The sequence below is a fragment of the Acetobacter fabarum genome, from assembly GCF_040702925.2.
In the GTDB taxonomy this organism is placed as follows: domain Bacteria; phylum Pseudomonadota; class Alphaproteobacteria; order Acetobacterales; family Acetobacteraceae; genus Acetobacter; species Acetobacter fabarum_B.
Window position 1 is genome coordinate 115,344 of the sequence record NZ_JBFCXX020000002.1, and the last position, 56,270, is coordinate 171,613.

A 56,270-nucleotide genomic window follows, 5' to 3' on the forward strand; every position below is an offset into this window, starting at 1 on the left:
TGACAGCCGCGAGGCTGCCGAGGCTTACGCCCAGCATGAGCAGATTGCTTATGAGGTGGAACAGCCAGTGCAGCGGCACCGTCGTCCCAAGGTTTATGCCGATAACTTCGGCTACAACCGGATCCAGAACTGGACGCACTGAATTTCAGCCTCCATCCCCTGTATGCGGGATGGGAGGCTTTTCGCGCCCTTAGCTCAGTTGGATAGAGCAACAGCCTTCTAAGCTGTGGGTCATTGGTTCGAATCCAATAGGGCGCACCAGTTTTATCTGTAAAAATCCTGTCAGGGTGAGGGATCAGGCTCCGCCCTTTTTGTGTCCGCTCTGCGCCGGACTGTCTGGGGCCGTACTGTGCCACGGGGCTGGGTAAAGCATCGTGCCAATAGTGGGCTGGGCAAGGTATATGGGGCAGGGCGCCGTAGCACGTGCCCCCATGGCCTGAGTGTCAGATAATGTAATCAATAGGGGGGAGTGTCTGGTCCATGTCCAGAGCAGGCATGCCCTTGTGGCGCACACCCACCTTGCGGGCGGGGTTACCTACCACGGTGGTAAAGGGGGGTACGGGCTCAAGCACAATGGAGCCTGCGCCAATCTTGGCGCCTTCGCCAATTTCAATATTGCCAAGGACTTTGGCGCCGGCGCCAATCAGCACGCCCCGGCGCACCTTGGGGTGGCGGTCCCCGGAATGTTTGCCCGTGCCACCAAGGGTCACATTTTGCAGAATGGAAACATCGTCTTCAATAATGGATGTCTCCCCCACCACAATGCCGGTGCCGTGGTCAAACAGAATGCGGCGGCCGAGCTGTGCTGCTGGGTGAATATCCACCCCGAACAGTTCCGATGCACGGCTTTGCAGATGCAGGGCCAGATGCCGCCGTTCCGACAGCCAGAGCCAGCGCGCCACCCGGTAGGTCTGCACCGCGTGATAGCCTTTGAAGAACAGGAATGGGGTTACAAAATCCGGGCAGGCCGGGTCCCGTTCCCGAATGGCCAGCAGGTCGGCGGCGGCGGCGCATACAAGATCAGGCTCTTCGTCAAAGCCTTCCTTCACCAGTTCGGAAAGTGCATCGGCGGCAACGGACCGGTCCCCCAGTTTGCGGCCAATCAGGGCAGCCAGAGCCGAGGCAAAACTGGAATGGCTTCGTACGCCGGTCGCCAGAAGGCCGCGCACCAGTGGGTCATAGCAACTGCATGCTTCCTGCGTCATCTGCCGCCACAGCACAGTAAGCTGTGGCGCGCACATCATGCTGCTTTCTTCAAAATGACTGGAATTGACTGCGGCAACGTTACCATCCTGCATCCCGGCTACTCCGTAACTACAAACCCATGGCGTGCTTTACAAAAGCTTTCCGCAGGGCAGGAAAGCGATGCACGCCCGCAATACCCAGATCACGCGCCAGACGGAGGACCGGGTTGTTGTTACTGAACAGTCTGTCCAGCGCATCTGTTGCCGCCAGCATGAGCATATTGGCTGGGCGACACAAGGCCTGATAACGCGCAAGCACTGCGGGGGCACCAGGGTCCTTGCCCTGCGCGTGGATGTCCAGCAGCAGCGGGCTCAGGTGAATGACATCCCGGTAACCAAGGTTAAGCCCCTGACCTGCGATGGGGTGAATCCCGTGTGCGGCATCCCCCACCAGCATGAGTCGTGTATCTGTATAACGCGCAGCATACTGGGCGGAGAGCGGGTAAGTCCAGCGGCGGCCCACAGGTGTTACACGGCCAAGGCGGGTATTGCCCATGCGGCGTTCCACCTGACGGGCAAAGGCCTCGTCGGGCAGGGCGGCAAAGCGTTCGGCTATGCCGTCCTTGTCGCTCCACACAATGGCGGACATGTAGGGGTGTTCGTCCGTGCCTGTCATGGGGAGTTGCGCAAACGGGCCAGCGGGGAGGAAGTGTTCCAGCGCGCTGTTGTCGTGCGGGAACTCATGGGCAATGGCGCACACAATGGCGGTCTGCCCGTAGGGCAGGCGGGTCAGGGGGATACCGGCTTCTGAGCGCAGGCGGCTGCGGCGGCCATCGGCGGCCACAATCAGCCGGGCGTTAAAGCTGCGGCCATCCTGAAGCTGCACATGCGCATTTTGCGCCGTGCGGGTAATTTTTGCTTCCGCGGGGGCCAGAACGGTTACGCCCGGTGTGGTGCTCAGGCATTTGTTCAGTGCCACGCGCAGGGCGCGGGCTTCCACCATCCAGCCAAAAGGCTGTGAAGCATCTTCTCGCGTGAATTCGAGAAAAAGGGAGGATGCGGGTTCACCCGGCCTGCCATCTGTGACCAGAATTTCCTCAATCGGGCAGGAGGCGGCGGGGAGCAGGTCCCACACCCCGGCAGTTTCCAGAAACTCCTTGGGACCTGCGGCAATGGCGTAGGCGCGCCCGTCCAGATCCGGGTGTTCCATGGGGGGCAGGGCCGCCTTGTCCACCACAGCCACCCGCATGCCGCCACGTGCCAGACGGCACGCCAGAGCGGCACCAACTGGCCCCGCGCCGATAATGCACACATCCACGTCCGCCACATGCGGGTGGTGGGTGCTGGCGTGTTCTGCCGTGGCGTCGGGGGAGATTGGGCTCATGCGGTTTTTTCCTTAACATTCACACATCTGGCAGGCGGCGCGCCCGGAAAGCCGCATAGGCTGTTGCGGATCATGCCCCCTCTATGCGCCCTCCTTTGCGACAAAACCAGCCGTCTTGCCTTGAGGTGCATCAAAGCTCTTGGCAATTGGTGTTTAACTGTGCCAACATCGTAACGTCATGGAAATGTTTTGCAGCAGGGAGTTGCAGGCAGTATGAAGCTGATTACCGCCATTATAAAGCCCTTTAAACTCGATGATGTCCGCGAAGCGCTTGCGCCGCTGGGTGTTCAGGGGATTACTGTCTCGGAAGTCAAGGGGTTTGGTCGCCAGAAAGGGCAGACGGAAATTTACCGTGGAGCTGAATACCGGATCAGCTTCCTGCCCAAGATCAAGGTGGAGGTCGCTGTAAGCGATGCCCTGCTTGACCAGGTTCTGGAAGCGATTCTGGATGCAGCGCATACGGGCAAGATCGGGGACGGCAAGATTTTTGTCAGCGATCTCACTCGTGTCATCCGCATCCGCACGCGTGAGACAGGGGATGCCGCTCTTTAAAGGGGCAGACCGGTCTGGTGGTGGGGTGGGTTTGCGCAGCCTCGGGTCTGAGCACCTGCCCTTGCGGCCATCAGGGTGGCAACCCCCGCGTGTGGGGGCTGCCGTAACCTGCGCTTCTTGCGGGGACGCTGAGGGTGTGCGCCAGCGTGCAGAGTGCTGCCCGCCGCACGGTAGGAACCGTGTTGTGGGGGATGCCTCTCTTTCCCATTTTCAGGCTTGACGGGGCAGGGGCGTGGCCTCATTGCTTCGGACATGCGAGTAGCTGTCATTCTACTGGCTGCCGGTACAGGCAGCCGCTATGCCGCCACCACGGGGTGCGCCACGCCCAAGCAGTATGTGCTGCTTGCTGGCCAGCCCGTTATCCGACACGCCGCAGAGGCTCTTCTGCCGCATGTCTCCTCTATTCAGCCGGTGGGGGATCCTTCCTCCCTGAATGACGCATTGCAGGGGCTGGCTGTTCTGCCGCCCGTGCAGGGTGGTCAAACCCGGCAGGCCAGCGTGCGCGCCGGGCTGGAGGCGCTGGACGCCCTGCCACCGGAGCAAAAGCCCGATCTGGTTCTGGTGCATGATGGCGCACGCCCTTATGTTACCGGGCAACTGGTGGCCAATGTTGTGGCGGCTCTGGCGGAACATCCGGGGGCTATTCCCGCCGTGCCCGTGGCCGATACGCTCAAGCGTGAAAAAGACGGTGTGATTGATGGCACCGTCTCGCGCGAGCATCTGTTCCGTGCGCAAACCCCTCAGGGCTTCCGTTTTGGCCTGTTTTTGGACCTGCACCGCGCAGCGGCCTCGCTCAATGCCACGGATGACGCCAAGCTGCTTGAGGAGTCCGGCTTTAGCGTGGCACTTGTGCCGGGCGATGAAGATAATATCAAACTGACATACGAGGCTGATCTGGTGCGTCTTGAAAGGCTGATTGGCCCCACATTGCTGCCGCGTGTGGGCCTTGGGTATGATGTGCATGCCTTTGAGGAAGGGCGTCCGCTGATCATGTGCGGCATTACCATTCCCCACACGCATGGTCTGGCCGGTCATTCGGATGCCGATGTGGGTATCCATGCGCTGTGTGACGCCATTTATGGCGCACTGGCCGAAGGTGACATCGGCAGGCATTTCCCCCCCAGCCAGAACGAGTGGAAGGATGCGGATAGCGCGCGCTTTCTTATCCATGCCGGTCAGCGTATTCGCGCGCGGGGGGGTATGCTGGTCAATGCCGACCTGACCCTGATTTGCGAACGCCCAAAAATTGGCCCCCACGCGCAGGCCATGCGGGAGCGCCTTGCCGCACTGCTGGAAGTGGATGTGGACCGTATTTCGGTCAAGGCCACAACGTCTGAACGGCTGGGCTTTACCGGGCGGGAAGAAGGCATTGCCTGTGCGGCTACCGTCAGCGTTCTGGTGCCGTAAAACCGCGCAGCGTCACTGACGGCGAAAAAACATTGCACAGGGGCGCGTGGACCGGTATTTCTGCCTAATTCGTAGGCAAATGGAAATGACTGTGCAAACGCAACCTCTGCTGCGTCCGATTGATCTGGGCGGTGTTGTTCTTGATACGCCAGTAATTCTGGCGCCCATGTCTGGCGTGACTGACCTGCCATTCCGGCGGTTGGTCCGCAGGCTTGGGGCTGGCCTTGTTGTTTCCGAAATGATTGCCTCATGGGCAATGGTGCGTGAGAACGATACCACCCTGCGCATGGCCGAAGTGGCCGATGCCGGTGGCCCCAATGCCGTGCAGCTGGCCGGGTGCGACCCGCAGGCCATGGCCGAGGCTGCCCGCATTGCCGTGGACCGTGGGGCGGACCTGATCGACATTAATTTTGGCTGCCCGGTTAAAAAGGTCGCCGTGGGGCAGATGGCAGGCTCCGCCCTGATGCGGGACGAGGCCGCGGCACAACGCATGCTGCAAACGGTAGTCAAGGCCGTGTCTGTGCCTGTCACGCTCAAAATGCGCATGGGCTGGGATCATGAGCACCTTAACGCCCCCGTACTGGCCCGTATTGCGCAGGACGCGGGTATTCGCATGATTACGGTGCACGGGCGCACCCGTCAGCAGTTTTATAACGGCACGGCGGACTGGGCGTTTGTGCGCAATGTTAAAAACGCGGTGGACCTGCCCGTTATTGTCAACGGGGATATCCTGACCACAGCCGATGCCCGCAACGCACTGGCCCAGTCCGGCGCTGATGGGGTGATGATCGGGCGCGGATGCTACGGGCGACCGTGGTTTCTGGCGCAGGTTGCCCATGCCCTGCGTACGGGGGAGGAGATGCCAGACCCCGCACTGGAACAGGAAAAAGCCATTGTGCTGGAGCATTATAACATGATGCTGGAGCATTTTGGCCCACGCCCCGGCCTGCGTCTGGCCCGCAAGCATGTGTCCTGGTATTCGGCCGGGCTGCCTGCTTCGGCGGCATTCCGTGCTGTCTTCAACAAGGTGGAAACGCCGGATGAAGCCATAACCCGGATTGCCGAGTTCTATGACCAGCAGATTGCCACCGGTGCACAGCGGGAACCGCGTGCCTCCCGCCAGGAAGCCGCGCGCCAGCACGAACAGGCTTACGCGGCGTGAGCACAAAAGCGCCAGACAGGGCAGAGCCTGACGCGGCGCTTCTACTGGACAGCCTGCCTGTTCCGTTGCTTGAGATCGGGGCAGGGAATGCTGTTCTGGCGCTCAATATGGCGGCGGAGGAGTTTTTTGGTATGTCCCGCCAGCAGATCAGGGCTGGCGGCATGGCCGAAATTGCACCACCCGACCACCCGATTTATCTGCTGCTTGCCCACCTGCGCCAGCGTGGGGGGAGTGTGACCGAGCATGATCTCCTGTTCAGTTCCCCACGTTTTCACCACGAGGGGGTGAGCGTGCAGGGGGCTGAGGTGCTGGACCATCCGGGGCATCTGCTGCTCACCTTCCATCTGCCGTCCACCGCACGGGTGCTGGACCAGCAGCAGGTCTATCGCTCGGCGGCGCGGAGTGTGTCGGGCATGGCGGCCATGCTGGCGCATGAGGTGCGCAACCCGCTTTCAGGCATCAAGGGGGCGGCCCAGTTGCTGGAGCAGGCCGTGGGAGATGCAGACCGTGATCTGGCTACCCTGATCTGTGATGAGGTGGACCGCATAGATGCGCTGGTCGAGCGCATGGGCATGTTTGGCGAGGCGCAGATGGACTACCGCGCCCTGAACATCCACCGCCTGCTCGAACACGTAAAGCTGCTGGCCAGCAACGGTTTTGCCAGGGACCTGCGGATTATAGAGCAGTATGATCCTTCACTTCCCCATGTATGGGGGGACCGGGACAGGCTGGTGCAGGTGCTGCTCAATCTGGTCAAGAATGCGGCGGAAGCTCTGCATGAGACCGGCAAAAAAGGGGATATTACCCTGATGACCAGTTACCGGCCGGGTATTCGCGTGACTGCTCCAGGCACAACCCAGTGGCGGCATCTGCCGCTGGTGGTGACCATAAGGGACACAGGGCCCGGTATTTCGGAAACAGTCAGGCCGCATCTGTTTGAACCCTTTGTTTCCACCAAGGTCAACGGCAGCGGGCTGGGACTGGCGCTGGTGGGTAAGGTGATGGATGACCACGGCGGAGTGATGGAAGTTGAAAGCCGACCGGGCCGAACGGAGATCAGTCTTTTTCTTCCGCTGGCGGAAGAAAGGGGCGGACTGTCTTGACCTTGGGGTTGCCCGCGCCTGATAAGCCTCTCCCTGTTGTTATTCCTCTGGTTCCAAACGCATGACGCCACTGCCCACCATTCTCGTTGCTGATGATGACCGGTCCATCCGTACCGTGCTGGGGCAGGCGCTTGGTCGCGCGGGTTATCAGGTTCAGGTCACGCCCTATGCGTCCACCCTGTGGCAGTGGGTGCAGGAAGGGGAGGGCGATCTGGTCATTACCGATGTGGCCATGCCCGATGGCAACGGGCTGGAACTGGTAACGCGCATCCGCCAGATCCGGCCGGACCTGCGGGTTATTGTCATGAGCGCCCAATCCACGCTGACAACCGCCGTAAAGGCCACGCAGCGCGGCGCGTTTGAATATCTGGCCAAGCCGTTTGACCTGAAGGAACTGCTCGCGGTTGTGGCGCGTGCGCTGACCACTCCGGTACAGGAGGCGGAAAAACCCGCATCCCCGCAGACACCGGAGGAACGGCTGCCACTGATCGGGCAATCCGTGGTCATGCAGGGCATCTACCGCAGCATTGCCAGACTGACGACCTCGGACCTGACCGTGATGATCTCGGGGGAGAGCGGTACCGGCAAGGAATTGGTGGCCCGTGCCCTGCACGAATATGGCCGCCGCCGCAGTGGTCCGTTTATTGCCGTCAACATGGCCGCCATCCCGCGTGAGCAGATTGAGAGCGAACTGTTCGGCTACGAGCGTGGTGGCAATCTGGGCCGCATGCCCGGTCGGTTTGAGCAGGCATCGGGTGGCACGCTTTTCCTTGATGAGATCGGGGATATGCCACAGGAAGCCCAGACCCGCCTTTTGCGCGTGTTACAGGAAGGGGAGTTTACAACCGTAGGTGGCTCCACCCCCCTGCATGCCGATGTGCGGATTGTGGCCGCAACCCACAGGGACTTACGGCAGGCCATACAGGCCGGTACTTTCCGTGAGGATCTGTATTACCGCCTGAACGTGGTGCCCCTGCGCCTGCCCCCCCTGCGGGAACGACGGGAGGACATCCCCCTCCTTGCCCGCCATTTTCTGGCCCAGTGCCGCGAGGCAGGGGGGGGGTACCGGACGCTGGATGAGGAGGCCATGATCCGCCTGCAGGCATGGCGCTGGCCGGGCAATGTGCGGGAACTGGAAAACCTGATCCGCCGCATTATGGCCCTGTATTCGCAGGAGACCATTACAGCCGATCTGGTGGATGCAGAACTGGCTGACCCTCAGGGGAAAGATTTTGTGCCAGATTGCCGGCAGGTGGCCGAACCTCTGGTCGATTCAGTCTCGCGCCATATCGCCCGTTACCTGGAAGCGGGGCGGGAAGGTATGCCGTTGCATGATCTGCATGCCCGTATTATTGCTGAGGTGGAACGTCCACTGATCCAGATGACGTTGACGGAAACACGGGGCAACCAGATCAAGGCCGCCGCCATGTTGGGGTTGAACAGGAATACCTTGCGTAAGAAAATACGTGATCTTGAGATTCCCGTTGTGCGTGGCGTAGTCTAGCCACAGGTATGACCAACGCACCACGTTTCTCCTTTTCCCACCTGTTTTCGCGCGCAGGCCTGCATTGGCTGCTGCGTGCGCTTGAGCGCAGGAGCGTTGCCGTAACACTTGTGGCTCTGGCGCTGTGCCTTGTGTTTGCAACATTTGTTGTGCTTTCGGGTGGTATGTCCTTTGGGCATTACGCCGTGCTCGAGCCGTTGGTACTGGTAGTGAACGGGCTGGTGCTGCTGCTTCTGCTGCTGGCCATGGGGGTACGTGGCTGGCCTATTCTGGTGGAATATCGCAAGGGGCTGGCGGGCACGCGCTTGCATGTGCGCCTTGTTACCCTGTTTGGCATTGTGGCTGTTGCCCCTACGGTGGTGGTGGGTGTGTTTGCCACCCTGTTTTTCCATTACGGCATACAGATCTGGTTTTCCGATAGGGTCAACACGGCACTGAACGAGGCCTTGCAGGCATCGCGCGGATATTTGCAGGAGCATAACGCCAATATCCGTACAGATGCGTTCTCGATGTCCAATTACATCATGAGCGCGCAGAACGAACTGGCCGCCAGCGGCATGGAACTGTTGCAGGACCATGATGCCCTGTCCCAGATGCTCGACAGTCAGGCGACCATACGCGGGCTGACCGAAGCTCTGGTGTACGACCCCATTACCAACCGTGTTGTGGCGGCTGGCGGGCTGATGAGCCGGACAGGCTACCTGCAGGACCTGCCCCCGCCCGCGGCCACGCTTATGGCACGTTCCAACGATGTGGCTATTCTGGATTCCCCGGATGAGCGCACGGTGCGTGCGGTTGTGGAACTGTCACAAACGCCTACACTCATGCTGGTGATTACCCGGCTGGTTGATCCGTCCATTCTGGATCATATGCACCGGACGGAAAAAGTGGTGGCGGACTACAAACACCTTAACCGCAACAAGGCCAAGATCCAGCTCACCTTTGTCATGATCTTTGTTCTGGTGGCGCTGCTGGTGCTGGCTGTTGCCGCCCTGATCGGCTTTGCGCTGGCCAACCAGATTGCCCGCCCGCTTGGCCTGCTGAGCATGGCTGCCCGCAGGGTGAGTGAAGGTGACCTGCGTGTCCATGTGCCCGAAACCGACCGGGATGATGAAGTGGCAAGCCTGTCCCGCGCCTTTAACCGCATGACGGAGGAACTGGACAGCCAGCGTTCGGAACTGATGCTGGCGTATGGGCAGATCAATGAACGCAGGCGCTTTACCGAGGCCGTCCTGTCGGGCGTGTCCGCAGGGGTGATCGGGCTGGACGTGGAACAGCGGATCGAACTGCCCAACCGTGCCGCCAGCGTGCTGCTCCAGACCAATCTGGCGGATGCCACGGGCGAGCTTCTGGCAACCCGTGTGCCGGAATTTGCCGGGTTGCTTGAGGAGATCACCCTCTCGCCCGAGACCGTGTTCACGCGTGAAATCCAGATTGGCCATGCCACCAGCCAGCGCACCCTGCTTGTGCGCGTGGGGGCGGAACTGCGCGGCACTGTTACCGAAGGGTATGTCATGACATTTGATGACATTACAGCCCTGCAACAGGCCCAGCGCAAGGCGGCCTGGGCGGATGTGGCCCGCCGCATCGCGCATGAGATCAAGAATCCGCTTACCCCTATCCAGCTTGCGGCCGAGCGGCTCAAACGCCGTTTTTTGAAGGAAATCACCTCCGACCCCGATACGTTCGCCCAATGCGCGGATACAATTGTGCGTCAGGTGGGGGATATCGGACGCATGGTGGACGAATTTTCGGCTTTTGCCCGTATGCCGCAGCCCGTTATGAAGGATGAGAACCTTTCCCGTATTGCGCAGGAGGTGCTCATCCTGCAACGTAACGCCCACCATGAGATTTCGTATCACCTTGATCTGCCACAGCATGGACCATGGGTTCGGTGTGACCGGCGGCTTATCAGTCAGGCCTTGATCAATCTGCTGCAAAATGCGGCGGACGCCATTGCCATGCTTCCCCGGCAGGCTGATGCATCCGGGCAGGAGGTGGCTCCCAAGGGAGAGGTATGGGTGCGTATTGCGCAGGAAGAGGAAACCATTGCTATTGTCGTGGCCGACAACGGGGTGGGACTTCCCGAAGATGACAGGAACCGTCTGGCCGAGCCCTACGTCACGCACAAAGCCAAAGGAACGGGGCTGGGATTGGCTATTGTGAAAAAAATCATGGAAGATCATGGTGGAACGGTCCGTCTGGAAGACAGGGCAGGAGAGAAGGGAACTGTGGCTACTCTGGTTTTGCCGGTGAAAGACGACCATGGCGCATGAAATCCTGATCGTTGATGACGAACCCGACATCCGGATGCTGATTGAAGGCATTCTGTGTGATGAAGGGTATGAGGCCCGCGTTGCCTCCAGTTCCGAGGCAGCGCTGGCGGCTTTTCGGGTTCGCAGGCCGTCTCTGGTCATTCTGGACGTGTGGTTGCAGGGCTCGGATATGGACGGGCTGGAAATCCTGCAGACCATGAAGGCGGAGGAAGCCTCCGTGCCCGTGGTCATGATTTCGGGCCATGGCACGATCGAAACCGCCGTGGCGGCTCTGCAGCATGGTGCCTACGATTTTATAGAAAAACCGTTTCAGGCCGATCGGCTGTTGGTCATTGTCCGCCGCGCGCTTGAGGCATCGCGCCTTGCGCGTGAAAACGAGGAGCTGCGCCTGCGCGCCGGGCAGGATGCAGACCTGTACGGCAACAGTGCCCAGATTGTGGCCATCCGCAACCAGATAGAAAAGGTGGCCCCCACCGGCTCACGCGTGCTGATCAGCGGTGGTCCGGGCTCGGGCAAGGAGGTGGCTGCCCGCATGATTCATGCCCGCTCCCGCCGGACGGATGGGCCTTTTGTAGCGCTCAACTGCGCCACGCTGGCTCCGGGCCGGTTTGAGGAGGAGCTGTTCGGGCTGGAAGGTGGGGTGGATGGTGTTGGCCGCCGCACAGGCGTGCTTGAACGCGCCCATGGTGGCACCCTGCTGCTGGATGAGGTGGCGGATATGCCGCTGGAAACGCAGGGCAAAATTGTCCGCGCCCTGCAGGACCAGACCTTTGAACGGCTGGGTGGGGGCTCCCGCGTTAAGGTGGATGTGCGCGTACTGGCGACCACCAACCGCGACCTTCAGGCCGAAATCATAGGCGGGCGCTTCCGCGAGGACCTGTATTACCGTCTGGCGGTGGTGCCCTTGCGGATGCCAGCCCTCAAGGAGCGGCGGGACGATATTCCCGGTCTGGCAACACTGTTCCTGCATCGTGCGGCGGAAATGGCAGGCCTGCCCTCGCGCGATCTGTCGCCCGATGCGGTGGCTGTGCTGCAGGCGTATGACTGGCCGGGCAATGTGCGTGAACTGCGCAACCTGATGGAACGGGTGCTGATCATGCAGCCCGGCAGCAGCCAGGATCTGATCCGTGCGGACATGCTGCCTTCCACAATAGGGGAGAACGCACCGGGGCTGTTAAAGTTTGATGCCGCGACCGATGTCATGAGCCTGCCACTGCGCGAGGCGCGGGATCTGTTTGAAACCCAGTACCTTCAGGCACAATTATTACGATTTGGAGGGAACATAAGCCGCACAGCGCTGTTTGTGGGCATGGAGCGGAGCGCTTTGCATCGTAAACTCAAGCAGCTTGGTGTAACATCGGACGAACGGAACACTGGCTGATCAGTGAGTTGTTGCGAGTCAGGGCAGGCGTTGGATCTGGCTCCCAAGAAAAAGAAAATGGAATAGGGTCGCACACAGTGGAAAAAGAGAGTGCACATAATGTGCAGGATGCATTTTTAGGCCAGATTCGCCGTTCCCGGGCGGCTGTGACCGTATTTCTGGTCAATGGTGTCAAACTTCAGGGTTTTATTACGTGGTTTGATGATCAGGTGGTGCTTCTCCGGCGGGATGAGCAGACCCAGCTTATTTACAAACATGCCATCAGCACTGTTATGCCCAGCATTCCCGTAGATATTGCAGACTCCACCGTAGCGGGCGCAAAGGCGGACAAGGAACCATCTCTTGGCGACGAGTTTTACTGAGAAAAAACAAACGGTTGCAACGCGTGCTGCCGTTATTCTGCCGTGGGAGCGCTCAGCCCATGGGCAGGACGTCAGGGCCGCAGAGGCCCGGCTGGAAGAAGCTGTTGGCCTGACGGCGTCCATTGGTCTGGTTATTGTCCGTAAAGCTGTTCTTCTGCTGCGTATGCGCCGCTCGGCCACATTGCTGGGCAAGGGGCAGATCGATTCCCTCAGAATAGCCGTCAAGGCCGACAATATTGACGTGCTGGTGGTGGATACCAAACTGACCCCCGCCCAGCAGCGTAATCTGGAAACCGAGTTCGGCTGCAAGGTGATCGACCGGACCGGCCTTATTCTGGATATTTTTGGTGCCCGTGCCGCCACGCGGGAAGGGACATTACAGGTCGAACTGGCGCATCTGGAATACCAGCGCTCCCGCCTTGTGCGGTTGTGGACCCACCTTGAGCGCCAGCGTGGTGGTTTTGGCTTTCTGGGTGGTCCGGGTGAAACCCAGATCGAAGCTGACCGCCGCATGATTGGCGAGCGCATTGTGCGCCTTAAAAAGGATCTGGAGCAGGTGCGCCGCACACGCGGGCTGCACAGGCAGGCCCGCAAACGCGTGCCGTTCCCCGTTGTGGCTCTTGTGGGCTACACCAATGCGGGTAAATCCACCCTGTTCAACGCCCTGACCGGGGCCACCGTTTATGCGCAGGACCAGTTGTTTGCCACGCTGGACCCGACCATGCGCGCCATTGAGCTACCATCGGGGCGGCAGGTTATTCTATCGGATACGGTGGGTTTTATCAGCGACCTGCCAACGGAGCTGATTGCCGCCTTCCGCGCCACGCTGGAAGAAGTGGCGGAAGCTGACATTATCCTGCATGTGCGTGACATTGCCCACCCCGATAGCGCGACCCAGAAAAAAGACGTGCTGGGTGTTTTGCAAAGCATGGCCAAGGACAACATGCTTGAGCAGGACTGGCCAAGCCGCGTGATTGAAGTGCTGAACAAGGTGGACCTGCTGGGCGAACACGCAGCAGCCCCGCAGGGGGATGAAAGCGTTGCCATTTCTGCCATTACGGGCGATGGGCTGGACCGGCTTCTGGCCCGTATTGACCAGCGCATTACATCGGGGATGGAAATGGTGAGCTACGCCCTGCCACTGGCCGATGGTGCCGCTCTGGCATGGCTGTACCAGCATGGTGAGGTCATAGGCCGCACCGACCGGGAGGAAGAGGCGGATATTACCGTACGCCTGCTGGCAGAAGACCGTGCGCGTTTTGAGCGGCAGTTCCAGAACATTACGCCCCAGATTGCATAGTGTGTAGCTGGAGGGTGTCCTACCCGGTGGATCAGTCAGTCTGATTCGGCCGGGCAAGCGCTTTTAATCAGTCAAATTCGGTTGGCAGGCTCAGGTCGGCGTGGTGTGCAAACAGCCGGTCGATCTGCTGGCGTGAGATACGCCCGGTTGAGAGGTCGTGCGGGATTTCGTTGCGTGCAAAAAACCGGACCTCGCTGGTTTCAATGCTGGTGGTGGGAGACCCGCCGGTGAGTTCTCCCAGAAAAAACAGCTTGATGATCGAAAAAGCCTCAGGCGGTTCATGTCCCTGTTTTGCCCGGTCCAGCACCATGGCAAGGCGGGTCATGCGTACCGTGTAGCCGGTTTCTTCCCGCACTTCCTTGGCGGCGGATTCCGATGCGCTCAGGTTTACATCCGCCCAGCCACCGGGCACGGTCCAGCGGTTCTGGTCCAGCACTTCGCGCACCATGAGCAGGCGGTTCTGGGTATCAAACACCCCGGTGCGCACTTCCAGCTTGGGGGTGGCGTAACCTGCCTGCCGGGCAAACAGGTTTTCTATCTGCTGGAGGGGGGCACCACTGCCACGGGCCATAACCTTGGCGGCCAGCGTGCGCAGCATTTCATAGCGTTCGCGGTCAAACGGATCTTTGGCAAAGGTCAGTCCGGTTTGGGCAATGGCCTGAACCTCTCTGGCCCAGATGAGCCATTCAGGCTCGGACATGGTTGTGTTCCTCTCTTTTCAATAAAAAACGGGAAGGCACGCGCCCTCCCGTTTTTTTACGTGCTGCTAACAGGCCGGGGTATCCGGGTCAGTAGGCAGGTTCAGGCTCTGTGGCGGCCTGACCGTTTATCAGCAGGCTATCCCCGTTGGCAGAAATATTGACGGTCTCGCCGTCATGGATCGTGCCTTCAAGCAACTGTCCGGCCAGCGGGTTTTGCAGGCTGCGCTGGATAACCCTTTTAAGGGGGCGCGCACCATAAACCGGGTCGTATCCTTCATTCGCCAGCCAGGTTTCGGCCAGATTATCCAGATGCAGGCTGATCTTGCGGTCTTCGAGCAGTTTTTGCAGGCGGCTGACCTGAATATCCACAATCTTGGCCATATCCACCCGCTGGAGGCGCGAGAAGAGGATAACCTCATCCAGACGGTTCAGGAACTCGGGGCGGAAGTGCTCACGCACCACCTTCATGACCTGCGCCTGCACCATGGCTGGGGTATCCCCATCCGGCTGGTTGGCCAGATATTCGGAGCCGAGGTTGCTGGTCAGGATGATCAGCGTATTGCGGAAGTCCACCGTGCGGCCCTGACCATCGGTCAGGCGGCCATCATCGAGCACTTGCAGCAGAATGTTGAACACATCTTCATGCGCTTTTTCCACCTCGTCAAACAGGATGACCTGATAAGGGCGGCGGCGCACGGCTTCAGTCAGCACGCCACCTTCCTCATACCCCACATACCCCGGAGGTGCGCCAATCAGGCGGGCTACGGCGTGCTTTTCCATGAACTCGCTCATGTCAATCCGCAGCAGGGCCTTGTCATCATCAAACAGGAAGCGGGCGAGCGCCTTGGTCAGCTCCGTTTTGCCAACACCCGTTGGGCCGAGGAACAGGAACGAACCGATCGGGCGGTTGGGGTCCTGCAAACCGGCGCGGGCACGGCGCACGGCGTTGGCGACCGCACGCAGAGCGGGTTCCTGCCCCACAACGGATTTGCGCAGTTCGTCTTCCATCCGCAGCAGTTTGGCACGTTCGCCTTCCAGCATCCGGTCCACGGGCACACCCGTCCAGCGCGAGACAACCGAGGCAATGCCCTGATCCGTTACCGCTTCGGAGACAAGGTTCGCACTTTTTGCTTCCTGTTCCTCCGTCTGCTGGGCGCTGGCAATCTGGCTTTGCAGGTTGGGAATAACGCCATACATCAGTTCGGAAGCACGTTGCAGGTCGCCCTTGCGCTGGGCCACTTCCACATCGGAGCGGGCCTGATCAAGCTGTTCCTGCAATTTCTGCACCGCATGCACGCGGTCTTTTTCCGCATGCCATGTGGCACTGAGCGTGTTGGATTTTTCTTCCAGATCAGCCAGTTCGGCCTCAACGGATACCAGACGGTCCTTGCTTGCGGTGTCGTCTTCCTTGCGCAGCGCTTCCCGCTCGATCTTGAGCTGGATAATGCGGCGGTCCAGTTCGTCCAGTTCTTCGGGTTTGCTGTCGATCTGCATACGCAGCCGGCTTGCGGCCTCGTCTATCAGGTCGATGGCCTTGTCGGGCAGAAAGCGGTCCGTGATGTAGCGGTTGGACAGGGTTGCCGCGGCGACCAGTGCGCCATCGGTAATGCGCACGCCATGGTGCAGTTCGTATTTTTCCTTGATCCCGCGCAGGATGGAAATGGTATCGGGCACGGAAGGTTCGCCCACGTAAACGGGCTGGAAGCGGCGGGCGAGTGCTGCATCTTTTTCAATATACTTGCGGTATTCGTCCAGCGTGGTGGCGCCAATGCAGTGCAGCGTGCCGCGCGCCAGTTCTGGCTTGATCAGGTTGGACGCATCCATGGCCCCATCGGTCCGGCCTGCGCCGACCAGTGTGTGCATTTCATCAATGAACAGGATGACCTGCCCTTCAGCGGACTCAATTTCCTTGAGCACGGCTTTCAGGCGTTCTTCAAACTCACCGCGATATTTGGCACCGGCCACCAGCGCGCCCATGTCGAGCGAGAGGAGTTTTTTGTTTTTCAGCGCTTCGGGCACATCGCCATTGACAATACGCTGGGCCAGACCTTCCACAATGGCGGTCTTACCCACACCGGGTTCGCCAATAAGCACAGGGTTGTTCTTGCTGCGGCGGGCCAGAACCTGAATGGCGCGGCGGATTTCCTCATCCCGGCCAATAACCGGGTCAAGCTTGCCCTGCTGGGCAACTTCGGTCACGTCCCGCGCATATTTCTTCAGCGCGTCAAAATTGGCTTCAGCGTTTTCGCTGGTCACTGTGCGTCCCTTGCGGATGGTGGCTATGGCTTTTTCCAGCGCATCGGGGGTAGCGCCGTTGGTTTTGAGCGCCTCACCCGCCGCGCTGCTGGTTGCGGCAAGGGCCACCAGCAGGCGGTCCTGCGCGACAAAGCTGTCGCCTGCCTTCTGGGCGATCTGTTCGGCGGAATCCAGTGCGCGTACCAAGTCCGGGGTGGCTGCTGGCTGGCCAGCACCCCCACCCTGTACCTTGGGCAGTTTGGCCAGTGCCTGCTCGTTGGCGGCACGAACCGCATCGGGGTTGCCTCCGGCTGCACGGATCAGGGCCGATGCAGCGCCTTCCTCGTCATCGAGCATGGCTTTAAGCAGGTGCTCAGGAGTAAGCTGCTGGTTAAAATCGCGCAGGGCAATGGTCTGTGCTGCCTGCAGAAAACCGCGTGAGCGTTCGGTAAATTTTGCAATATCCATAATATCCCTCTTGTCCCTTTATCGTAGGCGACTGAAGGCCTTGCCCCATCCCGCTTTGTGGCAATGGAAGGCAGGGTCTGTCGTGTTGACACCTCTAAGATTGGAAGGCGCAGCAGCACAATCAAGGGGGATGTGTGCATATGTCGCACACCCTATGGAATGGCCGATATAAAAAAGGCGGAGCCCCGTGGGAGCCCCGCCTTTTTTACACCAGACCGGCTTGTGGCCGGTGGTTTTGCACTCAGGCCGCGTTCAGCTGGGCTTCGGCAAATTCATAGTTTGCCAGCTTGTCCAGGAAGTTGGTGATGTAGTCCGGGCGACGGTTGCGGAAGTCCAGATAGTAGGAGTGTTCCCACACATCCGCCGTCAGCAGCGCCGTGCCCTGACCTTCGGCCAGCGGGTTGGTGCCGTTGGGGGTTTTGGTAATGGCCAGCTTGCCGTCCTTGCCCAGTACCAGCCAAGCCCAGCCTGACCCGAACTGGGAGATGGCGGCCTTGCGGAATTCTTCCTTGAAGGTGTCGATGCTGCCAAAGTCTGCGGTAATTTTGGCCCCCAGCTTTTCGGGCATGGCGCCACCGGAGGTGGACAGGCTGTTCCAGAAGAACGAGTGGTTCCAATGCTGGCCAGCATTGTTGAACAGGCCGGTCAGGTCAGCCTTGCCATGTGCGGCCAGAATGATGTCTTCCAAAGACTTGCCAGCAAGCTCGGGCTTGCCTTCGAGCAGCGTGTTCAGGGTGGTTACGTAGGCCAGATGGTGCTTGCCGTGGTGGAACTCAAGCGTTTCCTGGCACATGCCACGTGCGGCAAGGGCGTTGGGGGCGTAAGGGAGGGTTGGCAGTTCAAAAGCCATGACATAACTCCGTCGTATCAAGCAGGGCGTATCCAAAACGCGCCTGTCCAGAGCTATGGGTGCGCCATATGGCACAGAGGCAGCGGATGAAGGTCCGATGTCTCTTTTCCCTTGCTCACGGAAACTTGCCCTGCTGGTGGGGGTGGGGTGGCGCGGCAGTCCGTAAGGAAAGCTATATGTGCATTACGCATGAAACAGCATGAATTTGCAACATGCTACCGGGTAAGAGAAGTAGGACACAGCCATGAACACCCCTCCATCACGTACCGATATGCAGGCATTGGCGGGGCTTGCAGCGGGGGATGCGGACAGGCTGCTCTGTGTGCGTTTTCTGCCCGCATCCGTACAGCCCGGCGGGCTAGTGCTGCTGGCGTTCCATAATGAGCTGATTCGCGTGCTGGCCCCGGCCCGCTCGGCAGCGGTGGCCGGGCCCATGGCTGGGCTGATCCGCCTGCAATGGTGGCGTGAGGTGCTGGAAAAGGCCCGTCCCCCCGAGCACATTCTGGCCCCCTTTCTGCTGGAGATGATGGCGTGCGGGCAAGCCCGGCAGACCACATTGCTCCGCCTTGTTCACTCTTGCGAGATGGAGCTGACCGGTGCGCGTGATCAACCGGCATGGGAGGGCATGATGCGTGACGGCCCCGGAGCGCTGCAACGCGCACTGGGCGAACTGCTGGGGATGGAAGACCCTGCCATCCTGCTGAGGCTGGAAGCCTGTGGCATGGCCTACGGGGCAGGAGCCATGTTGCGGCACTGGCCCGTGCTCCAGCAATCGGGGCGGTTTATATGGCCTGCCCGGCAGGAAGCGCTCAGGCTACAGGGGCAGGCATGGCTGGCTGTGCTGGACTGGCCCCATCTGCCCGCGCCATTCCGCCTTGCGGCTCTGCCTGCCGTACTGGCTGAGCGCGACTTGGCAGGTACTGCCCGGCAGGCCGGGCAGCCCCGCGGGCTGGGGGACCGCGCCGCACTCATGTGGCAGGGTGTTAAGGCCCTGCGTGCGTTTGAGCGCGGCTGAACGGCCTGGGTGGCTGCAAAACCCTTACGGGTCGTTGGCCACAATGTTTTCCAGTACCCCGATCAGGGCGGAATAGTCCGCATCTGCTGCGGCGCGGCGGGTCAGGGAGAGTTCCTGCGTGACTGCGGCCATGGTGGGTACGGGCACGGCCAGACGGGCGCAGGCATCGAGCAGCAGGCGCATGTCTTTTTGCATGAGCCGGGTAGGGAACTGGGGCGAAAAATCCCCTTCCTTGGCCATTTTGATCTTGCGTTTGTGGTGGGGGGAGATCACGGCCATGTTATCCAGCGCGTCAAACAGCATGCTGCGCTCGAGCCCTGCGGCCAGACCATAGGCAATGCCTTCGGCCACGGCGGCCAGCCCGGCCCCCATAATCCCGTTAATCACCAGCTTGAGCCGTGCGCCACTGCCTGCCGGGCCTGCATGAATGGTCAGGCGGCCAATGGCGTCAAACACCGGTTTGGCGCGGGCCATGTCATCCTCACTGCCGCCAGCCAGCACCACCAGACTGGCGCTGTCCGCCTCGGGCGTGCTGCCAGAAACCGGACAGTCCACAACGCTGACTTTCAGCTTCTGGCCCGCATCCAGCAAGGTCTGTGCGGCTTCGGGGGAGACAGAGCTTGTGTTCAGTAACAGCCCGCCCTCGGGCATGCCGGCCAGCGCGCCCTGTGGGCCGTACATGCTGGCGCTCAGGGCCTCATCATCCGGGACGCACACAAGAACAATATCAGCCGTTTTGGCAACATCTGCCGGGCTGGGCAGGAAGGCGGTGTTTTCGTCTCCTCCCTTGCCGGAAGGCGTGTAGGCCACGGCAGCAAACCCTGCTTTTTTCAGGTTTGTAGCCATACGGCTGGCCATTGCGCCAAACCCGATAAAGCCGATTGTCTTTGCTGTGCTCATGGTATCAGAGACTCCTGCATGTTCTTGCGTATTATGGACATAACGCACAAACTCCTTGCAAGGTTAAGGCGCATGCTCTGGATGCGCTGTCAGGCACCCCGGAAGAATAAAGGCAGATCATGGCTCCACCTGTTGCCGGTCGCGCACGGCGCAAAAACCTGTCGCCACTGGCACGGCAGGTTCTGCTTTACAGCCTGTTCCTGCTCCCCGCCGTGTTTGATCTGGTGGAAGGGTGGCTGGGCTGGCTGGGGCCAAGGCCTTACCGCGAATGCCTGCATGATTTTGGGCGTTATGCGTTCCGCTTCCTGCTGGTTTCGCTCATGGTGACGCCCCTGCGGCGGTTTACCGGAATGAACCTCATACTCTATCGCAGGCCGCTGGGGTTGCTGGCCTTTACCTATGCGGCCCTGCACGTAACACTCTACCTGACATGGGCGCGCGAGCTGAACCCTGCCCTGATTTGGTCGGATTTTACCACGCGCCCCTTCCTGAGCTTTGGCTTGCTGGCTTTTGTTATCCTGTGCGTGCTGGCGGCTACCTCCACGCGCAAGTCCATTATGCGGCTGGGCAAGCGGTGGGCACCGCTGCACAGAACGGTTTACGTGGCCATGGTGCTGGCCTGCGTGCACTACAGCATCGCCTTTAAGGTCTGGCATGTTGAGCCATTTATCTACGCGGCCATAGCGGCGGCCGTGCTGGCGACGCGCCTGTTCCCCAAAACACAAAAAAGCCGCCCGACCCCGGTTTAGAGGCGGAGCGGCTTTGGGCTGTGCGGGGGTGTGGTGCAGGTTTTTTGTGCGCTCAGGCCAGCAGGTTGGGGTGGTCCAGCGTTGCCAGCAGCAGGTATTGCAGCCCGTGCCCATGCACCAGATCCGCAGTAGCCAGCGCAACCGACCCCGCCGCCCCCGAGATCATGCCCGGCCTGCCACCCGTTATGGCAATGCTGATAACGCACGAGGCAGAAAATATCCTCTAAACTAGAGGGAGATGGTTTGATGCTCCCAGCCATAAACCGGACTTTTTATGTGCGGAAAGGTTTTTCTTTACGCATCATGGCTTGCACATTCTCTGTTTGGCCGGAATGGTGGTGGGCTTGCGTTGTGTTCTTGGTGCGTGAAGATGCTTGAACTGCCCCCTCCATCCCCCCTTGTATGGATCCTTGCCGGAGAGGCGAGCGGGGATGTGCTGGGTGCCCGACTGATGCACGCACTCCGCGCGCGTAACCCGCATATCCGTTTTGCCGGGGTGGGAGGCACGCGCATGGCGCAGGAGGGGCTTGCCAGCCTTTTTCCCATGCGGGATCTGGCGGTTATGGGGCTGGTGGAAATCCTGCCCCGTGTGCGCCAGCTTTCGCGCAGGCTTAATCAGGCTGTGGCGGATGTTGTGGCGCAAAAACCCGATCTGGTGATTACCATAGACAGCCCCGGCTTTGCCCTGCGCCTGCTCCGGCGGATTGCGGGCATGGGTATCCTGCGTGTGCATTACGTGGCCCCGCAGGTATGGGCATGGCGGCAGAAAAGGGTGCGCAAGTTCCCCGGTCTCTGGGACGAATTGCTATGCCTGCTCCCCTTTGAGGAAGAGTTTTTTGGCAGGCATGGCCTGAAAACCCGCTTTGTGGGGCACCCCGTTCTGCAATCCGGTGCGCAGGAGGGCGATGCCGCCCGGTTCAGGGCAAGGTACGGACTGGCGGATAACGCACGGGTGCTGGTGCTTATGCCCGGCAGCCGCCGCTCGGAAGTGCCAAGGCTGCTGCCCGTATTCGGGCAGATGCTGGCGCTACTCCGCACGAGCATGCCCGATGTGGTGCCGGTTGTGCCGGTTTCCCCCGTGGTGGCGGCTACTGTTGAGCGGGCCGTGCATAACTGGCCCGTTCGCCCGATTGTGGTGACAGATGTGGACGACAAGCATGATGCATTTGCCGCAGCCGGGGCGGCTTTGACCAAATCGGGCACCTCCACGCTGGAACTGGCGCTGGCTGGCGTGCCCATGGCGGTAACGTACCGGGTTAACCCCATGACGGCGTTTATGGCGCGCAGGCTGATCCGGGTGCCCTATGTGGCTATGGTCAACCTGCTTGCAGGCCGGGCGGTTGTACCCGAACTGTTGCAGGAAAACTGCGCGCCAGACGTGCTGGCGCGCGAGGTGCAGACACTGTTTGAAAACCCCACCGTGGCTCAGGCCCAGAAAGCGGCCTTTGCCTCGGTCCTGCACGGGCTGGAAGGGCCGGGGGGGAGCCTGCCAGCAGATGCGGCGGCATCTGCCGTGCTGGACCTGCTGGCCGCGCGGGGGCGGTCGTAAGGGGCTACCCTTCAGGCGTGGGTGTGGCCGTGGGTTTTATAAAGCTCGGTGGGGTCAACTTCAGGCTTGGTCAGTTCAAGCAGCCCGGTGGGGGAGAAGGCGCGGTAAAAGCAGCTCCTGCGCCCGGTATGGCAGGCAACGCCAATCTGGTTGACCAGAAGCAGAACGGCGTCTGCATCACAGTCCAGCCGCGCTTCGTGCAGGAGCTGGACCTGACCGGACGTCTCGCCCTTGCGCCACAGTTTCTTGCGGCTGCGTGAGTAGTAGCAGACGCGCCCGCTCAGCAGTGTTTCACGCAGGGCTTCGGCATTCATCCAGGCAATCATCAGCACTTCGCCCGTGTCATGCTGCTGGGCAATGGCGGCAATCAGGCCGGAGGCATCGTATCTGACTGTGCCCAGCATGGCATCAAGCACTGCGGCATCGGGTGCGGTGTAGGTCATGGTTTGTCCGGTGTGGTGGCGGAGGGGTCTGGTGGTGTGCCAAGGGCTGGTAGCAGCCACGCGGGGGGGCGGGCAACCACGTTATGGTCAAGGCAGGTCAGGGGTTTGTCGGCCATATCCACCCTGAGCAGCGCCAGCCCGATATGATCGCGCGAGGAGCGTAGGGTGCCGACCTCCTGCCCGTTATGCAGGATGGGGGTACCCGGCGCGGGCAGGGGAACGGTGGCGGCAATGGGCACAAGGCGGCGTTTGAGCAGCGTGCGGTAGTGCATGCGGGCTGTGATTTCCTGCCCCATGTAGCACCCCTTTTTCCAGGCAATGCCGCCAAGCAGGTCCATGTTGGCCTCGGCTGCCAGTGTGCGGCCCGGTTCGCAGTCCTGTACGCCATCAGGCAGGCCAAGGGCCAGACGGTGCAGGTCATAGTCCAGTTGGGTGGCGGTCTGCTCCGTGCCGGCGGGTGGGTCTATCAGCCGCCAGCCTGCGGCGGGCAGTCTGGGGTCTGCAACGCTTATTGCGTTTTCCAGCAAGGTGGCCTCGGGCCTGTTGCCCCATGCGGCATAAACGGGGAGTGCCGTCAGTTCCATCTGCACATCCGAACGGAGCCGGAAGCGCATGAGCTGTGTGCGCAGGGCCTCGGCCTGCTCGGTGGCGCAGTCCAGCAGCAGGCAGGTATCATCGGGGTCGGGTATGGCAAAAAAATCTGCCTGCCAGCGGCCCTGTGGGGTCAGGCATGCGGCCCATGCGGCCTGGGCTGGTTGCAGGGCTTCAATATCCGCCGTGACCAGTCCTTGCAAAAACCGCACACGGTCCGCGCCGGAAAGTTTGAGAACAGTACGGCCCTCAAGCCGGGTGATGTGGGATGGGGCGGGTAATGGCATGGTGTGGTGTCCTTTTGTGCAAGGATGCAGGCCGCTGGTGCAAACTCTAGACCGGGTGGGGCAATGGGACCATAGGCAGACTGTTCACGTCTGGCTTTGCCGCAGGAGTGCCAGAGCCGCATGGGCGACGCGCTCCACACTTAACCCGGCAATGGGCGCCAGCCCTTCCGGCCCCGGTGCCTCCACCCAGTGCGTCATGGCTCCGGTAGGGGCATATTCCGATGCGCGGGACGGGCCGAACAGCCCCAGTGTGGGTGTGCCTGCCGCAGCGGCCAGATGCATTAACCCGGAATCGTTACCAATATACAAAGCACAACGGGCCAGCATGGCGGCGGTTTCGGTCAAGGTAAACCGTCCTCCGGCATCTATGGCGTGGGGCAGGGCGTGCAGCACGGGGCGGGCCAGTTCCGCCTCCTGCGGGCCGGGGCCGTAAAAAATGGCAGGGCGGGCTTGGGGGTATGTGGCGGCAAGCTGCCGCCACAGGGGCAGGTAATGCTCTGTCGGCCAGATTTTGCCGTGCCAGTTGGCCGTGGGGCCGAGGGCAATAACCGGTGCATCAGACGTGGGGGGCGGTATAACCTGCGCGGCAGCCTGCTGGTCGGCATTGTTGAGCCACACCGTAGGGTGCGGAGCAGGGGAAAGGCCGAGCAGGGCGCCCAGATGCCCCACCCGCCTGCCGGGCCTGCGCCCCCCACGCATGACAAACCGCCGCCCCGAGCGCAGGGCGAAACTGATGATTGAACCGCGCAGGTCCACGGTCATGTCCCAGCGGGTGGGGACGCAGGTTTTCCACAAATCCAGCCAGTGCAGGTCGTAGCGGCGTTTGTGCATGACCAGAACCCGCTCGAGTCCGGGCATGTGGCTGAACAGCCCGGCGGCAACAGGCCCGCAGGCAACGGTTATGCGCGCATCGGGCCATTGCTGTATAAGTGTGTTGAGAATACCGGTGGTAAGCACCGCATCCCCCAGACGTGTGGCCGTAATAAAAAGAATGCGCATGCAATCAGGCTATACTGTCTCTTTGTCTCTTTTCCAAGCAAAGCAGATATGGACATTTGCGCGGCATATGCCAGAAGATGGGGCGTTACAGCGCAGGCTGGTCCGCTCCAGCGGAGCAGCCTGCCCGCTTGGGTCCACTGTCTGGGCAATAAGGGTATTTTGGCAATGTTGCAGAAAGGTTTTTTGCTGGCTTCCATCGGGGGGCTGGTGGCTATGGTTGCATGTGTTCCCGCCCATGCGGGGGAGCGGGCATGGGTGCCTTCCACCTGTGGTGCGGAACCGCAGGCCCCCGTGGTTGATGTGTCCAGTGTGGAAAAATATAATGCCAGCGTGGACAAGGTCAGCGCTTACGAAAAAGCCGCCCGCACCTATAATGCCTGTGTCTCCAGGGTTGCAGTGAAGGAAGAAACCGCAATCAGCAACGAAGCACGGGATAAAATTGCCTATATTCATGATGGCAGTACCGCCGTGCAGCAGCGCATCGGGGCCAATTTTACCCAGTTGACAACCGCGCTCAAGGCGGGGGGTGCCAAGTTGCAGAAAGCGGCGCACTAAGCGCTTTTGGGCCTTTGCCGTGCTGCCTGTTGGGCCGTAAGGCGGTATAACAGGCGCATAACAGACACGCTGGCCTTGTGTGATGCGTCCGGCTGGGGCAGATATGCCATAATACGGACAGGCATGTATTGGCAGGAACAGGAACGGGCCGGATCGTGGCAGAGGATATTTACCGGGAAGTTGACGAAGAGCTGAAGGCAGAACGCATGCGTGCGGTTGCCCGGCGTTATGCCGGTGTGGCTGTTGCCGCAGCGGTGGTCGTTGTGGCTGGTGCGGGTCTGTGGTCGTGGAAGCTTGCACAGTACAAGGCACTGGATCAGGCAGCGACAGGCACGTATCTGGCCGCCTTGCGCCAGACCGATCACCTGCCCGATCAGGTGGGTAGCGGCCCCATAGCCCTTGTCGGCAAGGCGCAGAGCGGTCTGGAAGCCCTGCAGAAGCTGGCAACATCGGGTGATCGGGGTGTGGCGACACTGGCCCGGATGCAGGAAGCCGCCGTGCAGGCTGCCCGGGGTGATGCCCCCGCGGCACTGGCTGCATGGAACACTGTGCAGGATAATCCCGCAGCCGACCCGGCCCTGCGCAGCATTGCAACCCTGTTATGGTGCCAGCATCAGCTTGATACGGGGGATATTCCAACCCTGCGCTCGCGCCTTTCCCTGCTGACCGGGCCGGGCAAGGCCTGGAACGGCCTTGCCGTGGAGGCGCTGGCAGTTCTGGATGTGCGCGAAGGGCATAAGGATGATGCCCGTAAAAAACTGTCTGCCCTTGTGGACTCGGCCGAAACACCAGCAGGTGTACGCAACCGCGCACAGGACATGATGCAGGCCCTTGATCCGTCAGCAGGATAAAACCATGAGCAGCAAAACATATATGGGCGGCACAGCCCGTTCCGGCCTGACCCGCAGGAGCCTGCTGGCCGGGGCAGCCCTTGCCCCCACACTGGCCGCCTGTGGTGATGATGACGATAACAAACCCCTGCTGGCCGGGCATCGTACGGATATCCTGTCATCGGGCGCAGGGCTGATGGTGGATAAGGAAGACCGCACCGTCATTACGCTGCCAGCACCTGTTACGGTTTCTGAATGGCCGATCAGTGGCCGCGTGCCCGAGCATACGGGCAGCAACTACGCGTGGGGCGGGCTTAAACGCCGCTGGAAGCATAGCGTTGGTGCGGGTATTTCCGAGCCGGACCTTATGGCGTGGGCCGCTCTGGGCTCGCTGGGGCGGGGTATGCTGTCCTGCCCGCCGGTTGTCCATGACGGTCGGCTGTTCGTTATGGATGCACAGGGCGTTATCCGTGCCTTTACATGGCCTGCCATGCGGCATGTGTGGACCTTTAACCCACGGCCCAAGCAGTCGCGTTCCAGCAATACCGGTGGTGGCATCGGGGTTGCCGGGGACGTACTCTATATTGTGGATGGCATTTCGCAGGCTGTTGCCGTTTATGCTGCAACAGGCAAGGTCAAATGGCGGACCGATGTAGGAACACCCGGCCGTTCCGCCCCGACCATTGCCGAAGGTCGGGTCTATTTTGGTACAATTGACGAGCGGTTTTTTGCGCTCGATGCTGCAACCGGCCACCAGATCTGGACATACGCCGCCACAGCGGCCGAAACCACGGTGTTTGGCCAGGCCGCTCCCGCCTATGCCAACGGCGTTGTGGTGGCAGGTTTTGGCGGGGGCGACCTGATTGCCTTCCGTGCCGAAAGTGGTGAGGTCGTGTGGAGCGAAATGCTCGGCAATGTTGGCGCACAGGCCAGTACGCTCAACCTGAACTGCGTGCGTGGCCTGCCGGTTATTGTGGGCAGCGTTGTGTATGCGATCAGCATGGCGCAGGTGCTGGCTGCGGTGGACATCCGCACGGGCCGCCGTGTGTGGGAGCGTTCCGTTGCCAGCCAGAACAGCATCCTGTGCGTTGGGGAATGGCTGTATGTCGTCTCCCTCGACCAGCAGATCGCCTGTATTGACCGCCTTTCGGGCCATGTGCGCTGGATTACCCAGCTCCGCCGTTTCCGCAAGATCAAGGAAAGCAAGGACATTGTCACATGGTTTGGCCCCATCATGGCGGGCGGCCAGCTTGTGTGCCTGAGCACCCTGCCAGAAAACGGTATGATCCGTATTAACCCGCTAACCGGCGCAATTATCTCTATCGATGCCATGGAGGCCATCTCCTTCGTGCCTCCTATTGTTGTGGACAATCAAATGCTTGTCGTAACTAATGACGGAAACCTGATCTCCTATGGTTGAACGTCGCAAGTCCATGCGCCCCCTCCCGCCGATACCGACGGGGGACCTGCCGGTTGTTGTTATTGCCGGACGCCCCAATGTGGGCAAATCCACCCTGTTCAACCGCCTTGTGGGGCGCAGGCAGGCACTGGTGGCCGATACCCCCGGTGTAACCCGTGACCGCAAGGAAGGGGTTGCCCTTGTTCGTGGCCGCCACATACGCCTGATTGATACTGCCGGGCTGGAAGAAGCCGCACCAGACACACTGTTTGGCCGCATGCGGGCCTCGTCCGAGAGTGCGGTGCAGGAAGCGGACCTTATTCTGTTCTGCATAGATGCACGCGCGGGTATTACCCCCACCGACGAGCATTTTGCCCAGTGGATACGCCGCCAGAACCGGCCCGTGCTGCTGATCGCCAACAAGGCGGAAGGGCGGCAGGGGACGGCGGCCGCGCTGGAAGCCTATGCGCTGGGTCTGGGTGACCCGCTGGGCCTGTCCGCCGAGCACGGCGAAGGCGTGACCGACCTGATGTGGGAAATTGCAGAACGCCTGCCCGCTGACAAGGTGGGGGATGAAGAGGACGAATGGGCCCCCGAACCCGACCTGTCGGAAGAGGGTGAAGAGGACATTCGCCCCAAGGGTCCGCTTAAGGTTGCTATTGTCGGGCGGCCTAATGCGGGCAAGTCCACGCTGCTGAACACCCTGCTGGGTGAAGAGCGGATGATTACCGGTCCCGAACCGGGCCTTACGCGCGATTCCATTGCGGTAACCCTGCGTGATGGGGAGGATACGTTCGAGATTGTCGATACGGCAGGCCTGCGTAAAAAGGCCCGTATTGATGAGGCCTTGGAAAAAATGTCTGTCTCGGCCTCCATTGAAGCTCTGAAAATGGCGGAAGTGGCGGTGCTGGTGCTGGATGCCACCCTTGGCGTACATGAGCAGGATCTCCAGATTGCCCGCCTGATCGAGCGGGAGGGACGGGCCTGTGTGCTCGCACTGAACAAGTGGGATGCGGTGGAAGACCGTACAGCCACGCGCAAGGCCATTCTGGACCGGCTGAGTATTTCCCTTGCCCAGATGCGTGGCGTGCCGGTTGTAACCTTTTCCGCCCTGACCGGTTCGGCGGTGCACAAGCTGCTCCCCGCCGTGCATGAAGCCTGGACCGTATGGAACGCCCGTGTTCCCACAGGTGCGCTCAACCGCTGGTTTGAGGAAATGCTCGAACGCCACCAGCCTCCGCTGGTGGATGGCAGGCGGCTCAAGCTGCGTTATATGACGCAGGTTAAATCCCGTCCGCCAACTTTTGTTATTTTTGGCACCCGAGCCGAGCAGATGCCTGATGATTACAAGCGGTATCTGGTCAATGGCCTGCGTGAAGCGTTTGACCTGCCGGGTGTACCCATTCGGCTGCAAACGCGTGGTACCAAAAACCCATACGCGAATACCTGACCCCAACGGGTCAGGTTACGCGCAGAAGGGGTATCCGCTGCGGCTTTGTCATGGGCTGACAGCTCTGCCACCGGCAGTGTGCTGCCCCCAGTAAGGAGCCAGAACCAGCATGACGCCCCCCCAGCAGACCACGCCCCGCCAGCCACCTTCCTCCGATGGTTTGCATGGCTCGGCCAGAAACTGGGCCATGCTGGCGGTTTCCTTGTCGGTTTTTCTGGCGCTGCTCGACTACGCCATTGCCAATGTGGCCCTGCCAGATATTGCGCGAGACCTAAGGGCGTCTTCCTCCTCCTCCATCTGGATCGTCAATGCGTACCAGATGGCCAGTCTGGTTTCCCTGCTACCGCTGGCAGCCCTTGGCAGCCGGGTGGGTTTTGCACGGTTGTGCCGTGCGGGCATTCTGCTCTTTATGGTGGCCTCACTCTTATGCGCCATGGCAACCAGCCTGCCGGTACTGGCCGGTGCACGGGTGTTGCAGGGCATAGGGGGGGCTTGCATCATGAGTGTGAACATCGCTCTGGTGCGCTTTATTTACCCTTCGGCGGAAATCGGGCGCGGCATGGCCCTTAACGGGCTGGTGGTGGCTCTTGGGGTGGCGCTGGGGCCTACGGCGGCTGCGGGTATCCTTACCTTTGCATCCTGGCCATGGCTGTTCTGGATCAACCTGCCGCTGGGTGCCGCGGCCCTTGGTATGGCGTTTTACGCCCTGCCCAATACGCCACGTGCAGCCCGTATGCCCGATATGACTGGCAGCCTGCTGTGTATTGCAGCTTTTGGAGCCTGCATTATGGGGGGCGATGGTCTGGCCCATGCGCAGGGCTGGGTTGGCTCTTTGCTGCTGCTGTTATGCGGGCTTATAGCAGGTGTATGGCTGGTGCGGCGTGAGGTCGGGCTGGCCCAGCCGATCCTGCCGGTTGACCTTTTGCGGCGTCCCGATTTTGCCGTGGCGTTTACCACCGGGTTCTGCGGTTTTATCGCATCCAATTTTTATATCGTTTCCATGCCCTTTACCCTGCATGACTCGCTGGGCCTCAGCTCCGCCCAGACCGGGCTGCTCATAACTCCGTGGCCTATTGGTATTATGCTCTCGGCCCCGGTTATCCGCCGGGTGGCGGACCGTATTTCGGCCGGGGTTCTGTCCTCAATCGGGCTGGGGCTGACGGCTTCGGGATTTTTCCTGCTCTGGCAACTGCCAGCCCACCCTGCATTATGGGATATTGCCTGGCGCACGGCCCTTGCCGGATGGGGGTTCGGGTGTTTCCAGCCCCCCAACAACCGGGCGATGATGCTTGCGGCCCCCCTGCACAGGGCAGGGGGCGCCAGCGGCATGGTGCAGGTAGCCCGTCAGGCCGGGCAGACGGTTGGGGCCATAGGAGTTGCTGCCTTTTTTACCCTCTGGGCAGATGCCGCCAACCGTGAATGCCTGCTGGCCGCCGGGTGTGTGGCTTTGTTTGCAGCACTCCTCAGTGCCAGCCGCCTGCTGGGCGGGCGCTCTGCATAATGCCCTATTACGTGGCGAGAGCTAGGGGGAAGGCTGCATGAAAACATGCCTTGTCTACAGGGACCGGCTTTTGCCCGCTTCCGAGCATGCCTTTATGCGCAGGCAGTACATGGCCTTCAGCCAGTTGCGGCCTTACTGGGTTGGTTGCCACCGTGATAACCCTCCGGCGGATATGGCCTCAACCTTACGCATTATTGGCGAAGGTCATGTGTCAGGGGGGATGCAGCGGCTGGCGTTCAGGCAACTGGGGTGGGGGGCAGGCCGTGCCGTGGCTGATCTGGCCCCCGTGGTGGTCCATGCCCAGTTTGGGCGGGGGGGCGCGTTGGCCCTGCCCATTGCCCGGCAACTGGGCCTGCCACTGGTCGTGACATTCCACGGAGGCGATGCCTTTAAGGACAGGCATTACGCAAGCCGCTTTCCGCCCCCTATTTTTCAGCGCCGGTGGCAAAGTCTGCTGGATTACAGCGCCATGTTCGTGTGCGTGTCCGAGGGAGTGCGGGACAGGCTGCTGGAGCGCGGTGTGCCCGCCCACAAGCTTGAGGTGCTGCACATTGGCACAGAGGATGTGCCGCCAGCCCCAGGACCGTTTGACCGTTTGGTATTTGCCGGACGATTTGTGGAAAAAAAGGGACTGCCTGTTCTGCTGGATGCCCTGCGTATTCTGGCTGGGCAGGGACTAACACCACCTGTGGTACTGGCGGGCGACGGGCCAATGCGTGCGGCCATGGAGCAGTATGCTGCAGGGCTTGAGCATGTCTGTTTTGCTGGCTGGTTAAGTGCCGGGCAGCTCCGCCAGCAGCTTGAACATGCGGTAGCACTGGTCGTGCCCAGTGTACGTGCTGCTGGGGGAGACCGGGAGGGCCTGCCCAGTGTGGCGGCTGAAGCCATGATGTATGGCGTGCCGGTTGTGGCCTCCAGCGAGGCCGGGCTGGAGACAACCCTGCTTGATGGAGGGGGGCTGGTGGTGCCAGCGGGGGATGCGCGGGCACTGGCGCAGGCACTGGCCCATGTTCTACAGGCCGGTGTGCGCACAGGCATGGGGCAGGCAGCGCGCATGGTGGCGCGGGAGCAGCTTAGGGCGTCGGTCCAGTCGGCCCGGCTGGAACAGCGTCTCTTGTCTGTCCTGTAATCAGATTTCGCTTTCAAGGAAAATGCGCGAGGCATCGCCCATCCACGGGCCGTAATAGCGTTCCAGCCAGTGTTCGGCCTGTGTGGGGGCGCCCGCGGCAAGGGCTGTGAGCGGGGCCAGATACACCCATTCACTCGTCTGGCTCTGTTCGTCCACCATATCCCGGTTTTGCAGGCCATCCATGGAAATGGAGAGCATATGGGCGGCAAGGTCGCGCACCGTACCTTCACCCCATGGGGTGTCCAGCCCCATCATGGGCACCAGTTCGCGCAGCTTTACGTAGTCTTCCCACGGACGGGTGCGCACCAGTTCCCATGCGGCTTCGAGTGCGGAGTCATCATACAGCAGGCCAGTCCACAGGGCGGGCAGGGCCATCATCATTTCGGGCGAGCCTGCATCGGCCCCGCGCATTTCCAGAAACTGCTTGAGCCGCACATCGGGGAAGGCGGTTGTCAGGTGGTCTTCAAAATCACCCAGCGTGGGGGTGAAGCCTTCCAGCCCATCCTGCCGCTCCCCCTTCAGCCATGCGCGGAAGGAGCGGCCAGCCACGTTGTGCATCCGGCCCTCACGCATGATGAAGTACATGGGCACGTCCAGCGCCCAGTCCACATAGCGTTCAAAGCCAAAGTCTTTTTCAAACACGCAGGCAGGCATGCCCGAGCGAGCATTGTCCGTATCAGTCCAGACGCGTGCGCGGTTGGAAAGAAAGTTGTTGGGCTTGCCCTCCACAAAGGGAGAGTTGGCGAACAGGGCCGTGGCCACGGGTTGCAGCGCCATGGAAACCTGCATCTTGCGCACCATGTCCTGCTCGGAGCCAAAGTCCAGATTAACCTGCACGGTGCAGGTCCGCTGCATCATGTCCAGCCCCATGGTGCCGACTTTGGGCATGTAGTCGCGCATGATGCCGTAGCGTGTTTTGGGCATCCATGGCTGGTCAGCACGGGTTGCAGTGGGGTGAAAGCCCAGCGGCGCAAAGCCCAGCCCCAGCTTGCGTGCCAGCGGGCGCATGGCATCAAAGTGGTTGCTCAGTTCTTCCGCCGTGTCATGCAGGGTGCGCAGGGGCGCGCCGGAAAGTTCGAACTGCCCGGCCGGTTCGAGTGATATGGCGGCCCCCGCAGCCTCTCCCTGACCTTTGAGCCCGATAATGCGCCCGTCATCCAGCACGGAGGTCCAGTCATCGGGTTCGGATTTGTGGAGGTTACGCAGCAGGGTTTCTATGCCCTGTGGGGCATAGGGGGGTGTTGCGTAGGCTGCGCTGCCAGCCTGAGGTGCGTCTGCGCCCACGGTGGCTTCGGGGCGCACAAAGCCGAATTTTTCATGCTCGGTGCCTATGCGCCACGCATCACGCGGTTTGCAGCCCTGCGCAAGCAGTTCGGCCAACTGCGCAATGGAATGGATGGGCGTTGTGTCGGAAGCACCGGGGTTGGACATGAGGTTTTCTGTATCCCAAAAACAGCCTTGCGGTTGCACGGCAAGACAGGAGCAATTGCTTTATTGTGATGAAACAGGGGCAGAGCGCAAGCCATTGCCCAGCAGCGCAAGCCCCGCCACCACCGCAGTATCGGCCCGCAGCACCAGTGAACCAAGGGAAATTGGGGCAACAAAAGGGCGCTTGAGCAGGGTCTGGCATTCATCATCGCTCAACCCGCCTTCCGGCCCGATCAGGAGTCCATCTCCCTCCTGCACCGGTCGCGTGGTGGGGTGGGGTGTGTTCTCGCGCTCGTCCAGCCTTTCTATTGCGGCAAACAGGCTTGCCTGCTGCGGCCAGTTCCCCAGCAATGCGGGCAGGGTCTGCACCTGCGCTATGGCCGGTATGTCCAGTCTTTCGCATTGTTCGGCGGCTTCCACGGCTATGGCGTGCAGGCGCTCGGGGTTGATGCGGTGGGTGTTGGTGCGTTCGGTGACAAGTGGCAGAAATTCCGTCACACCCAGTTCGGTGCCCATGCGCAGGACCAGATCGGTGGCATCGCGCTTGAGCAGGGCAAAGGCCAGCCGCAGGGGCGGACAGGGCTGCGGGGCGCGTAGCTGGCGCTCAAGGGTCAGCCCACCCCGGTCCTTGCGGATTTCGGCTATGCTGGCCAGCCATTCCCCCATGCCTGCATGGAACACACGCACCTGCTCCCCGGCCTTTTTGCGCAGGACAGTGCCAAGGTAGCGTGCCTGCTCGGGGGTGATCGGACAGGGAGCGCTTTCCTGCGTCGTGGGCACAAGGGCGGGGTCCATATACAGGCGGGGGAGGCGGGAGAGGCCATTCATGCCGGTCATTTATCCTGCATCTGCTCGGGGGTGGGAGGAACAGGCCCGGTTTACGCACGAAATACCCTGTTTTGCAAAGGAGATGGCGGGGGGAGGTTATGGTCCGCACCAGTTTGTGGCATAGGGAAGGGCGCAAAACGGTGCCCGTTGTTCCTGACCAGAGGCCTTATCAGAATCGTGTCTGCTTCCACCAGCCATACCGACATCCGGGTTACGGGATGGATTGCCCGTCTTCCTCCCTCCCTACAGGCTTATGCCCTGCTGGCCCGGCTGGACCGGCCGGTGGGAACATGGCTTCTGTGGCTGCCCGGTGTATGGGGCATTCTGCTCCCTCAAGGCGTGGCTCCTATGGAGCGGGTCAGGCTGATTGTGCTGTTTGGCATTGGCAGTCTGGTCATGCGGGCGGCGGGCTGTGTTGTCAACGACATGTGGGACCGCGATATTGACCGGCAGGTTACGCGCACGGCGGGGCGGCCACTGGCGTCCGGCGCGCTGGGCATGCGGCAGGCCACGGCCTTTCTGGCGTTGTTGCTGGTTATGGGGCTTGGAGTGCTGGTGCAGCTTAACCCTCTTTCATGGATGCTGGGGGTATCCTCCCTTGTGCTGGTGGGACTTTACCCTCTGGCCAAGCGGTTTACCTGGTGGCCGCAGCTTGTCATGGGGTTTACGTTCGGCTTTGGCGCACCCATGGGGTATGCGGCGGCTGCGGGGCAACTGGCATGGGCACAGGCCGCCCTTTATGCTGCCACGATTGTCTGGCAGCTTGGGTTTGATACGATCTATGGCTTTCAGGACATGGAGGATGATGCGCGGATTGGCGTTAAATCCACTTCGCGCCTTATGGCCGGGCGGGCACGGGCGTTTATCGGCGTGTGCTACGGACTGACCCTTGTGCTGTTGGCGTGTGCTGGCCTGCTGGCTGGTTCTGGCTGGCTGTTCTGGCCCGCGCTGCTGCTGCCCGGTGTGCTGTTCTGGCGGCAGGCTGTGGCGGTTAACCCGGCCAGACCGGCTTTGTGCCTTGCGCAGTTTTATGCCAACCGCAAAATTGGACTGACCATCGCGCTGGCGCTGGCGCTCGGGTTGCTGGTGGTTTGAGAGTATCTGCGTTTTTTGCTGGCGGTAATGGCTGGCTGTAATAGCTGGCAGTCAAAGTGAGATGCCCTGTTCATGATAAGAGTTTTTCGTGCTGTTGCGCCATTATGTGCCGGTCTGCTCCTGCTGGCGGGGGCTGCCCATGCGCAGGATGCCGAAGGCGGTGCTGATACCGCAGCTACCAGCACCGTGCAGCCCGCACGCCTGAGTGCTGCGGACAAGGTATGGGTTGCCCGGATTGAGCAGGAGCTTAACCATGCGCTCACCTTCAAGGCCCGCATCCAGCAGATGGATGCGGAGGGCAAACGCACAACCGGCACGGTGTGGATGAAGCGCCCCGGCCAGATGCGTCTGGCCTACGACCCGCCATCTCCTTTGCTGCTGGTTGCCAATCAGGGCAAGGTCGTGTTCCGCGACAGCCAGCTGGACCAGACAACGGTCATTCCCATGGACCGGACCCCGCTTGGGCTTCTGCTGGCCCAGCATGTCAGCCTGTCTGACGGGGTTACATTGACCGCCTTCCGCCACGAGGCCGGGCTGCTTGCGGTCAAACTGGTGCGCACGGCATCTCCCGGAGATGGCAGCCTGACACTGGTGTTTTATGAAACCCCGCTGGCCCTGCGCTCATGGAGTGTGCTGGATGCGCAGGGGCATGAGACCCGCGTGACCCTGTTTGACGTGCATCCGGGGGCGGACATTCCGGCCAGCACGTTCGACCTGCCTGCCCAGCCGGAAGAATAACATCGTCCCAGACGGGGCCCGCCCAGCACGGCCCGGTTTGCGTAGCTACTGGAAAAACAGGCCGCGCATGGCGATATATACGGCGAACAGGACAGATTTTGAGACTGAAGGTATGAACGCCATGACCACACGGCACGCAGCACCATGACGGGGGAAGACCTGTTTGGCGGGGCCTCCTCCGCGCCGGATGCCGATGCTGCTCCGGCGCGCACGGGGGGCAGGCCCGCTCCCACCCAGCCTTTGGCGGACCGCCTGCGCCCGGCCTGTCTGGCCGATGTGGTGGGGCAGGGGCACCTGCTGGGGCCGGAGGGCACGCTTACGCTCATGCTTGAACGCGGCACCCTGCCCAGCCTGATCCTGTGGGGTGGGCCGGGTGTGGGCAAAACCACCATAGCCCGCCTGCTGGCACAGGCGGCCGGGTTGCAGTTCATGCAGATTTCGGCCGTGTTTTCCGGGGTGGCGGACCTGAAAAAAGCGTTCGACGCCGCGCGCAGGCTGGCGGCCGGGGGCGTGGGCACACTTTTGTTTGTGGATGAGATTCATCGTTTCAACCGTGCGCAGCAGGACGGTTTTCTGCCCGTGGTGGAGGACGGAACCGTGGTGCTGGTAGGGGCCACGACCGAGAACCCTTCCTTTGCCCTGAACTCGGCCCTGCTCTCGCGCTGTCAGGTTATGGTGCTTAACCGGCTGGATGACCCGGCACTGGAAGCTCTGCTGGCCCGCGCGGAAGAGGAGACAGGCCATCCCCTGCCGCTTACGGAGGACGGGCGCGCCACCCTGCGCGCCATGGCCGATGGGGATGGGCGCTACCTGCTGAACATGGTTGAGCAGGTTTTAAGCCTGAAAAATACAAAACCGCTGGATGCGCAGGCTCTGGCCCGGTTGCTGGCCAAAAGAGCCATTCTGTATGACCGGGACCGGGAAGAGCATTACAACCTTATTTCCGCCCTGCACAAATCGCTCCGCGGCTCGGACCCCGACGCCGCGCTGTACTGGTTTGCGCGCATGCTCGAAGGGGGCGAGGACCCGCGTTATCTGGCCCGCCGCCTGACCCGCTTTGCCACCGAGGATGTGGGCATGGCCGACCCCAACGCCCTGCCTCTGGCCGTGGCCGCGTGGGAGACGTATGAACGGCTTGGCTCCCCCGAGGGTGAGCTGGCTCTGGCCCAGCTTGTGGTGCATCTGGCGACTGCCCCCAAATCCAACGCCGCCTACAAGGCGTATGGGGCTGCACGCCGTGCCGCCAAGGCCACGGGCAGTCTTATCCCGCCCGCGCATATCCTGAACGCGCCCACGCGGCTGATGCAGGATATTGGCTACGGTAAGGGGTATGAATACGACCACGACGCGGAGGAAGGGTTTTCGGGGCAGAATTATTTCCCCGATGGTATGCGCCGCCAGACCTTTTATAATCCAACGGGTAGAGGCTACGAAAGGGAGGTCAAACACAGGCTGGAAACATGGTCCCGCTTGCGGGAACGGCGCCAGTCGTGAATATCAGCGCATGAGTGTTGTCAATCTTACCGTGAGCGAGGACGAGGCCGGTATCCGCCTCGACCGTTATTTCCGTCGCCATTACCCGCATCTGACTCAGGGCGCGCTGCAAAAACTGTGCCGTACCGGCCAGATTCGCGTTGAGGGCAAAAGGGTGGAGGCTTCCACCCGGCTCGAGCCGGGGCAGAGCGTGCGCGTGCCGCCCATTCCCATGGCGGCCAAGCCCGCGCGTGATGTGCCGCGCCCGCTGGACGACAAGCTGGTGCGCGAAATCCAGCGTATGGTCGTTTATCAGGACAAGCACCTGATTGTGCTGAATAAACCCTCCGGCCTTGCCGTGCAGGGTGGTCCGGGCATTACCCGCCATGTGGACATGATGCTCGATGGCCTGCGTGAAAACCCCGATGACCCGCGCCCAAGGCTGGTCCACCGGATTGACCGTGATACATCGGGCCTGCTGCTGCTGGCTAAAACTCCCGGTGTGGCGGCCAAGCTTGCGGCCTCCTTCCGTGGGCGGGACGTTAAAAAGACATACTGGGCTGTTGTTGTGGGCAGGCCGGACCCGCTCTCGGGCGAGATCGACCAGCCGCTTGCCCGTCTGGGTGCCGGGCCGGGAGCCATTACCGTTGCTGCCGACCGTAAGGATGAGGATGCCCAGTCCGCCCGCACTGTGTACGAAGTGCTGGATTCGGCAGCCCGCAAGTTCTCGTGGCTTGGGCTTTCCCCCCTTACGGGGCGCACACACCAGTTGCGTGTGCATTGCGAATCCCTTGGCACCCCCATTCTGGGCGACCCCAAATATGGTGGGGCCACGGCGCACCCCTCCGGCTTTACGGACCAGTTGCACCTGCATGCGCGGGAGCTGGACATGCCTCACCCCGCAGGTGGCCGCCTTGTTGTAAGCGCAGAACTCCCCGCGCATATGCGCGAGACCTTCCGCGCTCTTGGCTTTACACCCGGAACAACGCCGCCCCCTGCGCGCAAGGGCGGCTGAGCGGCAACCGACCTCGCGCGGGAGAAAACGTGACAATGCGGTTTAAGTGGAAAATTGGCCTGCTTGCGGGTGTTGTGGCTGTGGTCGCGGGTGGCGGGACAATTTTTTCCGCAACGCAGGATGCCACATGGCTGAAAACCCGGCTGAGTGATGCGGTGGAGCAGGGCACCGGGCGGCACCTGAGCATTGGTACGCTGCATGTGTGGGTGCTGCCCTTCCCTTGGGTGGAGGCGCAGAATGTGCGCCTTTCCGGCGTGGAGGATGGTGGTCCGGACGTGCTGGCGGTCAGGCAGGTGCGGGCACGACTCTCTATCATACCGCTGTTTTCCCACCGTATTGCGTTCCGGGATGTGAGCGTTATTGCCCCCAAAATCACCCTGCGCCGCCTAAGCGATGGCCGGGCGGACTGGCTGCTGACCCCACCGGCCGCCACGGAGCAGGCGGCAAGCCCGGCACCTGCCGTGCGGATGCACTGGAATGTCAGCGCATCGGACCTGAACATCGTGCAGGCGACTGTGGTGTGGGATGACGCGCTGACCCATTATTCAGGCACGTTTGGCCTGCGCAAGGCCATGTTGCGTGGGCTGGATGGCACGGCCCCCGATCTGGACATACAGGGCCAGAAGGACCTCGCCAGTTTCAGCCTGACCGGGCAGACAGGCCCGTTCTGGCCCCTTGGCGCGCAACTGCCCCTGCAACTCCGCCTGAGTTTGAACAAGGGCGGGCATTCCATAGGTCTTGCGCATGTGGATGGCGTGATCAACGCACCACAGGCCGAGCGTGTGTATAACCTGCATATGGGCGGCTCGGTCGGGCAGTTACAGGATCTGAACGCCTTTTTCCCCCACGCCGACCTGCCTGACGGGCAAAACCTCTCGGTGGATCTGAGCGTGGCAGGGAGTGGTGATGCTCCACAGATCCAGAGCCTGCATATACGCACGGGGCGTGTGGATCTGGGGCGCTGGCTGCCACAGGCGGCACTTGTCCGGGCTGTGGTGGATGCGCCCACCCCAACGGACCCGCTCAGCCTGCATGTGGAAGGGCAACTGGGCAGCCAGCCTGTGGGTCTTAACGGGTCCGCGGGCACTCTGGCGCAACTGGTGCAGATGCAGGAACAAACGCCTGCACCCGTGGATCTGGCGCTGACGCAGGGGCAGTCGTCCGTGCAGGTCAAGGGCGCGCTCAGTGCCGCTCATTCCGCGCTGGATGTGCAGGGCACGCTGGACCATCTGGCGTTTGGCGGGCAATGGCCAGATGCCACCGGGTTGACGGTTACCGGGCATGCTGAAACCGAAAAAACGGAATTTTTATATAAAAACCATACAGTTGCGGATGTCATGCATAACCTTGCGCTGGCGGGGGACATGCAGGTGCAGGCCGTAAGCTGGCAGGGTGTTGCATGGTCGCAGGTGCAAACACATGGTGTACTTGCCAACGCCCGTCTGGTGCTGGACCCCATCCACGCCGTGGGGAATGGCCAGCAGCAGGTTGCCCGGTTTGTGTATGATCTGTCTGGCCCGCAGCCACAGGTGGAGGTTTCCGCCCGCTCGGTGTTCCTGCCTCTGGCGGTTGTACAGGCATGGATGCAGGTTGCACCGGATATGCAGGGCACGGTCCAGCTTGTGGGTGCGCTCTCTGCTCAGGGCGATACGGGGGCTGCGCGTAGCAGTTCCCTTGCGGGGCATCTGGGAGCATCCGTGGTGGATGGGAGCGTGGGTGGAGGGCTCATACGCCGTTTGCTGGGACCGCAGGTGCCGGTCAAGGGGCAGATGCCGGTGCGCTGTTTTGGCGTACATACACAGTTTGCCAACGGCGTGGCTCATATTGATCAGGTCGGGCTGGAAAGCGCCTTTTTGCACCTGCGCGGGCAGGGAACGGTTACTCTGGATACGCATGAGCTCAACATGGGGCTGGCACCGCAGGTGCTGCTTGGCGGGGCTTCGGCGTCGTCCTCCCTGCGGGTCACGGGGCCGTGGAATAACCCGCAGGTGAGCATGGCTGCCGCACAGGATGGGCGCGTTGGCATTACCATTGGCGGGGAAGGGGGCGAGGCATCCTCCTGCGCGCCGCTTCTGGCTGCTGCGCGTGAGGGAGCCGATGGCCCAAGCCCGACTGTGGTGACAAAGAAAGCCAGCAAGGAGGAAAAGATCATGAACATGCTGCATGGTCTGGGGCTGTTCCGGTGAGCGCGAAGGGAACGGGTATGCCCGGGCGTAGCCCGGCGGGGCGCAAACGGTTCTGGAAGCAGGTCCAGCTTGTCCCGCATGATGGAGGGTTTGCTGTTAATCTGGACGGGCGCAGCGTACGCCTGCCGGGCAAAACGGTCCTGTGTGTGCCATCCCGCGCGCTGGCCGAGGCTCTGGTGGCTGAATGGCAGGCTGCAGGGCAAACCGCAGAAGGCTATTTTACCCCCGATGACCTGCCATTAACCGGCATTGCAGGCTCCATGCTCGAACGTATTCCGCAGGCGCGGGACGGGGTGGTGCAAAGCCTTCTGGCTTACGCCAACAGCGACCTGATCTGCTACCGCGACGGCGCAGGCGGCAAGCTGGCGCAACAGCAGGCAGCTTTGTGGGACCCGTGGCTGGCATGGCTGGATAAAACTTACGGCGTCACGTTCCGGACCACGCTCGGGGTCATGCCCATCTGCCAGTCCGATCAGGCCTTGCTGGTTCTTGGGGCGGTTATGGAAGGCATGACAGACGCGCAGCTTGCTGTGCTGGGTGTAGCTGTTCCGGCACTGGGGAGTCTGGTGCTGGGACTGGCTTTGCTCGATGGCGCGCCGGTGGAGGAACTGGTTGCCTGCGCTACGGTGGATGAACGCCAGCAGATGGTGGTCTGGGGGCAGGATACGGAGGTGACGGACCGCATTGCCCGGATGCAGATGGAACTGGAAACAGCCGCCCGGTTTGAAGCGTTAATGCACCAGACCTGAGCGCTGGTCGCCCATGCTCTGCAAAGGCAGGGTGTGGTGTGTTTGCGTGCGGGGTGTTTTGGTGTTTTTGTGGTTACTGTCAAACAGTGGCATCCGTTTTTGCAGGGGAGTATTTCAGGTCATGAAGATCAGCAATGGCGTCTTGGCTGCGGCAATGGTCGCGGGGCTTTCTCTCTCCGGTCTGTCGGCGCATGCGGCAGGGCCGGGCGGCTGGGGTGGCGGCATGGGCGCTGGCTCCAGCTTTGGTGGTCCGGGTGGCAATGTGCTGGACGGGCTGGACCTGACCCGCAAGCAGCGCAACCAGATCACAGCCATCCTCAAGGAAGCGCATGATCAGGATCAGGCGCAGGACACGCAGGAAGAGTTTGAAAAACTGCATGAACAGATAGAGGATCTGCTGAGCACACCCGGCCCGCTGGATCAGAACCAGATCGCTCAGGTGCAGCAGAAATTGGCCGCCCTGCGCGCAGAGCGCGAGGCACGGCACCTCCAGACCGCCAGCCGGATTCATGACGTGCTGACGCCTGAGCAACTGGCCCAGATGCGTGAGCGGCAGCACAGGATCCATGACCTGCTGAACCAGTTGAATGCCCTGCAGCATCCCACCCAGCAGATTTCTTCCGATAGCCAGAAGAAGTAAAAACCAGAAGTTCCTTGACTCAGGGCCCGGTCGTACCGTAAGCCCTGCAACAAATCAGGATCGCCACTCCGCGAGTGTTCGCGCAGTGGCGCGTCTCGTTATGGGGTGTGTTGCACTTGTTCGAAGCTCTTTCAGGCAAGCTTTCCGGGGTTTTTGATGGTCTCGCCAAACGTGGCGCGCTGTCTGAAGCTGATGTGATGGAGGCCATGCGCGAAGTCCGTCTGGCCATGCTGGATGCGGACGTTGCGCTGCCCGTTGTTAAAGACTTTGTTAACAAGGTTAAGGAACGCGCGGTTGGGCAGGAGGTGCTGGAAAGCATTTCGCCCGGTCAGGCCGTTGCGAAAATTGTTAATGATGCGCTGATCGACGCCCTCGGCGGCGCAGGTGTTGCCCCCCTTAACCTGAACGCCACCCCACCCGTGCCGGTGCTTATGGTCGGGCTTCAGGGGTCGGGTAAAACCACCACATCGGGCAAGCTGGCCCTGCGCCTTGCTACGCGTGAGCGTAAAAAGGTGCTGCTCACCTCGCTCGATACGCAGCGGCCTGCCGCCCAGTTGCAGTTGGCCCAGCTTGCCCAGCAGGCTGGTGTAACCTCCCTGCCCATTATTGCGGGGCAGACGCCAGTTGAGATTGCCCGCCGCGCGCTCGATGTCGGGCGCAAGGAAGGGTATGACGTCGTTATCCTCGATACGGCGGGTCGTCTGTCCATTGACGAAGCGCTGATGGAGGAAGTCCGCCAGATCAGGGACGTAACACACCCGGCGGAAACGCTGCTGGTTGTGGACGCCATGACCGGGCAGGACGCGGTCAATACCGCCAAGGCGTTTAACGAGGCCGTGGGTGTGACCGGTGTTGTCATGACCCGTATGGATGGTGATGCGCGCGGTGGTGCGGCCCTGTCCATGAAGGCCATTACCGGCGCGCCCATCAAGCTGACAGGCTCGGGCGAAAAGCTGGACGCGCTGGATGAGTTCCATCCCGAGCGTGTGGCGGGCCGTATTCTGGGTCTGGGTGATATTGCCGGTCTTGTGGAAAAGGCAGCGGATACGCTGGACCACGAGGAAGGTGAGCGTCTGGCCCAGCGCATGATGGCTGGCAAGTTTGATCTGGATGACTATGCATCCCAGATCCGCCAGATCAACAAGCTTGGTTCCATTTCCGGTATTCTGGGAATGTTGCCGGGTATGGGTAAGGTCAAGGAAGCGCTGGGGGACAAGGATCTTGATACGTCCGTCCTTAAAAAGCACCTTGCCATTATCGGTTCCATGACCCGGGGCGAACGTCGTGCGCCGGGGATTATCAAGGCCTCGCGCAAAAAACGTATTGCCGCAGGGTCTGGAACAACAGTTCAGGACGTCAACAAGCTGCTCAAGCAGTTCGACATGATGTCCACCATGATGAAGCGTTTTAACAAACTCGGCGTGAAAGGTCTCATGCGCCAGGGAATGTCTGCGCTCATGCCTAAGGGAATGGGTGGAGGCCCGCCGGGTGGTCCTGGCGGTTCTCCCTTCCGCTGATGCGGCCTGTTTCTGCCTAAGTTTTCCGGGTTTTGTTTTTCGGTCTGGAGTATTCCGAATGAGTGTTAAAATTCGTCTTGCCCGCGCAGGTGCCAAGAAGCGTCCTTACTACCACATCGTTGTGGCAGACAGCCGCAGCCCGCGTGATGGCCGCTTTATTGAAAAAGTGGGTGCCTATAACCCGATGCTGCCTTCCGACCACGCTGAACGCGTGCGTCTGGTAAACGAACGCATCACGCACTGGCTTTCTCAGGGTGCGCAGCCGACTGATCGTGTTGCCCGCTTCCTTGGCAATGCCGGCCTGATCGCCAAGCCGAGCTTTAACGAGCAGCCCAAGCAGTCTGCTCCGAAGAAGAAGGCACAGGAACGTGCAGCCGCTGCCGCCAAAGCAGCAGAAGCCGCAGCCTGAGCTAAGCCGAGCCAGCCATGCAGCCTGACCTGATCCTTGTTGGTGTTGTGGGTAAACCGCATGGAGTGCGCGGCCTTGTGCGCGTGCATTCCTATGCGGCGGATGCTGCAACGCTGGAGGATTACGCGGTTCTGCAGGATGCGCAGGGGCGTCAATGGTCCTTGCGCTGGTGCGGTGCGGATAGCGTTGCCGAGCTTAAAGACGCAGATGGCAAGCCACTGGCGGATCGGACCGCGGCACAGGCGCTGGTGAACACCCGCCTGTATGTGCCGCGCTCCTGCCTGCCGGAGCCAGAGGAAGAAGAATTCTACCATGCTGATCTGATCGGTATGGAAGCGTTTGAAAAAGGTCTTTCTCTGGGGCGTGTCCTCATGGTTCACGATTACGGTGCCGGTGCCAGTCTTGAACTGGGTGATGGCTCGCTTGTTCCCTTTACCAAAGCCTGTGTGCCAGAGGTCAGGCTGGATGAGCGTACCATAACTATTGTTCGTCCCGATGAAGTTTCGGGGGAAGAAGGGCGTGGCGTTGGCAAGCGGCAGACGGGGGTGCCAGCATGAGCTGGCAGGTCACCGTTGTAACACTCTTCCCGGAGATGTTTCCGGGGCCTTTGGGGCAGTCCCTTGCGGGGCGTGCGCTGGAGAACGGGGTGTGGTCCTGCCGTACCGAAGACCTGCGCGAGCATGGTCTTGGTCGCCATCGTGCTGTTGATGATACGCCGTTTGGCGGTGGCGCAGGCATGGTTATCCGCCCGGACGTGGCCGATGCGGCACTTGCCGCAACGCAGGCTGACGCCACGATCCCGTGTGTGTATCTTACGCCACGGGGGCGTCCGCTCACACAGGCGGATGTGCGGCGTTACGCGGCGGGGCCAGGCGTTATGCTGCTGTGTGGCCGGTTTGAAGGGGTGGACGAGCGCTTTTTGCAGGCGAGGGGTGTCGAGCAGGTTTCCATCGGGGATTATGTTCTCTCGGGTGGGGAAACTGCGGCTCTGGTTCTGCTGGATGCGTGTGTTCGTCTGCTCCCCGGTGTCATGGGGAGTGAACAGAGCGGTGTGGAGGAAAGCTTTTCCGACGGGCTGCTCGAATACCCGCATTACACCCGCCCGGCTGTATGGGATGGGCATGAAGTACCCGAGGTTCTGCTTTCGGGTAACCATGCTGCCATAGCGCAGTGGCGGCAGGCTAAGGCTGAAGAGACAACGCGGGAAAGAAGGCCGGATCTGTGGTCTGCCTGGCTGGCTCGCAAAAATGAAAACAGGACTGCAGCTGTGGGCGGGGCCGCACAGGCAGACCTAGGGGTTTGAGAAGGATACCGACATGAACATGATCCAGCAGTACGAAGCTGCCGAAATTGAACGTCTGACCGCTGCACGTGCAGTGCCCGTATTTGATGCCGGTGACACCGTGCGTGTTTCCGTGCAGGTCAAGGAAGGCGAGCGCGTTCGTCTTCAGGCGTTTGAAGGCGTTGTGATCGCCCGCTCCAACAAGGGCCTGAACAGCAACTTCACCGTGCGCAAGATATCCAACGGTGAAGGCGTGGAACGCGTGTTCCCGCTGTATGCTCCGACTGTGGCCGAAATCAAGGTCGTGCGTCGTGGTAAGGTGCGTCGCGCAAAGCTGTATTACCTGCGTGGCCGTAGCGGCAAGTCTGCACGTATTGCAGAACGCCCGCGTGACGTTGCTGCTCCGGCAGCAGCAGGCTAAAAGCCACAAGGCTTTTGGGCACGACGCCAGACATGGCTTGTGTGAACCCGGCTGGCCTGTGGCCAGTCGGGTCTTTGTGATAAAACAGGGTGTGTGCAGCGCTCATTCAAGGCTGTGCACACGGATATAAAGGTAAGGAGGATGCGCATGGCTGCGCGTACGTTGTTCGACAAGATCTGGGACGATCATGTCGTGGAAACCCTTCCGGACGGCACCTCCATTCTTTATATCGACCGCCACCTTGTCCATGAGGTGACCAGTCCGCAGGCGTTCGAAGGTCTGCGTCTGGCCGGGCGCAAGCTGCGCCACCCGGAAAGAACCGTGGCTGTTGTGGACCATAACGTGCCCACATCCGACCGGAGCCTGCCGATCGAGGAAGCGGACAGCCGCAACCAGATTGAAACGCTCGAACGCAACGTCAAGGAATTTGGCGTTCCCTATTTTCCGCTTCTGTCTGCCAATCAGGGGATTGTGCATGTGGTTGGGCCCGAACAGGGGATTTCCCTGCCGGGCATGACCATTGTGTGTGGTGATTCGCATACTTCCACGCATGGAGCACTTGGCTCGCTGGCGTTTGGTATTGGCACGTCCGAGGTTGAGCATGTCATGGCCACGCAGACCATTCTGCAGCGCCCTGCCAAAAACATGCGTGTCAACGTGGAAGGAACCCCCGGTGCGGGTGTTTCCGCCAAGGACATCATGCTGGCCATTATCGGGCATATCGGCACGGCTGGTGGCACGGGGCATGTAATCGAATTTGCCGGGTCCGCCATTCGTGGGCTGGACATGGCAGGCCGCATGACCATCTGCAACATGGCGATCGAGGCCGGTGCCCGCGCAGGGCTTGTCGCCCCGGATGAAACCACGTTCGAGTATGTGCGCAACCGCCCGTTTGCCCCCAAGGGTGAGGGGTTTGAGCAGGCCGTTGCCTACTGGAAAACCCTTGCATCGGACGAAGGCGCGCATTTTGACCGCGAAGTTACCCTGCGCGCTGAGGACATTGGCCCGACCCTGACATGGGGCACAAGCCCCGAAACAGTTCTGGCCATTACCGATACCGTGCCCGACCCGGCACAGGAAACGGACGAGGCCGTAAAAGCCCAGTTGCAGCGCATGCTGGATTATATGGGCCTTGAAGCCGGGCAGAAAATTGCCGGAACACCGGTGGATGTGGTCTTTATTGGTTCATGCACCAACAGCCGGATTGAGGACCTGCGTATGGCCGCTCAGGTTGCCGCCGGGCGCAAGGTTGCTCCGGGTGTGCGCGCCATGATTGTCCCCGGTTCGGGCAACGTCAAACGACAGGCTGAAGAAGAAGGTCTGGACCGTATTTTTCTGGACGCAGGTTTTGAATGGCGTGAGGCCGGGTGCTCCATGTGCCTTGGCATGAACCCCGACCGTCTGACCCCCGGCCAGCGTTGCGCATCCACCTCCAACCGTAATTTTGAAGGGCGGCAGGGGCCGGGTGGGCGCACGCATCTGCTTTCTCCCGCCATGGCTGCGGCTGCTGCGGTTACCGGCTGTCTGACCGATGTGAGGGAACTGGCATAATGGAAAAGTTCGTCACGCTGTCCGCCATTGCAGCGGCCCTGCCGCAAGCCAATATTGATACGGACAAGATTATTCCGGCGCGGTTTTTGAAAACTACCCAGCGTACTGGCCTTGGCAAGCACGCGTTTGATGCTATGCGCTACCTGCCCGATGGCGCTGAAAACCCGGATTTTGTGCTCAACCAGCAGCCCTGGCGCAAAGCCGAAATCCTGATCACGTATGACAATCTGGGTTGCGGCTCCTCGCGCGAGCATGCGCCGTGGGCCCTGCTGGATTTTGGTATCCGCTGCGTGATTGCGCCGTCTTTTGCCGATATTTTCTTCAACAACTGCTTCAAGAACGGCATTCTGCCCATCCGCCTCCCGCGTGAGGTGTGTGATGAGCTGATGGGGGACGCACAGATGGGCAGCAATGCCCGCCTGACGGTGGACCTGCCGCGTCAGGTTGTTATTCGCCCCAATGGGGAAGAAGTCCCGTTTGAGATTGATGCCTTCCGCAAGCATCTCCTGCTCGAAGGGCTGGATGACATCGGCCAGACTCTCAAGCACGAAGCGATGATTACAACATACGAAAAACGGCAGGACCGGGATAAATCCTGGCTGCCCACCATCCATTTTGACTGAACAGATCCCTACGGAGCACCGCGATGACAGACCCCAAGCAGCCCGTTAAACTTCTTGTCCTGCCCGGAGATGGGGTCGGCCCCGAAGTTATGCGCGAAGTCGGCCGGATTATGGCATGGCTGGAAAAAAAGCGCGGCCTGACATTTGAACTGACCGAAGACCTTGTTGGTGGCGCCTCTCTGGCGGAATACGGCGTGCCGATCCGTGATGAGGTGATCGAGAAGGCCTGGGCAGCCGATGCAGTTCTGTTCGGCTCGGTGGGGGACCCCAAATGGGGGCATGTCAGCTTTGACAAGCGACCGGAAGTGGCCATTCTCAAGCTGCGGCAGGAACTGGGGCTGTTTGCCAACCTGCGCCCCGCCAAGGTGTTTGATGCGCTGGTGGATAGCAGCACGCTCAAGCCCGATGTCGTGCGTGGTCTGGATATCATGATCGTGCGCGAAACTGTGGGTGGCATTTACTTTGGTGACCCGCGCGGGATCGAGACCCTGCCCGATGGCTCCAGACGCGGCATTAACACCGAGGTTTACACCACGTCGGAAATCCAGCGCGTGGCCCGCGTTGCGTTCGATCTGGCCCGCCAGCGCGATAACCGCGTGTGTTCGGTGGAAAAATGCAACGTGATGGAAAGCGGCCTGCTGTGGAAAGAGGTCGTGACCGATGTGCATGCCCGCGAGTTCCCCGATGTGACGCTGTCGCACATGCTGGCCGATAACTGCGCCATGCAGCTGGTGCGTAACCCGCGCCAGTTTGACGTGCTGGTAACGGGTAACCTGTTTGGCGATATTCTGTCCGACCTTGCCTCCATGCTCACGGGTAGCCTTGGCATGCTGCCATCTGCTACGCTGGGGGCAGAACAGGCCGATGGTCGTCGCCCGGCTTTGTATGAACCCATCCATGGCAGCGCGCCCGACATTGCAGGGCAGGGTATTGCCAACCCGATCGCCCAGATTCTCTCGTTTGCCATGCTGCTGCGGTATTCGCTCAACCTCCAGACCGAAGCGGATATGATCGAGCAGGCAGTTTCCAACGTTCTGGCCAGCGGCTTGCGTACGGCGGATATTATGGCCGAAGGCATGGCCCGCGTTGGTACGTCTGTTATGGGCGAAGCCATTGTGCGTGAACTGGACAAGCTCCAGAACAGCTAAAGCTGGAGTGTACGCCAACAAAAAAGCCGCCTCACAGTGCTGTGGGCGGCTTTTTTGTTGGGAGGTTCAGGCAGGCTCAGGCTTGCATCCGGGCAAACAAAAAGGCCGGAGCCCGTGGGGGCAACCGACCTTTAATGCCTGCAAAACAGGAGGAGGCTGGCTTAGAAGCCTTCGCGTTCCAGACGCTTCCGTTCCATTTTGCGTGCGCGACGTACGGCTTCTGCCGCTTCACGCGCTTTGCGTTCGGACGGCTTTTCAAAGTGCCGACGCAGTTTCATTTCACGGAAGATGCCTTCGCGCTGCATTTTTTTCTTGAGCGCTTTAAGAGCCTGATCGACATTGTTGTCACGGACTAGAACGTGCACTTGGTCACTAACCCCTGTTCAAAAAAAATCCGGCAAACCGGTTTTTGGAAAGCCATTATGGAAGGAGATCCGCGTTACCCTTCCGGGCTGCCGATTCCACTGTTGGCGGTCTCTATAACACGGCCTTAAGACAAGATACAATTCGTTCTTGCGTATCAGACCCGCACTTCCGTGTGTTTTATTGTGGATGTGCAAAAAACAGGACAACAAAAAGCATGTCGGTTCTTGCTATTGCCCGTATGGGCCACCCGGTTCTGCTGCAACGCGCGGTTGAGGTGGAGGATATCAGTGCTCCCCGGATCAGGGAACTGCTGCAGAACATGCGGGAAACCCTGGCCGACAGTGGGGGCGTGGGTCTGGCGGCGCCGCAGGTGCATGTGCCGCTCCGGCTTTTCCTGTATTCGGTACCTCCAGCACGCAGCGAGGGGGAGGATGACCCGCCACGCCCGGTTCAGGCCCTGATTAACCCGGTCATCGAACCTGAAGGGACGGATATGATGCCGCGACTTGAAGGATGCCTGTCCATTCCCGGCTTCAGGGGGGAGGTGCCGCGTTATCGCCGTGTGCGCTATAGTGGCTGGGACGAGCACGGTGCGCGGGTGGAAGGCATAGCCTCGGGGTTCTGCGCCAATGTCATGCAGCATGAAATGGATCATCTGGACGGAATCCTCTATCCCATGCGTATGACGGATATGGCCCGCTTTGGTTTTGAGGCAGAAATCACACGGTATGGGGTACAGGCATGAGCATGCTGCCGGGAAAAATGGAACAGGCCTTGTCTTTGGCGGTGGCAGGGCTGGCTGCGGGTATTATGCCCGCCCCCATGGACCGGGATGCGGACCGGGATGCCGCATTGCGCAAGCTGGCATCTGTTGCCGGGGAGCGTGGGTGGAGCATGGCCACGCTCAGATCCGTGGCGGGGCCAGATGCGGACCTGCTTTTTCCCGCAGGGGTGGTGGAAATGGTGGAAGCCTGGTCCGATCTGTGTGACCGCGCCATGGTGGAAGCCATGCAGGACACGCAGGAGCCGCGGCTAAGCCTGCGGGTGCGTCAGGCTATTCTGCTGCGTCTGCCACCAGATGAGCAGCGCCGCGCGGCGGCCCTGCGGGGGATGCGGGTCTTTTTATCCTGTGGGGGACAAAAAGCTTTCCGCCGGGCATGGCTGCGCACGGTTAACGCCATATGGCAGGCCGCGCAGGACGATGCGACAGGCCTGACCTATGTGAGCAAACGGCTGACTCTGGGTGGGCTGTATGCCTCGGTCTTCCTTTTCTGGCTGAGCCGTGGGCAGGATGAAGCCGCATTCGAAGCGTTTGTAGACCGGCGTCTGGCTGATGTGCTGCGCATAGGCCGCCTCAAGGCCCGCTTTGGCATACAGGCGAGCCCCCCGGCACCAGCCGCAGGGTAAACACACGCATGGTCATGCCACCTACCCATGAGCGCGCAGGCTCTGACCTGCTCTTTTTGCGCGAAGAGAGTTTAAGACTGGCTCAGACCCTCATGTTTTTGGCCGCGCGGGACATGGCCGAGGCTGTGGCTCCCGTGCTGGAGGAGGATGGGCTGGGCCGTGCGCATTACCGTGTCTTGCAGGTGCTGGCGTTTAGTCCGGGTATTCCCGTTAGCCGGTTGCAGGACATTCTGGGTGTGACCAAGCAAAGCCTTGGCCGCACGCTGCACGAGCTGGATGCGCGGGCGTATCTGCAAAGCCGGGCAGGACGGCAGGACAGGCGGCAGAAGCTGCTGTTTTTAAGCCCGACCGGCAAAGCTGCGGAGGCCCGTCTGTTTGCTGTCATCCGGCAAAGGCTGGTCGCTGCCTACCGCGAGGCCGGGGGGGCTGCGGTGGAGGGTTTCCGCCGTGTTATCAATGGCATGCTCTCCGAGCATAGTCGTGCCCTGCTGAGCGAAGAGAGCGCAGGGCGAAGGGAAGGGCGTGAACATGTCTGAGCAGATAACAACCGCCGAAGGAGACGTGGCCGCCCACGTAATGGTGGTGGATGACGACCCGCGCCTGCGTCGCCTGTTGCAGCGTTACCTGTTTGAGCATGGGTTCCGTGTGAGTGTCGCCGCCAATGCGACCGAGGCACGGCACACGCTGGAAGGTATCCAGCCCGATGCTCTGGTGCTCGACGTGACCATGCCGGGGGAGAACGGGCTGGAATTAACCCGCTCCCTGCGGGATGCCGGGCAGGACCTGCCCATTCTGCTCCTGACTGCGCGTGGCGCGCCGGAGGACCGCATTACCGGGCTGGAGGCCGGGGCGGACGACTATCTGGGCAAACCCTTTGAGCCGCGTGAGCTTTTGTTGCGGCTCAAGGCGCATCTCCGGCGACATCAGCCCCCACCGCCAACAGATAACCTGCGGATTGTCCGGCTGGGAGACAAGGAGTTCGATCCGGTCAGGCTTCTGCTCAGCGGGCCGGATGGCAATATCCACCTGACCGGGGGGGAAGCTGCCCTGCTGTGCGTGCTGGCCCGCAGGCCGAATGAAACCTTCACGCGGGAGGATATTGCCAAAGCCATGGACATGACCGAAATTGGCGAGCGCGCGGTTGATGTGCAGGTAACGCGCCTGCGCCGATGCATAGAGCCTGACCCGCGTGAGCCGCGCTTTTTGCATACGGTGCGCGGGCGGGGGTATGTGCTCAAGCCGGGGCTTTAGAGCGCATGATAGGCCGCAAGGGCTTCCGTCTCTTTCCGCGTGGGGGATGGTCCGCGCTCAGGGTGGAAAAATCGGTCAGACGTCTCCTGCCGCGTTCCCTGCTGGGGCGTTCCTTACTGATTGTCCTGTTCCCGCTGCTGATTACGCAGGGAATCGCGCTTGAGCTTTATTACGGTAATTTTCTCAAGGTGGTGTCGCGGCGGCTGACCGGGTCTGTTACGGCGGAAATTGTTCTGTCCCTCAATGCGCTGGAGCGTCTTAAAAACCCGGCGGACAAGGAATGGTTTATTACGCAGGCCCGCGAACAGCTCCAGCTCATAGAAATCTGGCGGCCGGGGGAAAAACTGACCCGCGTGGGGTCCACCCATGTGCTGGGGCCTATGGATGATGACCTTGTGCATGCCCTGCATGAAGCCATTGACTACCCGTTTTTTGTCAAGTGGCGGCATTTTCATCACGTGGTGCGTATTTACATCCAGCTTCCCGACGGAGTGCTGGAAATCGACACCCCTCGTAAACGGCTGGATATGGGGCAGATCTGGCTGTTTGTCGCATGGACTGTGGGCAGCACTTTGTTGCTGTTCATTATTGCGAGCCTGTTCATGCGCAATCAGGTGCGCGCCATCCGCCAGCTGGCTCAGGCTGCGGAGCAGTTTGGCATGGGGCGTGATATTGGCCCCATCCGCCCTGTAGGCGCGCAGGAGGTGCGTAAGGCGGCTGTCGCCTTCAATCGCATGCAGGACAGGATAACCCGCTTTGTAGCCCAGCGTACCGGCGTTCTGGCCGGTGTTTCGCATGATCTGCGCACCCCCCTGACCCGCCTGCGGCTTTCTCTGGCCATGATGCCGCGTGAAGGCAGCATATGTGCCAGTGTCATGACCGAAGACATAGATGAAATGGTCAGTGACATTGCCGAAATGGAACACATGATCGACAGCTATCTTTCCTTCGCGCGAGGGGAGGGGTCGGAGAGTGTCCAGCAGGTTGAGGTGCTGCCGTTTCTGGAGGATGTGGTGGCGGCAGCCCGGCGTGCGGGTGTGCATATTCGCACGCTTGAGGTGGAGCCGGACCTGCGCGCGCATATGCGCCCCGACGCCATGCGTCGCGTTTTAGGCAATCTGTTTGATAACGCCCGCAGGCACGATGCAAGTGTTGCGCTGAGTGCACGCCGCGTAGGTGGTGGGGTCAGCATTCTGGTGGATGATGACGGGCCGGGTATTCCGCCCGATCGCCGGGCCCATGTGCTGCGCGCATTCGAGAGTGGGCAGGACGGTGGCACTGGACTGGGGCTGACCATTGCGCGCGATATTATTCGTGCGCATGGAGGAGACATGACACTGGAACGTGCGCCAGAGGGCGGGCTGCGCGTTAGGCTGTATCTGCCAAACTAGCAATGCGCAGTCATGAGAGCAGGCGAAGGGATTTTACAACGAGTTACCCGAGCCGAAGTGGCCGGGGCCGGAGTTGTTGTTGAACATTCCGCCCTGTCCGCCCGCGGCACCTGAACCCATCATGTTCTGCATGGGGTTATACCGGCCGACATTGCCCAGAATCTGCTGGAGAGCGTTAATCTTGGTGCCCGGCGTTGGCGTGATCTCATTGATCATGGCCACGTGTCTGGCGTCCTTGATGTTGAGCGTGCGCATGCTTTCCAGCGTGCCTGTATTGTTGAACTTGAGCACAACAAGGTCCTGTTTCGACACGCCGGGGAAATCCATGGGCACCAGATGGGTGGTCATGGAAATATAGATCCAGGTATTATCGTCAAACGCGCCCTTGGTGGTGGGGGAGCCCATCAGGTCAATGGCGTCTGCGCGGGTGCTGGTACCGGGGACCAGCTGGCTGTATTCTTCCGGCTCAAGCAGGGAGCCTCTGGATGTGAGGGTGGGACCAAAAGTCTGACAGCCTGACAGGACAAGAACCGTGGCGAGCGCCCCGCAGGCACTTTTAAGGCGCGATATCCTGTTTTTGCGTGGCGGCGTCATCTGGTCAGGGTGTCCCAAGCGTAAGATTGTGATCCATGATCGTCATCCAACTGGCAACGGCCATGTTCTGTCCGATGCCCCAACGCGTGCGGGGCGTCAATCGCTGAATGGCAAAAAGAGCATGCTTTATGCCGCTCGTGCCCGGACATTACTCCATAAAATTCCGCTTGTGTGGTAGATTGTTCAGGCGGTGGTCAGAAAGCTTTGTCCCGAGCGTATCCCGCCTGCTTGTTTCAGCGTTACTTCAGGAGACTTCCATGACCGAAAAGCCAGAATTCTCTCGCCCTCTGGCCGTGCGCCGAATCGGAATGCTGGGAACGGACATGACCGTGGAGGCCACGCCGGACGAATGTAAGCAAATAGCCAGGCGTCTGGGTCTGCAGGATGTGGGCATGCTGCGCTGCCGCTACCGGCTCAGGGATGACGGGCGCGGTGTTGTGACGGCCGAAGGGGCTCTGGCTGTCCGTTTCACGCAGACCTGTGTTGTGAGCATGGAGGCATTTGAGGATATGATGGCGGGATCGTTCGTTGTCCGCTTTGTTCCGGCCAGCCAGTTTGTGGAAGGCGACGCGCCGGATATGGACGCGATTGATGAAATTCCGTATGAGGGGCAGGACGTTGATCTGGGCGAGGCTGTTGTTGAACAGTTTGCGCTGGATCTCGAGCCTTATCCGCATGCGCCGGATGTTGCTCTCCCTCCCGGCCTGATCATGGATGAGGAAGAGGTGGAACAGCGCGGTCTTGAGGAAGAGCCGGAAAAAAAGGCCAGTCCGTTTGCGGGTCTGGCCCGCTGGCGGGGTGGAAACGCGTAATTGCCCAAGTGTGGGTGTGGGGTTTTCTTGTAGGATTGCTTGCGAAAACGCTTGCTGTCTGCTAGAGGCCGCGGCTCAGTGCTGGTGATAAACCTGTTATGGCGTCTGGCCGCGTTAACGCGTGGCCGGGCGTGTTGTTCTAACCGTTATTTATGAGAAGGGGCTGGGCTTATGGCTGTACCCAAAAAGAAAACCTCGCCTTCACGTCGTGGCATGCGTCGCAGCCATGAAGCTCTGCGTGCAGAAGCTCATGCTGAATGCTCCAACTGTGGTGAACTGAAGCGTCCTCACAATGTCTGCAGTCACTGCGGTCATTACGACGGCCGTGAAGTGATTGCCGCAGGCAAGGCACTCAAGGTCGCCGTTCGCGCCTGATTTTTCAGGCGTGAAAACGCGTGCTGCATCCGTAGCACGCGGGGTAATGGGGGTAAGGCATCTGCGGCATGGCAGAGAAGCAGGCATGAGCAAGACCGAGATTCCAGAAAGTTTTCCTTCCGACCCTAATGAGGTGTTCAACCTCGCCGTGGACGGGATGGGGGGTGATGGGGCTCCAGAAGTGGTTGTTGCCGGGCTTGCCATTGCTGCCGAACGGCACCGCAATATCAAGGTGCTGCTGATCGGGGATGAGGCGCGCCTGCTGCCTTTGCTGGCGAAGTATCCCAAGGCTGCGTCCATATGCACGGTGTGGCATACGGATGTGTCTGTCTCCATGGACATGAAGCCAACATCCGCTCTGCGGATGCGTCAGTCCTCCATGCGGCTTGCCATGGACGCCGTGGCCAGTGGACGCGCCCAGGGGGTTGTGTCTGCCGGTAACAGTGGCGCTATGCTGGCTCTGGCCAAGATTGTGGTCAAAACCCTGCCGGGTATTTCCCGTCCGGCCATGGCGGCCATCAGTCCCACCATCAAGGGCGACGTGGTCATGCTTGACCTTGGCGCCAATGTTGTGTGCGACTGGCGTAATCTGGTCGAGTTCGCCGTTATGGGCGAAGCCTTTGCCAAATCTGTTCTGGGTCTGCCCGCACCGACCATTGGCCTGCTCAATATTGGCGCGGAAGAACTCAAAGGGGACGAAAAACTGCGCGTGGCGGCTGAAACCCTGCGTGAGAGTCCTCTGGCTGCCCAGTTCCACGGTTTTGTGGAAGGGCATGATATTACCGCAGGCACCACGGATGTGGTTGTAACTGACGGGTTTACCGGAAATGTTGCGCTTAAAACCGGCGAGGGTGTGCTTAAAATGGCCACCACCCTTTTGCGCCGTGTTTTCCAGCGTGGGATCATCTCCCGCCTTGGCTATCTGCTTGTCCGTCCCGGTCTGGAGCGGATGAAGGAGTGGCTGGACCCCCGCCGTTACAATGGCGCTGTTTTTGTGGGCCTGAATGGTGTGGTGGTCAAATCCCATGGCGGCACAGATGCCGAGGGCTTTGCCGCCGCAGTCGATGTGGCCATGGATATGGTCACGCATGGTTTTAACGAAAGCATTCGTGAGCGTCTTTCTCATATGGGGGCGCTGTTAATGCGCCCGCAGACGGAGGAGGAATGTGAACCAGCCCTCCCGGTGACCTGAGCAAACGGGACGAATGTATTGCGCGTGCAAGCCTTCGAGCTGCCTGCGCTGGCGGATAATGAAAGAACGGTCATGGCGAAACGTTCGCTTCTGGTAGGTTTTGGTGGATTTCTGCCAGAAAGAGTTGTTACGAACGAAGAGCTGGCAGCCCGGCTTGCTACTTCGGATGACTGGATCAGAACCCGCACCGGTATTACCCGCCGTCACATCGCTGGCCCCGATGACAGCGCAACCAGCATGGGGGCGGAAGCCGCTCGCAGGGCGCTGGATTATGCGGGCCTGAGCGCTGACGATATTGATGTTGTTCTGGTAGCGACATCCACTCCGGATCAGGCTTTTCCCGCAACAGCGGTTCGGATTCAAGCCGCTCTGGGCATGACCCGCGGGTTTGGCTTTGATATTGCAGCAGCCTGCTCCGGTTTTGTTTTTGCGCTGGCTACCGCGGATTCCTTCATCCGTTCCGGGCAGGTGCGCAATGCCCTGGTGATCGGGAGTGAGGTTTACTCCCGGATT

At 60.8% G+C, this 56,270-nt stretch carries 56 protein-coding genes and 1 tRNA gene (2 of these 57 cut by a window edge); 44 read left to right on the top strand and 13 right to left on the bottom strand.

Annotation, left to right across the window (positions count from 1 at the left end):
- Together AB2L51_RS02920 and AB2L51_RS02925 are read left to right on the top strand one after the other, a co-directional pair.
- Nucleotides 1–142, top strand: the final stretch of a protein-coding gene (locus AB2L51_RS02920) for an ETC complex I subunit (RefSeq protein ID WP_395581359.1). It extends 164 nt beyond the left edge of the window; 142 of the gene's 306 nt are visible here — the last part of the coding sequence; the start codon falls outside the window, past its left edge; it ends in the stop codon at nt 140–142.
- Nucleotides 143–184: 42 nt separating this feature from the next.
- Nucleotides 185–261 (top strand) — tRNA-Arg (locus AB2L51_RS02925).
- Between the two features lie 182 nt (nt 262–443).
- Here AB2L51_RS02925 and cysE read toward each other — a convergent pair.
- Nucleotides 444–1,244 carry a serine O-acetyltransferase gene (gene cysE / locus AB2L51_RS02930; protein ID WP_395581459.1) on the bottom strand — a complete coding sequence of 267 codons (801 nt, stop codon included), beginning with the start codon at nt 1,242–1,244 and terminating at the stop codon, nt 444–446.
- 70 nt (nt 1,245–1,314) lie between these two features.
- Nucleotides 1,315–2,568: a UbiH/UbiF/VisC/COQ6 family ubiquinone biosynthesis hydroxylase gene (locus tag AB2L51_RS02935; protein ID WP_395581358.1), complete on the bottom strand. Its 1,254-nt coding sequence runs from the start codon at nt 2,566–2,568 to the stop codon at nt 1,315–1,317.
- Between the two features lie 213 nt (nt 2,569–2,781).
- On the opposite strand from AB2L51_RS02935, the gene AB2L51_RS02940 reads away from it, so the two are divergent.
- From AB2L51_RS02940 to hflX, 9 genes are all read left to right on the top strand, one after another.
- Nucleotides 2,782–3,120, top strand: coding sequence for a P-II family nitrogen regulator (locus AB2L51_RS02940; protein WP_025828032.1), 339 nt, complete (start codon nt 2,782–2,784; stop codon nt 3,118–3,120).
- 252 nt (nt 3,121–3,372) lie between these two features.
- Nucleotides 3,373–4,527, top strand: coding sequence for a 2-C-methyl-D-erythritol 2,4-cyclodiphosphate synthase (gene ispF / locus AB2L51_RS02945; RefSeq protein WP_395581357.1), 1,155 nt, complete (start codon nt 3,373–3,375; stop codon nt 4,525–4,527).
- A gap of 91 nt (nt 4,528–4,618) precedes the next feature.
- Nucleotides 4,619–5,689, top strand: a complete 1,071-nt coding sequence (dusB, locus tag AB2L51_RS02950) for a tRNA dihydrouridine synthase DusB (protein WP_395581356.1) — start codon at nt 4,619–4,621, stop codon at nt 5,687–5,689.
- Nucleotides 5,686–6,792 carry a two-component system sensor histidine kinase NtrB gene (locus AB2L51_RS02955; protein WP_395581355.1) on the top strand — a complete coding sequence of 369 codons (1,107 nt, stop codon included), beginning with the start codon at nt 5,686–5,688 and terminating at the stop codon, nt 6,790–6,792. The genes dusB and AB2L51_RS02955 overlap by 4 nt, the downstream gene beginning before the upstream one ends.
- Nucleotides 6,793–6,853: 61 nt before the next feature.
- A complete protein-coding gene (gene ntrC / locus AB2L51_RS02960) occupies nt 6,854–8,296 on the top strand; it encodes a nitrogen regulation protein NR(I) (protein ID WP_395581354.1) in 1,443 nt (480 codons plus the stop codon).
- An 8-nt stretch (nt 8,297–8,304) separates the two neighbouring features.
- Entirely contained in the window at nt 8,305–10,572 is a 2,268-nt protein-coding gene (locus tag AB2L51_RS02965; protein WP_395581353.1) for a sensor histidine kinase NtrY-like, read from the top strand.
- Nucleotides 10,562–11,953: a nitrogen assimilation response regulator NtrX gene (gene ntrX, locus AB2L51_RS02970; RefSeq protein ID WP_166112492.1), complete on the top strand. Its 1,392-nt coding sequence runs from the start codon at nt 10,562–10,564 to the stop codon at nt 11,951–11,953. The genes AB2L51_RS02965 and ntrX overlap by 11 nt, the downstream gene beginning before the upstream one ends.
- A 77-nt stretch (nt 11,954–12,030) precedes the next feature.
- Nucleotides 12,031–12,315: an RNA chaperone Hfq gene (gene hfq, locus AB2L51_RS02975; RefSeq protein WP_395581352.1), complete on the top strand. Its 285-nt coding sequence runs from the start codon at nt 12,031–12,033 to the stop codon at nt 12,313–12,315.
- Nucleotides 12,296–13,615 (top strand): GTPase HflX, encoded by a 1,320-nt coding sequence (gene hflX / locus AB2L51_RS02980; RefSeq protein ID WP_395581351.1) that lies wholly within the window; start codon nt 12,296–12,298, stop codon nt 13,613–13,615. The genes hfq and hflX overlap by 20 nt, the downstream gene beginning before the upstream one ends.
- Before the next feature lie 67 nt (nt 13,616–13,682).
- Here the strand turns inward: hflX and AB2L51_RS02985 are convergent, their stop codons facing one another.
- From AB2L51_RS02985 to AB2L51_RS02995, 3 genes are all read right to left on the bottom strand, one after another.
- A complete protein-coding gene (locus tag AB2L51_RS02985; RefSeq protein WP_395581350.1) occupies nt 13,683–14,315 on the bottom strand; it encodes an NUDIX hydrolase in 633 nt (210 codons plus the stop codon).
- 88 nt (nt 14,316–14,403) lie between these two features.
- Complete coding sequence (gene clpB / locus AB2L51_RS02990) at nt 14,404–17,019, bottom strand: ATP-dependent chaperone ClpB (protein WP_395581349.1); 2,616 nt, start codon at nt 17,017–17,019, stop codon at nt 14,404–14,406.
- A 241-nt stretch (nt 17,020–17,260) separates the two neighbouring features.
- On the bottom strand, nt 17,261–17,869 hold the full coding sequence (locus tag AB2L51_RS02995) for a superoxide dismutase (RefSeq protein ID WP_395581348.1): 609 nt from the start codon (nt 17,867–17,869) through the stop codon (nt 17,261–17,263).
- A 244-nt stretch (nt 17,870–18,113) separates the two neighbouring features.
- Here AB2L51_RS02995 and AB2L51_RS03000 point away from each other — a divergent pair, with 244 nt between their 5' ends.
- Nucleotides 18,114–18,884, top strand: a complete 771-nt coding sequence (locus AB2L51_RS03000; RefSeq protein WP_395581347.1) for a squalene/phytoene synthase family protein — start codon at nt 18,114–18,116, stop codon at nt 18,882–18,884.
- A gap of 24 nt (nt 18,885–18,908) precedes the next feature.
- Here AB2L51_RS03000 and AB2L51_RS03005 read toward each other — a convergent pair whose 3' ends face one another.
- On the bottom strand, nt 18,909–19,784 hold the full coding sequence (locus AB2L51_RS03005; RefSeq protein ID WP_395581346.1) for an NAD(P)-dependent oxidoreductase: 876 nt from the start codon (nt 19,782–19,784) through the stop codon (nt 18,909–18,911).
- 119 nt (nt 19,785–19,903) lie between these two features.
- Here AB2L51_RS03005 and AB2L51_RS03010 point away from each other — a divergent pair, with 119 nt between their 5' ends.
- Together AB2L51_RS03010 and lpxB are read left to right on the top strand one after the other, a co-directional pair.
- Entirely contained in the window at nt 19,904–20,533 is a 630-nt protein-coding gene (locus tag AB2L51_RS03010) for a protein-methionine-sulfoxide reductase heme-binding subunit MsrQ (RefSeq protein ID WP_395581345.1), read from the top strand.
- A 370-nt stretch (nt 20,534–20,903) separates the two neighbouring features.
- Nucleotides 20,904–22,082: a lipid-A-disaccharide synthase gene (lpxB, locus tag AB2L51_RS03015; protein ID WP_395581344.1), complete on the top strand. Its 1,179-nt coding sequence runs from the start codon at nt 20,904–20,906 to the stop codon at nt 22,080–22,082.
- Nucleotides 22,083–22,093: 11 nt separating this feature from the next.
- Here lpxB and hisI read toward each other — a convergent pair whose 3' ends face one another.
- The 3 genes from hisI to AB2L51_RS03030 all read right to left on the bottom strand — a co-directional run bounded on the left by hisI (nt 22,094) and on the right by AB2L51_RS03030 (nt 24,402).
- Entirely contained in the window at nt 22,094–22,525 is a 432-nt protein-coding gene (gene hisI / locus AB2L51_RS03020) for a phosphoribosyl-AMP cyclohydrolase (RefSeq protein WP_395581343.1), read from the bottom strand.
- Nucleotides 22,522–23,403: a CAF17-like 4Fe-4S cluster assembly/insertion protein YgfZ gene (ygfZ, locus tag AB2L51_RS03025; protein WP_395581342.1), complete on the bottom strand. Its 882-nt coding sequence runs from the start codon at nt 23,401–23,403 to the stop codon at nt 22,522–22,524. The genes hisI and ygfZ overlap by 4 nt, the downstream gene beginning before the upstream one ends.
- Before the next feature lie 84 nt (nt 23,404–23,487).
- Nucleotides 23,488–24,402 (bottom strand): glycosyltransferase family 9 protein, encoded by a 915-nt coding sequence (locus AB2L51_RS03030; protein WP_395581341.1) that lies wholly within the window; start codon nt 24,400–24,402, stop codon nt 23,488–23,490.
- A gap of 165 nt (nt 24,403–24,567) precedes the next feature.
- On the opposite strand from AB2L51_RS03030, the gene AB2L51_RS03035 reads away from it, so the two are divergent.
- From AB2L51_RS03035 to AB2L51_RS03060, 6 genes are all read left to right on the top strand, one after another.
- Nucleotides 24,568–24,957 carry a hypothetical protein gene (locus AB2L51_RS03035; protein ID WP_395581340.1) on the top strand — a complete coding sequence of 130 codons (390 nt, stop codon included), beginning with the start codon at nt 24,568–24,570 and terminating at the stop codon, nt 24,955–24,957.
- Nucleotides 24,958–25,112: 155 nt separating this feature from the next.
- Nucleotides 25,113–25,808, top strand: a complete 696-nt coding sequence (locus AB2L51_RS03040; RefSeq protein ID WP_395581339.1) for a hypothetical protein — start codon at nt 25,113–25,115, stop codon at nt 25,806–25,808.
- Between the two features lie 4 nt (nt 25,809–25,812).
- Nucleotides 25,813–27,207 (top strand): PQQ-like beta-propeller repeat protein, encoded by a 1,395-nt coding sequence (locus AB2L51_RS03045; protein ID WP_395581338.1) that lies wholly within the window; start codon nt 25,813–25,815, stop codon nt 27,205–27,207.
- 13 nt (nt 27,208–27,220) lie between these two features.
- Nucleotides 27,221–28,636, top strand: a complete 1,416-nt coding sequence (gene der, locus AB2L51_RS03050; RefSeq protein ID WP_395581458.1) for a ribosome biogenesis GTPase Der — start codon at nt 27,221–27,223, stop codon at nt 28,634–28,636.
- A gap of 109 nt (nt 28,637–28,745) precedes the next feature.
- Nucleotides 28,746–30,137 carry an MFS transporter gene (locus AB2L51_RS03055; protein WP_395581337.1) on the top strand — a complete coding sequence of 464 codons (1,392 nt, stop codon included), beginning with the start codon at nt 28,746–28,748 and terminating at the stop codon, nt 30,135–30,137.
- A 37-nt stretch (nt 30,138–30,174) separates the two neighbouring features.
- Complete coding sequence (locus tag AB2L51_RS03060) at nt 30,175–31,266, top strand: glycosyltransferase (protein ID WP_395581336.1); 1,092 nt, start codon at nt 30,175–30,177, stop codon at nt 31,264–31,266.
- Here AB2L51_RS03060 and AB2L51_RS03065 read toward each other — a convergent pair whose 3' ends face one another.
- Together AB2L51_RS03065 and AB2L51_RS03070 are read right to left on the bottom strand one after the other, a co-directional pair.
- Nucleotides 31,267–32,697, bottom strand: coding sequence for a glutamate--cysteine ligase (locus AB2L51_RS03065; RefSeq protein WP_395581335.1), 1,431 nt, complete (start codon nt 32,695–32,697; stop codon nt 31,267–31,269).
- A gap of 60 nt (nt 32,698–32,757) precedes the next feature.
- Complete coding sequence (locus tag AB2L51_RS03070) at nt 32,758–33,522, bottom strand: 16S rRNA (uracil(1498)-N(3))-methyltransferase (RefSeq protein ID WP_400920664.1); 765 nt, start codon at nt 33,520–33,522, stop codon at nt 32,758–32,760.
- A gap of 177 nt (nt 33,523–33,699) precedes the next feature.
- Between AB2L51_RS03070 and ubiA the strand changes: the two genes are divergently transcribed.
- The 15 genes from ubiA to leuB all read left to right on the top strand — a co-directional run bounded on the left by ubiA (nt 33,700) and on the right by leuB (nt 48,369).
- Nucleotides 33,700–34,617, top strand: a complete 918-nt coding sequence (gene ubiA / locus AB2L51_RS03075; protein WP_395581333.1) for a 4-hydroxybenzoate octaprenyltransferase — start codon at nt 33,700–33,702, stop codon at nt 34,615–34,617.
- A 72-nt stretch (nt 34,618–34,689) separates the two neighbouring features.
- Entirely contained in the window at nt 34,690–35,355 is a 666-nt protein-coding gene (locus tag AB2L51_RS03080; protein WP_395581332.1) for a LolA family protein, read from the top strand.
- A 144-nt stretch (nt 35,356–35,499) separates the two neighbouring features.
- Nucleotides 35,500–36,849, top strand: a complete 1,350-nt coding sequence (locus tag AB2L51_RS03085; RefSeq protein ID WP_395581331.1) for a replication-associated recombination protein A — start codon at nt 35,500–35,502, stop codon at nt 36,847–36,849.
- Nucleotides 36,850–36,859: 10 nt separating this feature from the next.
- Nucleotides 36,860–37,843, top strand: a complete 984-nt coding sequence (locus AB2L51_RS03090) for an RluA family pseudouridine synthase (RefSeq protein ID WP_395581330.1) — start codon at nt 36,860–36,862, stop codon at nt 37,841–37,843.
- 35 nt (nt 37,844–37,878) lie between these two features.
- Nucleotides 37,879–40,029, top strand: coding sequence for an AsmA family protein (locus AB2L51_RS03095; protein ID WP_395581457.1), 2,151 nt, complete (start codon nt 37,879–37,881; stop codon nt 40,027–40,029).
- A gap of 17 nt (nt 40,030–40,046) precedes the next feature.
- On the top strand, nt 40,047–40,778 hold the full coding sequence (locus AB2L51_RS03100) for an ATP12 family chaperone protein (RefSeq protein WP_395581329.1): 732 nt from the start codon (nt 40,047–40,049) through the stop codon (nt 40,776–40,778).
- A gap of 121 nt (nt 40,779–40,899) precedes the next feature.
- Entirely contained in the window at nt 40,900–41,418 is a 519-nt protein-coding gene (locus tag AB2L51_RS03105; RefSeq protein WP_395581328.1) for a Spy/CpxP family protein refolding chaperone, read from the top strand.
- A 116-nt stretch (nt 41,419–41,534) separates the two neighbouring features.
- Nucleotides 41,535–42,935: a signal recognition particle protein gene (ffh, locus tag AB2L51_RS03110; protein WP_395581327.1), complete on the top strand. Its 1,401-nt coding sequence runs from the start codon at nt 41,535–41,537 to the stop codon at nt 42,933–42,935.
- Nucleotides 42,936–42,993: 58 nt separating this feature from the next.
- Nucleotides 42,994–43,344, top strand: coding sequence for a 30S ribosomal protein S16 (rpsP, locus tag AB2L51_RS03115; RefSeq protein WP_048852797.1), 351 nt, complete (start codon nt 42,994–42,996; stop codon nt 43,342–43,344).
- A gap of 17 nt (nt 43,345–43,361) precedes the next feature.
- Nucleotides 43,362–43,901, top strand: coding sequence for a ribosome maturation factor RimM (rimM, locus tag AB2L51_RS03120; RefSeq protein ID WP_395581326.1), 540 nt, complete (start codon nt 43,362–43,364; stop codon nt 43,899–43,901).
- Nucleotides 43,898–44,647 carry a tRNA (guanosine(37)-N1)-methyltransferase TrmD gene (trmD, locus tag AB2L51_RS03125; protein ID WP_395581325.1) on the top strand — a complete coding sequence of 250 codons (750 nt, stop codon included), beginning with the start codon at nt 43,898–43,900 and terminating at the stop codon, nt 44,645–44,647. The genes rimM and trmD overlap by 4 nt, the downstream gene beginning before the upstream one ends.
- Before the next feature lie 13 nt (nt 44,648–44,660).
- Entirely contained in the window at nt 44,661–45,047 is a 387-nt protein-coding gene (gene rplS / locus AB2L51_RS03130) for a 50S ribosomal protein L19 (protein WP_395581324.1), read from the top strand.
- A gap of 147 nt (nt 45,048–45,194) precedes the next feature.
- Nucleotides 45,195–46,598, top strand: coding sequence for a 3-isopropylmalate dehydratase large subunit (gene leuC / locus AB2L51_RS03135; RefSeq protein ID WP_395581323.1), 1,404 nt, complete (start codon nt 45,195–45,197; stop codon nt 46,596–46,598).
- Nucleotides 46,598–47,221, top strand: coding sequence for a 3-isopropylmalate dehydratase small subunit (gene leuD / locus AB2L51_RS03140; RefSeq protein ID WP_395581322.1), 624 nt, complete (start codon nt 46,598–46,600; stop codon nt 47,219–47,221). Before leuC ends, leuD begins: the two co-directional genes overlap by 1 nt.
- A gap of 23 nt (nt 47,222–47,244) precedes the next feature.
- On the top strand, nt 47,245–48,369 hold the full coding sequence (gene leuB / locus AB2L51_RS03145) for a 3-isopropylmalate dehydrogenase (RefSeq protein ID WP_395581321.1): 1,125 nt from the start codon (nt 47,245–47,247) through the stop codon (nt 48,367–48,369).
- A 161-nt stretch (nt 48,370–48,530) separates the two neighbouring features.
- Here leuB and rpsU read toward each other — a convergent pair whose 3' ends face one another.
- A complete protein-coding gene (rpsU, locus tag AB2L51_RS03150) occupies nt 48,531–48,734 on the bottom strand; it encodes a 30S ribosomal protein S21 (RefSeq protein ID WP_003623949.1) in 204 nt (67 codons plus the stop codon).
- A gap of 215 nt (nt 48,735–48,949) precedes the next feature.
- Here rpsU and def point away from each other — a divergent pair, with 215 nt between their 5' ends.
- The 5 genes from def to AB2L51_RS03175 are packed head-to-tail and all read left to right on the top strand — an operon-like array spanning nt 48,950 to nt 52,784.
- On the top strand, nt 48,950–49,480 hold the full coding sequence (gene def, locus AB2L51_RS03155; RefSeq protein WP_395581320.1) for a peptide deformylase: 531 nt from the start codon (nt 48,950–48,952) through the stop codon (nt 49,478–49,480).
- Nucleotides 49,477–50,142, top strand: a complete 666-nt coding sequence (locus AB2L51_RS03160) for a rpsU-divergently transcribed protein (RefSeq protein WP_395581319.1) — start codon at nt 49,477–49,479, stop codon at nt 50,140–50,142. The genes def and AB2L51_RS03160 overlap by 4 nt, the downstream gene beginning before the upstream one ends.
- Before the next feature lie 8 nt (nt 50,143–50,150).
- A complete protein-coding gene (locus tag AB2L51_RS03165; protein ID WP_395581318.1) occupies nt 50,151–50,678 on the top strand; it encodes a MarR family winged helix-turn-helix transcriptional regulator in 528 nt (175 codons plus the stop codon).
- Entirely contained in the window at nt 50,671–51,393 is a 723-nt protein-coding gene (locus AB2L51_RS03170) for a response regulator (RefSeq protein ID WP_166112391.1), read from the top strand. The genes AB2L51_RS03165 and AB2L51_RS03170 overlap by 8 nt, the downstream gene beginning before the upstream one ends.
- A gap of 8 nt (nt 51,394–51,401) precedes the next feature.
- The gene (locus AB2L51_RS03175) at nt 51,402–52,784 is read left to right on the top strand and encodes an ATP-binding protein (protein WP_395581456.1); all 1,383 of its coding nucleotides are present in this window, start codon (nt 51,402–51,404) and stop codon (nt 52,782–52,784) included.
- 33 nt (nt 52,785–52,817) lie between these two features.
- On the opposite strand, the gene AB2L51_RS03180 is transcribed toward AB2L51_RS03175, so the two are convergent.
- The gene (locus AB2L51_RS03180; RefSeq protein WP_395581317.1) at nt 52,818–53,378 is read right to left on the bottom strand and encodes an outer membrane protein assembly factor BamE; all 561 of its coding nucleotides are present in this window, start codon (nt 53,376–53,378) and stop codon (nt 52,818–52,820) included.
- A 257-nt stretch (nt 53,379–53,635) separates the two neighbouring features.
- Between AB2L51_RS03180 and AB2L51_RS03185 the strand changes: the two genes are divergently transcribed.
- The 4 genes from AB2L51_RS03185 to AB2L51_RS03200 form a co-directional block, all read left to right on the top strand.
- Nucleotides 53,636–54,190: a DUF177 domain-containing protein gene (locus AB2L51_RS03185; RefSeq protein ID WP_395581316.1), complete on the top strand. Its 555-nt coding sequence runs from the start codon at nt 53,636–53,638 to the stop codon at nt 54,188–54,190.
- 171 nt (nt 54,191–54,361) lie between these two features.
- Complete coding sequence (rpmF, locus tag AB2L51_RS03190; RefSeq protein ID WP_048852785.1) at nt 54,362–54,565, top strand: 50S ribosomal protein L32; 204 nt, start codon at nt 54,362–54,364, stop codon at nt 54,563–54,565.
- 85 nt (nt 54,566–54,650) lie between these two features.
- On the top strand, nt 54,651–55,757 hold the full coding sequence (gene plsX / locus AB2L51_RS03195; RefSeq protein WP_395581315.1) for a phosphate acyltransferase PlsX: 1,107 nt from the start codon (nt 54,651–54,653) through the stop codon (nt 55,755–55,757).
- Nucleotides 55,758–55,829: 72 nt separating this feature from the next.
- Nucleotides 55,830–56,270, top strand: partial view of a beta-ketoacyl-ACP synthase III gene (locus AB2L51_RS03200; protein WP_395581314.1) — the 5' end (the start) only. The gene runs 528 nt beyond the window's last position; 441 of the gene's 969 nt are visible here — the first part of the coding sequence; it begins with the start codon at nt 55,830–55,832; its stop codon lies beyond the right edge, outside the window.

Coding starts and splice junctions, on each gene's coding strand:
- AB2L51_RS03160 (WP_395581319.1), top strand. CDS start 49,477: ATGAGCATGCTGCCGGGAAAAATGGAACAGGCCTTGTCTTTGGCGGTG.
- AB2L51_RS03035 (WP_395581340.1), top strand. CDS start 24,568: ATGTTGCAGAAAGGTTTTTTGCTGGCTTCCATCGGGGGGCTGGTGGCT.
- ntrC (WP_395581354.1), top strand. CDS start 6,854: ATGACGCCACTGCCCACCATTCTCGTTGCTGATGATGACCGGTCCATC.
- AB2L51_RS03005 (WP_395581346.1), bottom strand. CDS start 19,784: ATGAGCACAGCAAAGACAATCGGCTTTATCGGGTTTGGCGCAATGGCC.
- ispF (WP_395581357.1), top strand. CDS start 3,373: ATGCGAGTAGCTGTCATTCTACTGGCTGCCGGTACAGGCAGCCGCTAT.
- lpxB (WP_395581344.1), top strand. CDS start 20,904: ATGCTTGAACTGCCCCCTCCATCCCCCCTTGTATGGATCCTTGCCGGA.
- AB2L51_RS03065 (WP_395581335.1), bottom strand. CDS start 32,697: ATGTCCAACCCCGGTGCTTCCGACACAACGCCCATCCATTCCATTGCG.
- def (WP_395581320.1), top strand. CDS start 48,950: ATGTCGGTTCTTGCTATTGCCCGTATGGGCCACCCGGTTCTGCTGCAA.
- leuC (WP_395581323.1), top strand. CDS start 45,195: ATGGCTGCGCGTACGTTGTTCGACAAGATCTGGGACGATCATGTCGTG.
- AB2L51_RS03055 (WP_395581337.1), top strand. CDS start 28,746: ATGACGCCCCCCCAGCAGACCACGCCCCGCCAGCCACCTTCCTCCGAT.
- ntrX (WP_166112492.1), top strand. CDS start 10,562: ATGGCGCATGAAATCCTGATCGTTGATGACGAACCCGACATCCGGATG.
- AB2L51_RS03185 (WP_395581316.1), top strand. CDS start 53,636: ATGACCGAAAAGCCAGAATTCTCTCGCCCTCTGGCCGTGCGCCGAATC.
- rpmF (WP_048852785.1), top strand. CDS start 54,362: ATGGCTGTACCCAAAAAGAAAACCTCGCCTTCACGTCGTGGCATGCGT.
- clpB (WP_395581349.1), bottom strand. CDS start 17,019: ATGGATATTGCAAAATTTACCGAACGCTCACGCGGTTTTCTGCAGGCA.
- AB2L51_RS03045 (WP_395581338.1), top strand. CDS start 25,813: ATGAGCAGCAAAACATATATGGGCGGCACAGCCCGTTCCGGCCTGACC.
- AB2L51_RS03095 (WP_395581457.1), top strand. CDS start 37,879: ATGCGGTTTAAGTGGAAAATTGGCCTGCTTGCGGGTGTTGTGGCTGTG.
- AB2L51_RS03030 (WP_395581341.1), bottom strand. CDS start 24,402: ATGCGCATTCTTTTTATTACGGCCACACGTCTGGGGGATGCGGTGCTT.
- AB2L51_RS02965 (WP_395581353.1), top strand. CDS start 8,305: ATGACCAACGCACCACGTTTCTCCTTTTCCCACCTGTTTTCGCGCGCA.
- cysE (WP_395581459.1), bottom strand. CDS start 1,244: ATGATGTGCGCGCCACAGCTTACTGTGCTGTGGCGGCAGATGACGCAG.
- rpsP (WP_048852797.1), top strand. CDS start 42,994: ATGAGTGTTAAAATTCGTCTTGCCCGCGCAGGTGCCAAGAAGCGTCCT.
- AB2L51_RS03165 (WP_395581318.1), top strand. CDS start 50,151: ATGGTCATGCCACCTACCCATGAGCGCGCAGGCTCTGACCTGCTCTTT.
- AB2L51_RS02935 (WP_395581358.1), bottom strand. CDS start 2,568: ATGAGCCCAATCTCCCCCGACGCCACGGCAGAACACGCCAGCACCCAC.
- trmD (WP_395581325.1), top strand. CDS start 43,898: ATGAGCTGGCAGGTCACCGTTGTAACACTCTTCCCGGAGATGTTTCCG.
- AB2L51_RS03000 (WP_395581347.1), top strand. CDS start 18,114: ATGAACACCCCTCCATCACGTACCGATATGCAGGCATTGGCGGGGCTT.
- AB2L51_RS03085 (WP_395581331.1), top strand. CDS start 35,500: ATGACGGGGGAAGACCTGTTTGGCGGGGCCTCCTCCGCGCCGGATGCC.
- AB2L51_RS03180 (WP_395581317.1), bottom strand. CDS start 53,378: ATGACGCCGCCACGCAAAAACAGGATATCGCGCCTTAAAAGTGCCTGC.
- AB2L51_RS03170 (WP_166112391.1), top strand. CDS start 50,671: ATGTCTGAGCAGATAACAACCGCCGAAGGAGACGTGGCCGCCCACGTA.
- leuD (WP_395581322.1), top strand. CDS start 46,598: ATGGAAAAGTTCGTCACGCTGTCCGCCATTGCAGCGGCCCTGCCGCAA.
- ygfZ (WP_395581342.1), bottom strand. CDS start 23,403: ATGCCATTACCCGCCCCATCCCACATCACCCGGCTTGAGGGCCGTACT.
- der (WP_395581458.1), top strand. CDS start 27,221: ATGCGCCCCCTCCCGCCGATACCGACGGGGGACCTGCCGGTTGTTGTT.
- AB2L51_RS03060 (WP_395581336.1), top strand. CDS start 30,175: ATGAAAACATGCCTTGTCTACAGGGACCGGCTTTTGCCCGCTTCCGAG.
- AB2L51_RS03105 (WP_395581328.1), top strand. CDS start 40,900: ATGAAGATCAGCAATGGCGTCTTGGCTGCGGCAATGGTCGCGGGGCTT.
- AB2L51_RS03010 (WP_395581345.1), top strand. CDS start 19,904: ATGGCTCCACCTGTTGCCGGTCGCGCACGGCGCAAAAACCTGTCGCCA.
- rplS (WP_395581324.1), top strand. CDS start 44,661: ATGAACATGATCCAGCAGTACGAAGCTGCCGAAATTGAACGTCTGACC.
- AB2L51_RS02985 (WP_395581350.1), bottom strand. CDS start 14,315: ATGTCCGAGCCTGAATGGCTCATCTGGGCCAGAGAGGTTCAGGCCATT.
- plsX (WP_395581315.1), top strand. CDS start 54,651: ATGAGCAAGACCGAGATTCCAGAAAGTTTTCCTTCCGACCCTAATGAG.
- rimM (WP_395581326.1), top strand. CDS start 43,362: ATGCAGCCTGACCTGATCCTTGTTGGTGTTGTGGGTAAACCGCATGGA.
- AB2L51_RS02995 (WP_395581348.1), bottom strand. CDS start 17,869: ATGGCTTTTGAACTGCCAACCCTCCCTTACGCCCCCAACGCCCTTGCC.
- AB2L51_RS03080 (WP_395581332.1), top strand. CDS start 34,690: ATGATAAGAGTTTTTCGTGCTGTTGCGCCATTATGTGCCGGTCTGCTC.
- AB2L51_RS03090 (WP_395581330.1), top strand. CDS start 36,860: ATGAGTGTTGTCAATCTTACCGTGAGCGAGGACGAGGCCGGTATCCGC.
- AB2L51_RS03070 (WP_400920664.1), bottom strand. CDS start 33,522: ATGAATGGCCTCTCCCGCCTCCCCCGCCTGTATATGGACCCCGCCCTT.
- AB2L51_RS02940 (WP_025828032.1), top strand. CDS start 2,782: ATGAAGCTGATTACCGCCATTATAAAGCCCTTTAAACTCGATGATGTC.
- hisI (WP_395581343.1), bottom strand. CDS start 22,525: ATGACCTACACCGCACCCGATGCCGCAGTGCTTGATGCCATGCTGGGC.
- AB2L51_RS03100 (WP_395581329.1), top strand. CDS start 40,047: ATGCCCGGGCGTAGCCCGGCGGGGCGCAAACGGTTCTGGAAGCAGGTC.
- leuB (WP_395581321.1), top strand. CDS start 47,245: ATGACAGACCCCAAGCAGCCCGTTAAACTTCTTGTCCTGCCCGGAGAT.